At 72.0% G+C, this 57,671-nt stretch carries 46 protein-coding genes (1 of these 46 running past the window's edge); 31 read left to right on the top strand and 15 right to left on the bottom strand.

Annotation, left to right across the window (positions count from 1 at the left end):
* The 9 genes from ACFYOY_RS30305 to ACFYOY_RS30265 all read left to right on the top strand — a co-directional run.
* On the top strand, positions 1-190 hold the final stretch of the coding sequence (locus ACFYOY_RS30305) for a hypothetical protein (protein ID WP_388590691.1). It extends 1,502 nt beyond the left edge of the window; only the last 190 of its 1,692 coding nucleotides appear in the window; its start codon lies beyond the left edge, outside the window; it ends in the stop codon at positions 188-190.
* 25 nt (positions 191-215) lie between these two features.
* Positions 216-647, top strand: coding sequence for a phage tail protein (locus ACFYOY_RS30300; RefSeq protein ID WP_059142913.1), 432 nt, complete (start codon positions 216-218; stop codon positions 645-647).
* A gap of 3 nt (positions 648-650) precedes the next feature.
* Positions 651-1,451, top strand: coding sequence for a peptidase M23 (locus ACFYOY_RS30295; RefSeq protein ID WP_388590689.1), 801 nt, complete (start codon positions 651-653; stop codon positions 1,449-1,451).
* A gap of 3 nt (positions 1,452-1,454) precedes the next feature.
* Entirely contained in the window at positions 1,455-3,368 is a 1,914-nt protein-coding gene (locus tag ACFYOY_RS30290) for a VgrG-related protein (RefSeq protein WP_388590687.1), read from the top strand.
* A 71-nt stretch (positions 3,369-3,439) separates the two neighbouring features.
* Entirely contained in the window at positions 3,440-3,715 is a 276-nt protein-coding gene (locus ACFYOY_RS30285; protein ID WP_351893442.1) for a PAAR domain-containing protein, read from the top strand.
* 3 nt (positions 3,716-3,718) lie between these two features.
* Complete coding sequence (locus ACFYOY_RS30280) at positions 3,719-4,126, top strand: GPW/gp25 family protein (RefSeq protein WP_059142917.1); 408 nt, start codon at positions 3,719-3,721, stop codon at positions 4,124-4,126.
* Entirely contained in the window at positions 4,123-6,096 is a 1,974-nt protein-coding gene (locus ACFYOY_RS30275; RefSeq protein WP_351893445.1) for a putative baseplate assembly protein, read from the top strand. The genes ACFYOY_RS30280 and ACFYOY_RS30275 overlap by 4 nt, the downstream gene beginning before the upstream one ends.
* Positions 6,097-6,657 (top strand): phage tail protein, encoded by a 561-nt coding sequence (locus tag ACFYOY_RS30270; protein ID WP_351893449.1) that lies wholly within the window; start codon positions 6,097-6,099, stop codon positions 6,655-6,657.
* Entirely contained in the window at positions 6,654-7,805 is a 1,152-nt protein-coding gene (locus ACFYOY_RS30265) for an NADase-type glycan-binding domain-containing protein (protein WP_351893452.1), read from the top strand. The genes ACFYOY_RS30270 and ACFYOY_RS30265 overlap by 4 nt, the downstream gene beginning before the upstream one ends.
* Positions 7,806-7,874: 69 nt before the next feature.
* Here the strand turns inward: ACFYOY_RS30265 and ACFYOY_RS30260 are convergent, their stop codons facing one another.
* Positions 7,875-8,633, bottom strand: a complete 759-nt coding sequence (locus tag ACFYOY_RS30260; protein WP_351893456.1) for a GntR family transcriptional regulator — start codon at positions 8,631-8,633, stop codon at positions 7,875-7,877.
* 146 nt (positions 8,634-8,779) lie between these two features.
* On the opposite strand from ACFYOY_RS30260, the gene manD reads away from it, so the two are divergent.
* The 6 genes from manD to ACFYOY_RS30230 all read left to right on the top strand — a co-directional run bounded on the left by manD (position 8,780) and on the right by ACFYOY_RS30230 (position 18,077).
* Positions 8,780-9,997 carry a D-mannonate dehydratase ManD gene (gene manD, locus ACFYOY_RS30255; RefSeq protein ID WP_351893459.1) on the top strand — a complete coding sequence of 406 codons (1,218 nt, stop codon included), beginning with the start codon at positions 8,780-8,782 and terminating at the stop codon, positions 9,995-9,997.
* On the top strand, positions 9,994-11,427 hold the full coding sequence (locus tag ACFYOY_RS30250; protein ID WP_388590683.1) for a mannitol dehydrogenase family protein: 1,434 nt from the start codon (positions 9,994-9,996) through the stop codon (positions 11,425-11,427). Before manD ends, ACFYOY_RS30250 begins: the two co-directional genes overlap by 4 nt.
* Positions 11,428-11,460: 33 nt before the next feature.
* Positions 11,461-12,831: an MFS transporter gene (locus tag ACFYOY_RS30245; protein WP_351893465.1), complete on the top strand. Its 1,371-nt coding sequence runs from the start codon at positions 11,461-11,463 to the stop codon at positions 12,829-12,831.
* A 33-nt stretch (positions 12,832-12,864) separates the two neighbouring features.
* Positions 12,865-13,872: an NAD(P)-dependent alcohol dehydrogenase gene (locus ACFYOY_RS30240; protein WP_388590680.1), complete on the top strand. Its 1,008-nt coding sequence runs from the start codon at positions 12,865-12,867 to the stop codon at positions 13,870-13,872.
* 116 nt (positions 13,873-13,988) lie between these two features.
* On the top strand, positions 13,989-14,411 hold the full coding sequence (locus ACFYOY_RS30235; protein ID WP_351893471.1) for a YchJ family metal-binding protein: 423 nt from the start codon (positions 13,989-13,991) through the stop codon (positions 14,409-14,411).
* A gap of 159 nt (positions 14,412-14,570) precedes the next feature.
* Positions 14,571-18,077: a phosphodiester glycosidase family protein gene (locus tag ACFYOY_RS30230; RefSeq protein ID WP_388590678.1), complete on the top strand. Its 3,507-nt coding sequence runs from the start codon at positions 14,571-14,573 to the stop codon at positions 18,075-18,077.
* A gap of 98 nt (positions 18,078-18,175) precedes the next feature.
* Here ACFYOY_RS30230 and ACFYOY_RS30225 read toward each other — a convergent pair whose 3' ends face one another.
* A complete protein-coding gene (locus ACFYOY_RS30225) occupies positions 18,176-20,512 on the bottom strand; it encodes a collagenase (RefSeq protein ID WP_388590676.1) in 2,337 nt (778 codons plus the stop codon).
* A gap of 148 nt (positions 20,513-20,660) precedes the next feature.
* On the opposite strand from ACFYOY_RS30225, the gene ACFYOY_RS30220 reads away from it, so the two are divergent.
* The gene (locus tag ACFYOY_RS30220) at positions 20,661-22,046 is read left to right on the top strand and encodes an aminopeptidase P family protein (protein WP_351893482.1); all 1,386 of its coding nucleotides are present in this window, start codon (positions 20,661-20,663) and stop codon (positions 22,044-22,046) included.
* A 53-nt stretch (positions 22,047-22,099) separates the two neighbouring features.
* Here the strand turns inward: ACFYOY_RS30220 and ACFYOY_RS30215 are convergent, their stop codons facing one another.
* Complete coding sequence (locus ACFYOY_RS30215; protein WP_351893486.1) at positions 22,100-22,786, bottom strand: GntR family transcriptional regulator; 687 nt, start codon at positions 22,784-22,786, stop codon at positions 22,100-22,102.
* A gap of 109 nt (positions 22,787-22,895) precedes the next feature.
* Positions 22,896-23,450: a tyrosine-type recombinase/integrase gene (locus ACFYOY_RS30210; protein ID WP_388590674.1), complete on the bottom strand. Its 555-nt coding sequence runs from the start codon at positions 23,448-23,450 to the stop codon at positions 22,896-22,898.
* A 98-nt stretch (positions 23,451-23,548) separates the two neighbouring features.
* Here ACFYOY_RS30210 and ACFYOY_RS30205 point away from each other — a divergent pair, with 98 nt between their 5' ends.
* From ACFYOY_RS30205 to ACFYOY_RS30190, 4 genes are all read left to right on the top strand, one after another.
* Positions 23,549-24,052, top strand: coding sequence for a metallophosphoesterase (locus tag ACFYOY_RS30205; protein ID WP_351893493.1), 504 nt, complete (start codon positions 23,549-23,551; stop codon positions 24,050-24,052).
* A 111-nt stretch (positions 24,053-24,163) separates the two neighbouring features.
* Entirely contained in the window at positions 24,164-25,555 is a 1,392-nt protein-coding gene (locus tag ACFYOY_RS30200) for an MFS transporter (RefSeq protein ID WP_351893497.1), read from the top strand.
* A 91-nt stretch (positions 25,556-25,646) separates the two neighbouring features.
* Positions 25,647-26,198, top strand: a complete 552-nt coding sequence (locus ACFYOY_RS30195; RefSeq protein ID WP_351893500.1) for a DoxX family protein — start codon at positions 25,647-25,649, stop codon at positions 26,196-26,198.
* A gap of 186 nt (positions 26,199-26,384) precedes the next feature.
* Positions 26,385-26,882: a hypothetical protein gene (locus ACFYOY_RS30190; RefSeq protein WP_351893503.1), complete on the top strand. Its 498-nt coding sequence runs from the start codon at positions 26,385-26,387 to the stop codon at positions 26,880-26,882.
* Positions 26,883-27,008: 126 nt separating this feature from the next.
* Here ACFYOY_RS30190 and ACFYOY_RS30185 read toward each other — a convergent pair whose 3' ends face one another.
* The gene (locus tag ACFYOY_RS30185) at positions 27,009-29,363 is read right to left on the bottom strand and encodes a pyruvate dehydrogenase (protein WP_388590800.1); all 2,355 of its coding nucleotides are present in this window, start codon (positions 29,361-29,363) and stop codon (positions 27,009-27,011) included.
* 153 nt (positions 29,364-29,516) lie between these two features.
* Here ACFYOY_RS30185 and ACFYOY_RS30180 point away from each other — a divergent pair, with 153 nt between their 5' ends.
* Positions 29,517-29,999, top strand: coding sequence for an Lrp/AsnC family transcriptional regulator (locus ACFYOY_RS30180; protein WP_388590671.1), 483 nt, complete (start codon positions 29,517-29,519; stop codon positions 29,997-29,999).
* Between the two features lie 74 nt (positions 30,000-30,073).
* On the opposite strand, the gene ACFYOY_RS30175 is transcribed toward ACFYOY_RS30180, so the two are convergent.
* Together ACFYOY_RS30175 and ACFYOY_RS30170 are read right to left on the bottom strand one after the other, a co-directional pair.
* Positions 30,074-31,411: a cation:dicarboxylate symporter family transporter gene (locus ACFYOY_RS30175; protein ID WP_388590669.1), complete on the bottom strand. Its 1,338-nt coding sequence runs from the start codon at positions 31,409-31,411 to the stop codon at positions 30,074-30,076.
* A 16-nt stretch (positions 31,412-31,427) separates the two neighbouring features.
* Entirely contained in the window at positions 31,428-32,594 is a 1,167-nt protein-coding gene (locus ACFYOY_RS30170) for a mandelate racemase/muconate lactonizing enzyme family protein (RefSeq protein ID WP_388590667.1), read from the bottom strand.
* A 114-nt stretch (positions 32,595-32,708) separates the two neighbouring features.
* On the opposite strand from ACFYOY_RS30170, the gene ACFYOY_RS30165 reads away from it, so the two are divergent.
* On the top strand, positions 32,709-33,392 hold the full coding sequence (locus ACFYOY_RS30165) for a GntR family transcriptional regulator (RefSeq protein ID WP_351905081.1): 684 nt from the start codon (positions 32,709-32,711) through the stop codon (positions 33,390-33,392).
* 141 nt (positions 33,393-33,533) lie between these two features.
* Here ACFYOY_RS30165 and ACFYOY_RS30160 read toward each other — a convergent pair whose 3' ends face one another.
* Entirely contained in the window at positions 33,534-34,601 is a 1,068-nt protein-coding gene (locus ACFYOY_RS30160) for an LLM class flavin-dependent oxidoreductase (protein ID WP_388590665.1), read from the bottom strand.
* A gap of 1,034 nt (positions 34,602-35,635) precedes the next feature.
* Here ACFYOY_RS30160 and gndA point away from each other — a divergent pair.
* Positions 35,636-37,090 (top strand): NADP-dependent phosphogluconate dehydrogenase, encoded by a 1,455-nt coding sequence (gndA, locus tag ACFYOY_RS30155; RefSeq protein WP_351905075.1) that lies wholly within the window; start codon positions 35,636-35,638, stop codon positions 37,088-37,090.
* Positions 37,091-37,290: 200 nt separating this feature from the next.
* Here the strand turns inward: gndA and ACFYOY_RS30150 are convergent, their stop codons facing one another.
* Together ACFYOY_RS30150 and ACFYOY_RS30145 are read right to left on the bottom strand one after the other, a co-directional pair.
* Positions 37,291-38,634, bottom strand: coding sequence for an MFS transporter (locus tag ACFYOY_RS30150; protein ID WP_351905073.1), 1,344 nt, complete (start codon positions 38,632-38,634; stop codon positions 37,291-37,293).
* A 77-nt stretch (positions 38,635-38,711) separates the two neighbouring features.
* Positions 38,712-39,863, bottom strand: coding sequence for an XdhC/CoxI family protein (locus ACFYOY_RS30145; RefSeq protein WP_351905071.1), 1,152 nt, complete (start codon positions 39,861-39,863; stop codon positions 38,712-38,714).
* A 51-nt stretch (positions 39,864-39,914) separates the two neighbouring features.
* Between ACFYOY_RS30145 and ACFYOY_RS30140 the strand changes: the two genes are divergently transcribed.
* From ACFYOY_RS30140 to ACFYOY_RS30120, 5 genes are all read left to right on the top strand, one after another.
* Positions 39,915-40,502 carry a 2Fe-2S iron-sulfur cluster-binding protein gene (locus ACFYOY_RS30140; protein ID WP_351905068.1) on the top strand — a complete coding sequence of 196 codons (588 nt, stop codon included), beginning with the start codon at positions 39,915-39,917 and terminating at the stop codon, positions 40,500-40,502.
* Positions 40,499-41,500 carry a xanthine dehydrogenase family protein subunit M gene (locus ACFYOY_RS30135; RefSeq protein WP_351905065.1) on the top strand — a complete coding sequence of 334 codons (1,002 nt, stop codon included), beginning with the start codon at positions 40,499-40,501 and terminating at the stop codon, positions 41,498-41,500. The genes ACFYOY_RS30140 and ACFYOY_RS30135 overlap by 4 nt, the downstream gene beginning before the upstream one ends.
* Positions 41,497-43,659: a xanthine dehydrogenase family protein molybdopterin-binding subunit gene (locus tag ACFYOY_RS30130; RefSeq protein WP_388590662.1), complete on the top strand. Its 2,163-nt coding sequence runs from the start codon at positions 41,497-41,499 to the stop codon at positions 43,657-43,659. Before ACFYOY_RS30135 ends, ACFYOY_RS30130 begins: the two co-directional genes overlap by 4 nt.
* 10 nt (positions 43,660-43,669) lie before the next feature.
* Positions 43,670-44,320 (top strand): TetR family transcriptional regulator, encoded by a 651-nt coding sequence (locus ACFYOY_RS30125; protein ID WP_351905059.1) that lies wholly within the window; start codon positions 43,670-43,672, stop codon positions 44,318-44,320.
* Between the two features lie 82 nt (positions 44,321-44,402).
* Entirely contained in the window at positions 44,403-45,296 is an 894-nt protein-coding gene (locus ACFYOY_RS30120; RefSeq protein WP_388590660.1) for a lysozyme, read from the top strand.
* An 11-nt stretch (positions 45,297-45,307) separates the two neighbouring features.
* On the opposite strand, the gene ACFYOY_RS30115 is transcribed toward ACFYOY_RS30120, so the two are convergent.
* From ACFYOY_RS30115 to ACFYOY_RS30105, 3 genes are all read right to left on the bottom strand, one after another.
* Positions 45,308-45,832 (bottom strand): extensin, encoded by a 525-nt coding sequence (locus ACFYOY_RS30115; protein WP_351905053.1) that lies wholly within the window; start codon positions 45,830-45,832, stop codon positions 45,308-45,310.
* A gap of 246 nt (positions 45,833-46,078) precedes the next feature.
* Positions 46,079-47,335: an acyltransferase gene (locus ACFYOY_RS30110; RefSeq protein WP_351905050.1), complete on the bottom strand. Its 1,257-nt coding sequence runs from the start codon at positions 47,333-47,335 to the stop codon at positions 46,079-46,081.
* Positions 47,332-49,626 carry a glycosyltransferase gene (locus ACFYOY_RS30105; RefSeq protein ID WP_351905047.1) on the bottom strand — a complete coding sequence of 765 codons (2,295 nt, stop codon included), beginning with the start codon at positions 49,624-49,626 and terminating at the stop codon, positions 47,332-47,334. Before ACFYOY_RS30105 ends, ACFYOY_RS30110 begins: the two co-directional genes overlap by 4 nt.
* A gap of 701 nt (positions 49,627-50,327) precedes the next feature.
* On the opposite strand from ACFYOY_RS30105, the gene ACFYOY_RS30100 reads away from it, so the two are divergent.
* Positions 50,328-51,509 carry an FAD-dependent monooxygenase gene (locus ACFYOY_RS30100; RefSeq protein ID WP_351905044.1) on the top strand — a complete coding sequence of 394 codons (1,182 nt, stop codon included), beginning with the start codon at positions 50,328-50,330 and terminating at the stop codon, positions 51,507-51,509.
* 41 nt (positions 51,510-51,550) lie between these two features.
* On the opposite strand, the gene ACFYOY_RS30095 is transcribed toward ACFYOY_RS30100, so the two are convergent.
* Both ACFYOY_RS30095 and ACFYOY_RS30090 read right to left on the bottom strand, forming a co-directional pair.
* Positions 51,551-52,405: an ABC transporter permease subunit gene (locus ACFYOY_RS30095; RefSeq protein ID WP_351905041.1), complete on the bottom strand. Its 855-nt coding sequence runs from the start codon at positions 52,403-52,405 to the stop codon at positions 51,551-51,553.
* The gene (locus ACFYOY_RS30090; RefSeq protein WP_351905038.1) at positions 52,402-55,203 is read right to left on the bottom strand and encodes an alpha/beta fold hydrolase; all 2,802 of its coding nucleotides are present in this window, start codon (positions 55,201-55,203) and stop codon (positions 52,402-52,404) included. Before ACFYOY_RS30090 ends, ACFYOY_RS30095 begins: the two co-directional genes overlap by 4 nt.
* A gap of 168 nt (positions 55,204-55,371) precedes the next feature.
* Here ACFYOY_RS30090 and ACFYOY_RS30085 point away from each other — a divergent pair, with 168 nt between their 5' ends.
* Both ACFYOY_RS30085 and ACFYOY_RS30080 read left to right on the top strand, forming a co-directional pair.
* Positions 55,372-56,640 carry a VWA domain-containing protein gene (locus tag ACFYOY_RS30085; protein ID WP_351905035.1) on the top strand — a complete coding sequence of 423 codons (1,269 nt, stop codon included), beginning with the start codon at positions 55,372-55,374 and terminating at the stop codon, positions 56,638-56,640.
* Positions 56,640-57,476, top strand: coding sequence for a hypothetical protein (locus ACFYOY_RS30080; protein ID WP_351905033.1), 837 nt, complete (start codon positions 56,640-56,642; stop codon positions 57,474-57,476). The genes ACFYOY_RS30085 and ACFYOY_RS30080 overlap by 1 nt, the downstream gene beginning before the upstream one ends.
* Positions 57,477-57,671: the final 195 nt, after the last annotated feature.

The raw sequence follows: 57,671 nt of genomic DNA, 5'->3' as shown, positions 1-57,671 counted from the left end.
TCCCGAGCCGTCTCCCGCAGGCGCGCCCCATGACGGCACACCGGGAGAACCAGGGGGGCACGGTGGCAAGGGCGGGGCGCCCAACGACGAGCTGGTCCGTGCGCTGTACGGCCCTTTGAGCCGGCTGCTGAAGGCGGAGTTGCGGCTGGAGCGCGAACGGGCCGGACATCTGATCAACACCAGGCACTGACAAGTGCGGAGAGAAGGGACACGGCATGCCCGTTACCGATGACCCGGCGGTCAGCGTCTGTTTCGTCGTCACGGTCGACGGCATCGAGCTCGGCTCGTTCAACACCTGTGAGGGACTCGGCTGCGAGGTGGTGCTGGAACAGCGCGAGGAGGGCGGCAACAACAGCCATCTGTGGCAGCTGCCCACCCGGCTGAAGTACCCCAACATCAAGCTGTCCCGGCCGCTGACCCGTGACACCGAGAAGGTGGCCAAGTGGTTCGCGAGCATGACCACCGGGATCGCCCGCCGCACCGCGCATATCGAGGCGCGGACGGGCGACGGGCACAAGGTGGCCCAGTGGGGTCTGCTCGAGGTGGTGCCGGTGCGCTGGACCGGGCCGTCGTTCAACCCGGAGTCGCCCAAGGTGGCCATGGAGACCATCGAGATCGCCCACCACGGCTATGTGATGGAGGGCTGACCCATGAGCTCACCCGTGGCGTTCAGTGCGGCGGGCGGCGGCGCCGCCGCGGGCAGAACAGGTGGCGGGGCCCGGCCCAAGCTGGAGCACGCCTATCTGGAGCTGCGCACCCCGCCACCGGGGGGCGGTCTGACGCCTGGCGGGCCGTGCGGGCGGATCGACTTCCAGTTCAACCCCAAGGAGCTGAGCCTGACCAAGGCGGCGGCCTGGAAGCGCACCCCGGCCAAGGGGGCGAAGAGCGCGGGGCCGCCCGAGTACCAGGGGCCGCAGCCCAGCAAGCTGACCGTCGAGATGTTCTTCGACGCGAGCGACACCCAGGACACCAGCGTGGTGACCTCGGTGGAGCGGCTGTTCACCTGCTGTGTGCCGACCAACGAGACCCGGCAGCAGCAGCGGGCCTCGCCGCCATGGGTGGTGTTCCACTGGGGCGGGCTCACCGGGTTCCCCGGCTATGTCAGCCAAGTGCAGGCGAAGTACACCCTGTTCACCACCTCCGGTGTGCCGATCCGGGCGGTGTGCCAGGTGACGATGGAGGAGATCACCGGGGAGACCCCGGGGCAGAATCCGACGTCGGGCGCGCTGCACGCACGCCGGGTGCACCGCGTGCGCACCGGCGACACGCTGCCGCTGCTGGCCTGGCGTGAGTACGGCGATCCGGCGGCATGGCGGGTCATCGCGGAGACCAACGGGATCGACGATCCGATGCGGCTGCCGGGCGGTCTCGAGCTGCTGCTTCCGGCGCTGGACGAGCTGGACCGCGACGAGGCCGGAGCCCACGGCGACGGTCATGGCGGGGGGCGGTGAGCGATGGCCCAGCAGAGCGTCGCCAAGGCGCTGGTGGTGGAGTTCGGCGGCCGTCCGCTCTCCCCCGCGCTGGCGAACACGCTGGTCGAGGGGTATGTGGACGACAGTCGTACGCTGCCTGATCTGTTCGTGCTGCGCTTTCGCGACCCCAGCCGGGTGCTGCTGGAGCAGGCGGGGGTGGAGATCGGTACCGAGGTGCGGCTGCTGGCCGGCGCCGGGGGCGGTCCTTCGCCGCGTCCGCTGCTGACCGGGAGCGTCACCGCGCTGGAGGTGGAGATCGACGACACCGGCACCTTCACGGTGGTACGTGGCCTCGACGAGTCGCACCGGCTCTTCCGGGGCCGTCAGGTGGCCAGCTACCAGAACATGACCCTCGCCGACATCTGCGTCCGGGTGGCGCGGCGGGCGGGGCTGAAGCCGGGGAAGGTCGATGTGGCAGGCCCGGTGCTGGAGCATGTGGCGCAGCCGAACATCAGCGACTGGGAGTTCCTCCGCGGGCTCGCCGAGGAGGCGGGCGCCCAGGTGTATGTGACGGACGGACGGCTGCATGTCGCCAAGCCCACCGAGGCGGGTGGCGCGCCGGACACCTCGGCGCGCGCCGCCCGCGACCCCCTGGTGCTGGAGATGGGGGACAACCTGCTGCGCTGCCGGGCCGGGGTGTCGGCGGCCGAGCAGGTGTCCACGGTCGAGGTGCGGGGCTGGGACGTCAAGACCAAGCAGCCGCTGGTGGGCCGCGCGGACGCGGGCAAGGCGGCGACCTTGGACCTGGGGGTGACGGCGGCGGAGGTGGCGCGGCCGTTCGGCGAGGCCAGCTTTGTGGTGTCCGACGCGCCGTACGGGCACCAGGCGCAGGTGGACCAGGCCGCCAAGGCCCTCGCGGCGCGCATCGCGGGGTCGTTCGCCGAGCTGGAGGCGGTGATCCGGGGCAATCCGGAGGTGCGGGCAGGTGGCGCGGTCACCCTGGCCGGGGTCGGCAAACCCTTCGAGGGGCGCTACACCGTCACCTCCTCGCGGCATGTGTTCGACCCGGTGCGCGGCTATGAGACCTGGGTGACGGTGTCCGGGCAGCAGGAGCGATCGCTCTTCGGGCTGACCGGCGGCGGGTCCGGTGGTGGCGCGGTGACCGCCTCCCGGTGCTCGGGACTGGCCAACGGCACGGTCACCGACACCAAGGACCCCGACGGGCTCGGCCGGGTCAAGGTCCGGTTCCCCTGGCTGTCCGACGAGTACGCGAGCGACTGGGCGCGCACCGCCCAGGCGGGCGGGACCGGTGGCGGGGAGGCGTTCATCCCCGAGGTCGGCGACGAAGTGCTGATCGGTTTCGAGCAGGGCCATCTGGACCGCCCGTATGTGCTCGCCGGTCTCTACAACGGCAAGGACAAACCGGGGCAGGGCGCTTCGGGGCAGGGGCACGGTCTCGGTCCTCAGCAGGGCCAGGGCGACGGCCAGGAGGCGGAGGCGGTCGACCCCACCAGCGGCGCGGTCAACAAGCGCGCGTTCGGCTCCCGCGGCGGCAACAAGCTGGAGCTGCTCGACGCGGCGAACGGCCCACAGGGCGTACGGCTGGTCACCGGCGACGGGAAGCTCAGGATCAACCTCGACCGCAAGGGCACGGCCATCGTGGTGCACAGCGACGGCACGGTGGAGATCGAGGCCAAGGAGCAGGTGTCCATCAAGGCGGGCAGCGGGGTGTCCCTGGACGCGGGCGACGGCACGCTGGAGCTGGGCGGCGCCACGGTGAAGCTGACCGCCCGCGGCGGCGTGCAGGTGGACGGCGGCAACGGCCAGGTGAAGCTGTCCACCGGCGGGGCGGTGGAGGTGCGGGGCAACCAGGTGGCGGTGAGCGGCACCACCCGCACCGAGCTGAAGGGCGGGGATTCGCTCTCCGTCAACGCGCCGATGGTGCGCATCAACTGACACCGCACACGACAGCGCCGAGTCGGCGAAGAGACAGCGAAGAGACAGCGACCAGGCAGGGGGCACAGCACATGCCAGCAGCCGCACGCGTCGGCGATCCCACCGGCCACCCCGGGGTGATCGGCCCGCCCGGCGAGCCCACCGTGCTGATCGGCGGGCGGCCCGCGGCCACCGTGGGCACCGCCCACCAGTGCGGCTCCCCCGCCGCCCACAGCACCTCGCAGATCGCCCCGCCCGGCAGCTCCACGGTGCTCATCGGCGGCCGGCCGGCGGCGCGGGTGGGTGACGCGGCGGGGTGCGGCTCGCCCATCACGTCCGGGTGCCCGAGCGTACTGATCGGAGGGTGAGGGATGGGGCGGCAGTTCATCGGCGCGGGCTGGGCGTTCCCACCCCGTACGGACGCCACCGGATCGATCGCCCTGGTCCGCGAGGAGCGGGAGATCGAGGAGTCGATCCGGCTGATCCTGGCCACCTCGCCCGGTGAGCGGCCGATGCGGCCCGAGTTCGGCTGCGCCCTCGGCGACTACGTGTTCGCGCCCGCGGACGCCGGTACGGCCGGGCAGCTGGCCTACGAGGTGCGGCTGGCCCTGGAGCGGTGGGAGCCGCGGATCGAGGTGGCGGATGTCGCCGTCCGCTTCGACGAGGCGGACAACGGGGTGCTCTACATCGACATCGGCTACGCGGTGCGCGGCGCGAACGACCCGCGCAACCTCGTGTTCCCGTTCTATGTGATCCCGCACGGCGAGGAGGGCGGATGACACTCCCCAGCCCGAACCTGGACGATCGGAGATTCCAGGGATTGGTGGACGAGGCCAAGCGGCTGGTGCAGCAGCGCTGTCCGGAGTGGACCGACCACAATGTCTCCGATCCGGGGGTCACGCTCATCGAGGCGTTCGCCACCATGGTCGACCAGCTCGTGTACCGGCTCAACCGGGTGCCGGACAAGAACTATCTGGCCTTCCTCGACCTGATCGGGGTGCGGCTGTATCCGCCGACTGCGGCGCGCACCGAGGCAACGTTCTGGCTGTCGGCGCCGCAGCCGGAGCCGGTGCGGATCCAGGCGGGCACGGAGGTGGCCACGGTGCGCACCGAGACCGAGGAGGCGGTGGTCTTCACCACCGGCCGCGATCTGTCGGTGGTGCCGTGCGACCTGACCCATCTGGTCACCTGGCCGGCCACCGGCGATGCCACCGACCGCTCGCAGGAGCTGGGGCTGGGCCGTGATGTGCCCTGCTTCGGCCGCACGCCCACCCCCGGCGACTGTCTCTACCTCGGTCTCTCCCAGCCGGTGCCGGGCTGCGCGGTGGTGCTGCGGCTGGACTGCCGGGTGGACGGCGTGGGCGTGGATCCGCGTCGCCCGCCACTGCTGTGGGAGGCGTGGGACGGCAGCGCCTGGGCCTCCTGCGAGGTGGAGAAGGACGACACCGGCGGGTTCAACAAGGCCGGCGAGGTCATCCTGCATGTGCCGGCCACCCACACCGCCTCGGTGGTGGTGCGCGAGTCCGGGGGGTGGCTGCGCTGCCGGCTGCTGGAGGCGGCGGCGGACCAGCCCACCTATGTGGCGTCCCCGACGGTACGTCAGGCCACTGCGTTCACCATCGGCGGCACGGTGGAGGCCGCACACGCCGAGAACGTCGTCGAGGAGGTCCTGGGTCTGTCGGAGGGGGTGCCGGGGCAGGATTTCCGGGTGGCGCGGCCCCCGGTGGTGGCGGGCGAGGGCCCGTTCGTGGTGGAGGTGGCCGAGGGCCACGGCTGGGTGGAGTGGACCCGCGTGGACAACTTCGCGCACTCCACGCCGTACGACCGCCACATCACGCTGGATCCCAACTCCGGGCGGGTGGACTTCGGCCCGGCGGTGCGGGAGCCCGACGGCACTCTGCGGCTGTTCGGGGCGGTGCCGCCGAAGGGCTCTCCGGTGCGGGTGCGCGCCTACCGTACCGGCGGCGGGCACCGGGGCAATGTGGCGCGCGGTGCGCTGCGGGTGCTGCGCAGCTCGCTGCCGTATGTGGCGCGGGTGGAGAACCGGCGCCCGGCGCTGGGCGGGGTGGACGGCGAGACGGTGGAGAACGCGCGGGTGCGGGGGCCGTTGACGCTGCGCACCCTGCACCGGGCGGTCGTACCGCATGACTACGAGCAGCTGGCCCGCGAGGTGGCGCCGGACGCCGCCCGGGTGGCGTGCGTACCGGCGGGCGAGGCCGATGGCCGTGGTGGCGAAGGAGAGGATCCGGCGGGCGGGGTGCGGCTGCTGGTCGTCCCGGCCGGGCGCGATGACGAGCGGGGGCGGATCCGGTTCGAAGAGCTGATCCCGCCGCCGGACACCCTCGCCATGATCGCCGCCTATCTGGACGAGCGGCGCCCGATCGGCACCCGGCTGTCGGTGGGACCGCCGTACTACCAGGGCGTCACCGTGGTCGCCTCGGTGCAGGCGGGGCGCGGGGTGGCCGCCGAGCGGCTGCGGGAGGCGGCGCTGACCGCGCTGTACGGCTATTTCAATCCGCTGGCCGGCGGGCCGGAGGGGCAGGGCTGGCCGTTCGGGCGGCCGGTGCACTCCGGTGAGGTGTTCGCGGTGCTGCAGCGGGTGCCCGGCGTGGATCTCGTCGAGGACGTACGGCTGTTTCCGGCGGACCCGGTGACCGGGCAGCGGGCGGAGGCCACCACGAGGATCGAACTGGACCGGCATGCGCTGGTGTTCAGCTATGAGCATCAGCTGCGGGTACGGGAGGCATGAGTGCGCGGAACACTTCCCGGGCTGCCCACGGCCCATCCCCTGCTCCACCAACTTCCCGCCGTCTATCTCGACCATCCGTTCCTGGAGCGGTTTCTGAGCGCGCTGGACGAGGTGCTGGCACCGGTGCTGCTCACCCTGGACAATCTGCCCGCGCATCTGCATCCGCGCACCGCGCCCGAGGATCTGCTGGCGTGGCTGGCCGAGTGGGTGGCGGTGGAGGTGGACCCGGAGCGCCCGGTGACCCAGCGGCGCGCGGTGGTGGCCAGCGCCGTCACCCGCCACCGCCGGCGGGGCACCCGGCAGGGGCTGGCGGCGGCCGTGCGCGTGGAGACCGGTATCGAACCGGAGATCATCGAGAGCGGCGCCACGGACTGGTCCACCGAACCGGGGGCGCCGCTGCCCGGTTCGGCGCGGCCCTGGGTGACGGTGCGGCTCACGGTGCCGGACGCCGACGCGGTGGCGCCGACCCGGCTGCGCCTGGAGCGGCTGCTCGCCGCGGAGGTGCCGGCGCATGTCGTCTACCGGGTGGAGGTCGCGGCCGAGGGGGCGGGGGCGTCATGATCTGTCCCGACTGCGGACACCGCAATGAGGCGGGGGCGCACTTCTGCGCTTCCTGCGAGGCGTTCCTGGCCTGGGACGAGGAACCGGACCGGCGGCCGGGCGCCTCGGCGCCGCCCGCCACCCCGCCGGGCTCCGGTACGGGCGAGGGGCCGCGCCCCGCGTCGTCCGCTCCGGCTCCCGACCCGCCCGTCGTTCCGCCCGCCGCCCCGCCCGTAGCTCCGCTTGCCACTCCGACTGTGGCTCCGCACGCCGTGGCGCCGCCCGCCGTACGCCCGGAGGAGCCCGCGGCGGCGCCCCGGCGGCCCGGGGACCGGCTGGAGGACACCGATACCGGTCCGGACCACCGGCCGGGTGTGCCGGACGAGCCCCCGGCGGCGCCCCCGAGGCCGGACGCCCCGCCGCGCCGCCCCGGCCGCCCGTGTCCCCGGTGCCGTGCGGACAATCCGTCGGACCGCAGGCTCTGTGTGCGCTGCGGCATCCTGCTCGACTCCGCGCCGGAGCCCGGCCGGCCGCATCCGCTGCCCTGGTGGCGCCGGATCTTCCGGCGCGACACCCAGCGCCCGCTGGCCGCGGGCAGCAGGCCCACCCACCGGACCTGGCCGCGGCCCCGGCTGACCCTTCCGGTCCTGGTGCTGGTGCTGGCCGCGGCGGCGTGGTTCGCCCGGTCCCAGCTGTCCGAGGTCTTCACCTTCACCCAGGACCAGACCGGCGATCCGAAGGCGCTGCATCCCACGGCGGTGCGCGGCTCCAGCCAGGCGCCGGGCCACCGGGCCGGGGCGGCCTTCGACGGCTACAACAACCGGTACTGGGCGCCGGCCACCGCGGGCCCTGGCACGGGCCAGTACCTGGAGGCCGACTTCGACCGGCCGGTGCGGCTGCGGAAGCTGCTGATCACCTCGGGGCGCTCGGCGAAGGCGGATGAGTTCCTGACCCAGGCGCGGCCCTCGGAGCTCACCCTCACGCTGGTCACCTCGGAGGGCGAGCGGACGACGAAGGGCGTCAACCTCCAGGACCAGCCCGGTCAGCAGAGCTTCGATGTGCACGGCTCGGACGTGGTGCGCATCCGGCTGTCGGTCGACGCGGCGTACGGTGCCCGGTCGGACCGGCGGACGGCCATCGCGGAGGTGGAGTTCTTCGGCCGTCAGTGAGGTGGGGTGCGTCCCTGACGGCCGGTCAAAGGGGATGGACGGAGAGTCCCGGCGGGGACGACCGCCCGGTCAGCCCTCTCCCCGGGAGGCGGTGCGCCGGGCGCTGTCGCGGCGCGGCCTGAGGGGGGCGTCCTCGTCGCTGAAGAGCTCCGGGTGCTTGGCGCGGATCTTCTCCACATCGCTGAAGACCAGCCGCAGATGGGAGCGCAGCGCCCCGTCGGCCCGGTCCAGATCGCCCTCCTCCAGCAGGTCGACCACCTCGCGGTGCTGGCCGATGAGCAGGGACATCTGCTGGGTCATCGGCAGTGACAGCCTGCGGGCACGGTCCAGCTGGGCCTTGGCCTGGCTGACGACGGGCCAGGCGGAGGCGTGTCCGCTGACGGCCATCAGCCGGGCGTGGAACTCCTCGTCCAGTTGGAAGAAGCCCTGCATATCGGACTGGCGGTCGGCCTCCTCCTGCGCGGTGAGCAGCACCCGCAGCTCCGCCACGTCCCGCGCGGTGGCCTTCTCCACGGCCTCCCGCAGGGCGGCGCACTCCAGCGCCTCCCGGATGAACTGGGCGGAGGCGACATCGCGCTCCCGGATGCGCGAGATGAACGTCCCCATCTGGGGATAGATGTCGACCAGTCCCTCGTCGGCGAGCAGGATCAGGGACTCGCGGACGGGGGTGCGGCTGACTCCGAGCTCGGCCGCCAGGTCGTTCTCCGAGACGGCGGAGCCGGGCGCCAGCTCCAGGCCGACGATGCGCGAACGCAGTACCTCATGGACCAGTTGCCGGGTGTTGCGCCCCCGGGAGCGTGCCGCGTGCAGTCCTTCCGCCGGTGCCATCTGACCCCTTCCGAACCCTTGACTCGCCTCGCTGACGTACTTGTATGGTAGCCGACCGACAGCCCGGACTCCACCCCCGGACCCCCCGGGAGCCCCCCGGAACCCCCGGAGCCCCCGGGAGCCCGCTCAGTGAGGAGCACATGCGTATGGCCACGATCACGGAGGCCAAGGTCATCGTCACCTCTCCGGGTCGCAACTTCGTGACCCTGAAGGTGACCACCTCCGACGGCGTGACCGGTCTCGGTGACGCGACCCTCAACGGCCGCGAACTCGCGGTCGCCTCCTACCTGGAGGACCACCTCGTACCGCTGCTGATCGGCCGCGACCCCGCCCGTATCGAGGACACCTGGCACTACCTCTACAAGGGGGCCTACTGGCGCCGCGGCCCGGTGACCATGACCGCCATCTCGGCCGTGGACACCGCGCTGTGGGACATCAAGGGCAAGGTCGCGGGTCTTCCCGTGTACGACCTGCTGGGCGGCAAGGCCCGCGAGGGCGCCATGGTCTACGGCCACGCCAGCGGCGGCGACGTCCCCGAGCTGCTGGAGGACGTCGCCCGCTTCCAGGAGATGGGCTACCGCGCGATCCGCGCCCAGGCCGCCGTCCCCGGCTCACCGGGGACCTACGGCATCCGCCACGGCACGGTCGCCACCGTCTACGAGCCCGCCACCGGCGCGCTGCCCGAGGAACAGCCCTGGTCGACCGAGGCGTATCTGGACTTCGCGCCGCGCTATCTGGAGGCGGTCCGCGAGCGGTTCGGCTTCGACTTCCATCTGCTGCACGACGTCCACCACCGGCTCACCCCCACCGAAGCGGGGCGGCTGGGCCGCAGTCTGGAGGAGGTGCGGCTGTTCTGGATGGAGGACCCCACCCCCGCCGAGCTCCAGGAGTCCTTCCGCCAGATCCGCCGTTCCACCACCACACCGATAGCGGTCGGCGAGGTCTTCAACTCCATCTGGGACTGCCAGCAGCTCATCACCGAGCGGCTCATCGACTACATCCGCGCCTCGGTCGTGCACGCCGGCGGCATCACCCATCTGCGGCGGATCTTCCACCTCGCCGAGCTGTACCAGGTGCGCACCGGCTCGCACGGCGCCACCGACCTGTCGCCGGTGAGCATGTCCGCCGCCGTCCACCTCGATGTCACCGTGCCCAACTTCGGCATCCAGGAGTACATGGCGCACGACCCGCTCACCCATGAGGTGTTCCGGCCGACCTACGAGCTGCGGGAGGGCGCGCTGCACCCCTCGGCCGCGCCCGGCCTCGGCATCGAGCTCGACGAGGAGGCGGCCGCCCGCTTCCCGTACGACCCGAAATACCTTCCGGTGAGCCGCCGTACCGACGGGTCGGTGCACGACTGGTGAGCACCAACCCCACGCGGCGCCTGTCCCTGGCCACCCTGCCCGGCGTCCCCGCCGAGAGCCGCCCGCCGGTCGACCCGCGGGCGCTGCGCCCCCGGATCGTGCATCTGGGCATCGGCGCCTTCCACCGCGCCCACCAGGCCCTCTACACACAAGCCGCCGAGGCGGCGCACGGCGGCGGCTGGGGCATAGCCGGTGTCACCCAGCGCAGCCGGGCCGTCGTGGACGCGCTGCGCCCGCAGGACGGGCTGTACTCGTTCACCGAGCGGCGCCCGGACGGCCCGGCCACCCGCGTGGTCGGCACCGTGACCGAGGTGCTGCACGCCGCCGACGACGGCCCCCGGCTCGGCGCGCTCTTCGCCTCCCCCGAGGTCACCGTCGTCACCCTCACCGTCACCGAGAAGGGCTACCGGCGCGACGCCGCTACCGGCGGACTCGCCCTGGAGGACCCGCTCGTCCGGGGCGACCTGGAGGGACGGCCCGCCCCCGCGAGCGTGGCCGGGCAGCTCGCGGCGGGGCTGCGCGCCCGGCGGCGGGCCGGCGGCGCCCCGGTGTCGCTGGTGTCCTGCGACAACATGGCCGACAACGGCGCCGTACTGCGCCGCCTGGTGCGGGAGTTCATCACCGCGACCGCGTGGGAGGACCGTGACCGCCTGCTGGACTGGATCACCGGCTCGGTCGCCTTCCCCGCCACCGTCGTCGACCGCATCGTGCCCGCCACCACCGACGCCGACCGGCGGGCCGCCGCCCGCGCGCTGACCGTGGCCGACGAAGGCGCGGTGACCGGTGAACCGTTCACCCAGTGGGTGCTCCAGGACATCTTCGCCGCCGACCGCCCGCACTGGGAGGAGGCGGGGGTGCGCTTCGTCGCGGACGTCGCCCCCTACCAGCTCGCCAAGCTCCGGCTGCTCAACGGCTCCCACTCGCTCATCGCCTATCTCGGCCTGGCCGCCGGATGCGAGACCGTCGCCGATGTCCTGGCCACCCCCTGGGGCGAGGAGACCGTACGCGCCTACTGCGCCGAGGCCGCGCAGAGCCTGCCGCCCACCGAGGGGCTGGACCTCCCCGCCTACATCGACAGCCTGGTGGACCGCTTCGCCAACCACGCGATGGAACACCGCATCCAGCAGATCGCCATGGACGGATCCCAGAAGATCCCCGAACGGTGGCTCGCCCCGCTGCGCGAGCTGCGCGCCGCCGGACGGGACACCTCCCTCCTGGCCACGGCCCTCGCCGCCTGGGCCCGCCGCACCCGGGACCACCCCCTGGACGATCCGCGCGCCGAGGAGCTGCGCCGCGCCTGGGACGGCCCGCACCCCGAGGCCCCGCGCCGGCTGCTGCGGCTGCTGGGCGCCGAGGACCTCGCGGACGACACCGCCCTCGTCACGTCCGTACGGGCGGAGCTGGACTCCGGCGCCCGGCCGCCGCGCTGACCTCACGCACCGCCCCTTCAAAGGAGAGCCGCCTTGAAGACACCCAGAGTCGCCCCCGCCACCGACACGCCGTCCCAGGACGAGGCCAGCCCCGCACCACCGCGCCCACGCGGTCTGCGGCACAACACCCGCTGGCTGATGGTCTTCCTCTGTTTCCTGGGCATGACCGTCAACTACGTCGACCGCGCCACCATCTCCATCTCCCTGCCCTATATGACCGATGACCTGCACATCGGCCCCGAGTGGCAGGGCGTCATCCTCAGCATGTTCTTCGTGACCTACGCACTGGGCCAACTGCCCGCCGGGGCGCTGATCGACCGCTACGGCGAGAAGCGCATGTTCGCCATCGGCGGGCTGCTCTGGTCACTGGTCACCGTGGGCACCGGCTTCGTCCGGGGCATCGGCAGCCTGCTGTTCGCCCGCCTCGCCCTCGGCGCGGGCGAGGCCCCGGCCTACCCCTCGTGCGCCAAGTCCGTCTCCCGCTGGTTCCCGGTCCGCGAACGAGCGCTGGCCAACAGCGTCTGGGACAACGGCGCCCGCGCCGGCACCGCCGTCGCCGCCCCGGTCGTGACCGCGCTGATCGCCTGGCAGGGCTGGCGGATGGCGTTCTGGGTCACCGGCGCCGTGGCCCTGCTGTGGGTGGCGCTGTGGCTGAAGGCGTACCGCGAGCCCACGGCGCGCGACGGGCTCAGCGCCGAGGAGCGCGCGTACGTCACGGCGGGCGGCGCCCGGCTCGAGGAGAGCCCCGCCGAGGAGACGGCCCCGGAGGAGCCCGCCGTGCGCTGGCGCGACCTGTTCCGCCACCGCACGGTCTGGGGCATGATGATCGGCTTCTTCTGCCTCAACTACGTCATCTTCTTCTTCATCACCTGGTTCCCCAGCTACCTCGTCGACGCCCGCGGCTTCGACCTGCTCAAGCTGGGCTTCTACGGCGCCCTGCCCGGCATCGTCGCCATCGTCGGCAGTCTGCTCGGCGGCTGGACCAGCGACACGCTGCTGCGCCGCGGCTGGTCGGTGACCCGGGCCCGCAAGACCTGCCTGGTGTGCGGGATGCTCTTCTCCTCGGTCATCGCCTTCGCCGTGCTCGTCCCCAGTGCCATGTGGGCCCTGGCACTGCTGTCCGTCAGCTACGCGAGCCTGGCCTTCTCCGCCGCCTCGGTGGCCAGCCTGCCCGCCGACGTCGCGCCCACCCCGCGCCATGTCGCCTCGCTCGGCGGCATCCAGAACTTCGCCTCCAACCTGGCCGGGGTTCTCGGCTCGACCACCACCGGGCTGCTGCTGGGCTTCTTCCACCACTCCTTCGTCGCACCGCTGATGCTGTCCGGCGCGCTGTGCGTGGTCGGCGCCCTCACCTACGGCCTGGTCATCCAGCGCGTCGAACCGCTGCGGCTGCCCGCCGCCTGAGCCCCACTCATGCACGAGGAGAACCACCCCGATATGAACGACGCCACCGCCGCGATCCTGCACGGCCCCAAGGACGTGCGCATCGAGCGGCGCCCGATTCCCCAACCGGTCTCCGGCGAGGTCCTCGTGGAGATCGGCGCGGTGGGGCTGTGCGGCTCCGACCTGCACTACTACGCCCACGGCGAGAACGGCCCCAATGTGCTCCGCTCCCCCACCGCGCTCGGCCACGAGGCGGCCGGAACGGTCGTGGCGGGCGATGGCCCCCTGCCCGCGGGCACCCGGGTCGCGATCGAGCCCGCCATCCCGTGCGGTCGCTGCCGCGCCTGCCGCGCGGGCCGCTACAACCAGTGCCCCCACGGCCACTGCTTCGGCTCCCCGCCCACCGACGGCGCCCTGACCGGGCATCTGACCGTGCCCGCGGAGTTCGCCCATCCGCTCCCCGACGACTTCCCCCTCACCTCCGGGGCGCTCATCGAACCCCTCGCGGTCGCCCTGCACGCGGTGCGCCGCGGCAATGTCGCGGCCGGGGACCGGGTGCTGATCACCGGTGCCGGGCCGATCGGCCTGCTGGTCCTCCAGGCCGCCCGTGCCGTGGGGGCGGGCGAGACCGTGGTGACCGACGTCAACCCCGGCCGGCTGGCCCATGCCCGCCGCCTGGGCGCCGACCGCGCCCTGGACACCTCCCGTGAACCCCTCCCCCGGGATCCGGTGTTCGACATCGCACTCGACTGCTCCGGCATCGAATCCGCCCTGGACGCTGCCGTGCACGCGGTACGCCCCGGCGGCACCGTGGTCGCCGTCGGCAACCCGCCCCAGCCCCGCACCACGCTGCCGCTGGCCCGGATGCAGCGCCAGGAGCTCACCCTGGTCACCGTCTTCCGCTACGCCGGGGAGTTCCCCGCGGCGGTGTCACTGGCCGCCACCGGACGGATCGACCTGGAGACGCTGGTCACCGCCCGCTTCCCCCGCGAACGTACGGCGGACGCCCTTGAGACGGCGCTCTCCGACCCCGCACAGCTGAAGGTCATGATCGAGCCCTGACCCTTGGCCATCCGTGCGGCCCGGCCCTGAGCCATGGCCGTCCGAGCGGTCGAACCCTGAACAGCCGTCCGGGCCGGGGAGGCACCCCGTCCGTCCCACCCGTCACAATGGGGATCATGTCCCGACGTACCCGACGCCCGCAGCCGGCCCGCCCCACCCCGGCCTCCTGCCCCTGCGGGCTGCCCGCGGCCTACGACGACTGCTGCGGCCGGCTGCACCGCGGCCAGGCCCGCGCGACCACCGCCGAGCAGCTGATGCGCTCGCGCTACAGCGCCTTCGCCGTCGGGGACGAGGCGTATCTGCTGCGCAGCTGGCACCCCACCACCCGGCCGCCCGGCGCCGGGCTGGACGCGGGGCTGCGCTGGGTGCGCCTGGAGATCCTGGGCACCACCGAGGGCAGCGCGTTCCACACCACGGGCACCGTCGAGTTCCGCGCGCACTACACCGAGGGCAGCCGCGCGGGCTCGCTCCACGAGAACAGCCGCTTCGTACGCCACGAGGGCGACTGGGTCTATCTCGACGGTGTGACCGGCGACTGACCCCGCCCCACGGCGGCCGGCGCGATCACGGTCCGCGCCGACTTGGTCATTTGTTTCCCGTGTCGTCGCCGACGCCTTCTGGTGCCCGGTCAACTCCGGGGCGATGCTGGGGCGCTGTGCGTGTGAACCACGCGAGTCCCCTGGCCCCATGGAGTTGCCGTGCCTCCTGTCGCGTTCGCCAGACCTCTGGCGGCCCTGGCCGCGGTGTCCGCCCTTGTGCTGGGCGCCGCCGGCCAGGCCACCGCCGACACCACCCCCGCCCCGGCGCCCGAACCCCTGCCGCGGCTCTCCACGGAGATGCTGCGGCCGGTCGCGCCGCCCGCCGCCAGCGGTGCGCCGGGCACCCGGTCCGTGGCCGACGGCGACGGGCTGCAGACCGCCCGCTCCTCGCGGCCGGTCGCCCCGGGAGTGAAGCTGACCTCGTACGACCGGCTGGAGTCGGACAAATGGCTGCGGGTCGACGCGCTGTCGGTGGACCTGGCCGGCGGCACCAAGGTCGACTATCTGCACCCCGACCAGGTCGCCAAGCGCCGGACCGTCTCCCAACTGGCCGCCGAGCACGACGCCGGGCCGGGGCGCCGCACGGTCGCGGCGATCAACGGTGACTTCTTCGACATCAACCAGACCGGCGCCCCCGAGGGCAACGGCATCGGCGACGGCCGCCTCGTCAACTCCGCCTCCGCGGCCGGGCCCGCCCAGGCCGTCGGCATCGGCCCGGCCGACGCGGGCCGCCTCCTCCAGCTCTACTTCGACGGCACCCTGACCCTCCCCGACGGCCCCCATCCGCTCGCGGCACTCAACGCCGCCAACGTCCCGGCCGCCGGGATCGGGGCGTACACCGCCCAGTGGGGCGAGGCGGACCGCGCCCAGACCGTGGACGGCGCACGGCGCACCGCCGAGGTCACGGTCGTGGACGGCAAGGTCACCAAGGCGGCCACCGAGCCCGGCAAGGGCCCGATCCCGGCCGGTGCGACCGTGCTGCTCGGCCGGGACGCCGGGGCCGACGAGCTGTCCGGGCTGGCCCTCGGCGACGCGGTGTCGATGGAGTACCGGCCCCGCACCGACGACGGCGACCTGCCCCGCACGGCCCTCAGCGGCCGGGAACTGCTGGTCGTGGACGGCAAGCCGGTCGGCCACGACGGCGAGGGCAACAACACCACGGCGCCGCGCACCGCAGTCGGCTTCTCCCGCGACGGCCGCACCATGCAGATCCTCACCGTGGACGGGCGGCAGGCCGACAGCGGCGGGGTCACCCTCACCGAGCTGGGCCTGATGATGAAGGACGCGGGCGCCTACAGCGCGCTCAACCTCGACGGCGGCGGCTCCTCCACGCTCGTCGCCCGCGAGCCCGGCAGCGACACCACCCGGGTGGAGAACAGCCCGTCCGACGGCGCCGAGCGCACCGTCCCCAACGGCCTGGCTCTCACCGCGCCCGACGGCAGCGGCCGGCTCAAGGGCTTCTGGGTGGACACCGCGATGGACCGCGCGTCCGCGCCCACCGCCGACCCGGTCCGGGGCGGCCACCCCGAGCGGGTCTTCCCCGGACTCACCCGCCGCCTCACCGCCGCCGGTTACGACGAGACATACGGCCCGGCCGACGGCGCACCGCAGTGGCGGACGGCCGATTCCCACATCGGCCGGGTCGGCTCCGACGGCACCTTCACCGCCCGACACGGCGGTGACACCACCGTCACCGCCCGGCGCGGCGCCGCCCACGGCGACATCGGCCTCACCGTCTTGGACCGGCTGGACCGGATCCAGCCCACGGGCCGGCTGGTCGGCCTGGCCGACGCCGAGGCCACGGGCCGGTTCGGCGTCGTCGGCATGGACGCGCACGGCACCAGCGCCCCCGTCGAACCGTCCGATGTGCGGCTCTCGTACGACCACGCGCTGTTCGACATCGCCCCGGACCCCCGGACGGGCACCTTCACCGTCAAGGCGCGCCACGACCAGGCCGCGGGGCAGGTCAAGGTCCGCGTCGGCGGCGCCACCACGGTGCTCGCCGTCACCGTCGGCCTGACCGAGCGGCAGGAGGCGTCCTTCGACGACGCCGACCGCTGGACCTTCAGCCAGGCCCGCGCCTCCGGTTCGGCGGAGGCCACGCCCGACGGCCACACCGGCACCGGGCTGAAGCTGGACTACGACTTCACCCAGTCCACGGCCACCCGCGCGGCCTATGTCACCCCGCCCCAGCAGATCGAGGTGGACGGGCAGCCGCAGTCCTTCGGCCTGTGGATCAAGGGCGACGGCAAGGGGGCGTGGCCCACACTGCACCTCAAGGACGCGGCGGGCTCCGACCAGTTGCTCCGCGGACCCTATGTGACCTGGACCGGTTGGCGACATGTCGACTTCGCCGTCCCGGCCGGGGTCGCGTATCCGCTGAAGGTCAACCGCTTCTACCTCGCCGAGACCGCCGCCACCCGCCAGTACACCGGCAGTGTGGTCATCGACGACCTCTCGGCGCGGGTGCCGCCCTCCGTCGAACTGCCCACGGAGAGCGTGCGCCCCGATCCGCTGATCTCCACCGCCGCGCAGGTGCGGGGACGCGACTGGCGGTTCGCCGTGATGTCCGACGCACAGTTCGTGGCCCGCGATCCGGACAGCCCGATCGTCGCCCAGGCCCGCCGCACCCTGCGGGAGATCAAGGCGGCCAAGCCCGACTTCCTGGTGATCAACGGGGACCTGGTGGACGAGGGCTCCCCCGCCGATCTGTCCTTCGCCCGCACCGTGCTGAAGGAGGAGCTGGGCGATGAGCTGCCCTGGTACTACGTGCCCGGCAACCATGAGGTGATGGGCGGCTCCATCGACAACTTCACAGGCGAATTCGGGCCCGCCCACCGCGCGTTCGACCACCGGGGCACCCGCTTCCTCACCCTGGACACCTCACGGCTGGGGCTGCGTGCCGGTGGCTTCGACCAGATCAAGGAGTTGCGCGCCCAGCTGGACTCGGCCGCCAAGGACCCCGACGTCGGCTCGGTCATGGTGATCGAGCATGTGCCGCCGCGCGACCCCACCCCGCAGCAGGGCAGCCAGCTGGGCGACCGCAAGGAGGCGGCGCTGCTGGAGGGCTGGCTGACCGACTTCCGCCGCACGACGGGCAAGGGCGCGGGGTTCATCGGCAGCCACGTCGGCACCTTCCACGCCTCACGGGTGGACGGCGTCCCGTACCTGATCAACGGCAACTCGGGCAAGAACCCCGCCGCCCCGCCCAACCAGGGCGGCTTCACCGGCTGGTCGATGGTCGGCGTGGACCACGTCTCGGCCCGGGACCAGGCGGCCGCGCGCCACGCACCGTGGCAGGGCGGCCCGGACTGGGTGTCCGTGCAGACCCGCGCCCATGTGGACGGGCTGACCCTCACCGCCCCGGAGGACCTGCGCACCGGGCAGGCCGCCGACATCACGGCGACCGTCTTCCAGGGCGAGGGGATCGATGCCCGCCGGGTGCCGGTCGCCTTCCCGCTGAGCGCGGACTGGACCGGCTCGCCAGGCGTCCACATCGGCGATCCGGACGACGCCGGGCGCCGTGATGTGGCGGCGTACGACCCGGCCGACGGCAAGCTGACCGCGCTGCGCCCGGGAACGGCCACCCTCGCGGTGCGCGTGAACGGCGCCACCGCACAGGCGCGGTTCACCGTCACCGCGGCGGCCGCGGCGCCCGCGGCCTGAGGGCTGTCCGGCGGAACACGATTCCGGCGGCTGGCGCCGGGACATCGGCCCGCGCATCCGCGCCGAGCAGGTGCGGATGCGCGGTACCGAAAGTCAGGTCACCGCCGCAACGGTCCCTCGCAACTGAAGTCCGCGGTGCCGGAGTTGCCCGCCACGGTGGGCCGGTCGAAACTGCAGTTCATATCGCTGAAGTCGACGGCGGCGGGCCTGGAACGGTCGAGCAGGTTGGCGTCGACCGCCTCGGACATCTCCGTGAAGACCTTGTTGAGGCTGCCGGGGTCGCTGAGGTTCGCGGTGATCTCGCCGGTGCAGACGAACCGTCCGTGCTCGCCGTCGCCACTGTCCTTGCAGGCGGGCTGATCGCCGGTGGCCTGGGAGAAGGCGCTCTGCGCCCCGGCGGCGTCGGTGAGCGTCAGGTCCTTGTTGGGGATGTACGTGGTGTCCGGTACGAACAGGTCGTCGACGATGGCTATCTGTGCGTCGAGGAAGGCGTCGTACTGCTGCTGGAGGTTGGTGTCCGCGCCCTGCTGATTGCGCCAGTTGTCGAAGGCGACGGGGTCGTCGGCGCGGATGAACCGGTACATCTCCTGGAGTTTCGCCGGGTGGTCGCGCCACAGGAACTCGAAGAGGGTTCCCGCGTAGGAGTAGAAGCGGAAGCCGTCGCGGTCGTAGGTCGCGTGCAGCATCTCGTTGATCGTCATCCGCGGCCTGCCGCCCTGGGTGTCGTTGATGATGTCGCGGACCAGGGACTGGCGTACACGGATGCCGTCGTCACGGGTCGAGCCGTCGAAGAACTCGGCGCTGCCCTCGTCCATGGCGGTCGTGCGGTCGCCCTCGTACCAGGGGCCCTCACCGAAGAAACCGGGAATGGCGAACCGGCCGTTGAGGTAGTGGGTGTACTCATGCCGGAAGAGCTCTTCCAGGGTGAGGGAGGAGTCCTGCGGCACGCGGCGCTGGTAGGTGTAGAAGGTCGCACCCTTCTCGATGTAGACACCGCCGTTGTCGGTGCCCATGCCGGTGAGCAGCGGGTGGTAGACCTCGTAGTCGGAGCGTGAGGCGTACAGCACGATGCCGAGAGTGGCGTTGGGGTCGTCGGCGAGCGGCTCCTCGATTCCGAGCACCCGATGGAACTGGGCCCTGACCTGCTTGGACGCATAGTAGAGCTGGTCGACGGTGGCACGGTCGAGGGCGGTGCGGACCTTGATGCCGCCGTTGTCGTAGGAGTACGTGTTCGGGAAGATCCGCTTCTCGATGTCCTCCTTGCAGACGCCGTAGGGCCGGCACGCCTCGAAGGTGATGAGCCAGGAGACGACCTTGCCCCAGGGCGCGCTGCCCTCGCCGAAGTTCTTGACGGTGACGGGCAGCAGGGCTCCGAGGTCGGTGATGGTCTGCTGCTTGAGGAAGTCGATCTCGCCGAAGCGGCCGTACTCGAGGAGGGCGTCGCGGACGACCCAGGCGTTGGGGGTGTCCTTGAGGTGGGTGTAGTCGGCGAACGCCTTGAAGGCGGCACGGTAGCCGGGGTCGGCGGCGACCGCGGCCTGGAACTCCTTGTCCTGGTTGCCGGGGTAGACGCCCAGGTAGTTCAGCGAGAGCGCGGAGAGGGCGGCGTTGCCCCAGGACTGGTCCCCGTTGGTGGCGGTGTGCTCCGGGTCCATGGTGGCCAGGACCTTCTTGACCAGACCGAGTTGGTACTGGCGTCCGCCGGGTCCGCTGCAGGCGATCAGGGCCTCGCGCAGGGTGTCGGCGTTGGCCCGGGTGGCGTCGAAGGTGTGGGCCGCGGCGGCGAAGGCGTCGACCGCGCCGCGTACCGCGGTCACGGTGGCGGCGTCGGTGGTGTCGATCTCGTCGTGCGAGAAGTCGTGGTAGGCCACCGCGTGCAGGTACGTGAACATCTCGTACAGGTGGCTGGTGTTCTCGCCGTCGTGGCCGGGGGCGAGGGAGGCGATGCGCCGGGCCACGGTCTGGACGTGCGCGTCGGACATGACGGGGATCAGCCGCGGGTCCCAGTTCCAGATGAGGCCACGCAGACAGCCGTCGGCGGTGACCGCGGGGTCGGCGAGGAAGTCGGCCAGCTGATCGGGACTCAGCCCGGTGACGCCGTCGAGGGTGCAGGGGGCGACGGCCGGCTTCTTGTCGTGGTGGGCGGCGGCCGGCCCGGACAGCGGGCCGGGGATCCGTCCGTCGGTGATGGCGGAGCGGGGCGCGGGGGCCGGAGCCGCGCTGGACTCCGGTTTCGCGTCGAGACGTTGGGCGTGGTCGAAGCGGTTGTCGGCGGGCCGGGACGTGGGCTTCGGTGCCGCCTTCGGCTGCCACGGATGGGCGGATGGCGCGGGGTCCCTGGGTGCGGCCGCGGCGGCCTGCCCGAGCGGCATCACGAGCGCGGCGATGAGGGTCGCGGCCGGCAGGAGTCTGCGCGAGGGGCGCGGATGTAACACCTGAACCTCCAAGAGGCGGTGGGGGTGAGTGGGGCCCCGAGGCGATGGCCTTCACTGCACGAGGTGTGACCTGTAACATAGTAATGTGAAATTGCACTGACAAGGCGTCAGGAAAAGGTCATCCAGATTTCCTTCACCGGAGGTGTCCGTGACCGCACGTGCCGCCCAACTCCACATCGGCAGCCATGACTTGCCCGTATCGGACGCCCTCGCCCGCTCGATGGCCGATGGCTGGGCCCCCGCCCCACCCTCCGGTGACTCCCGTGTCCCCGGCTTCGAGCAGCTCACTGACCGCCGGGCCCGGCTCGCCACCCGCTTCCCCGGCGAGCGACTGCTCATCCCGGCCGGCGAGCTGAAGGTCCGCTCCCACGACTGTGACCACCGCTTCCGCCCGCACAGTGCGTACGCCTGGCTGACCGGGCTGACCGGCGAGGACCAGCCCGGTCACGTGCTGGTCCTGGAGCCGGACGGCGAGCCGGTGCTGTACCTGCGCCCGCGGTCACCACGCGACGAGGGCGGGGAGTTCTACCGGGACCGCAAGTACGGCGAGTTCTGGGTCGGCCACCGCCCCGACCTGGCCGAGGCCGAGCGGCTGACCGGCGTCCGCTGCGCCCACCTGGCCGGCCTCGCCCGCCTCGGCCCCGGCAGGGACGCCTCCCGCGATCCCGAACTCGCCTCCGTGCTCAGCGAGTTGCGACTGGTGAAGGACCCGTGGGAGGTGGCCCAGCTCCAGCGGGCCGTGGATCACACCGCCACCGGATTCGAGGATGTCGTCCGCGCCCTGCCGTCGGCACTGCGACACCCCCGCGGCGAACGCTGGATCGAGGGCGTCTTCCAGCTGCGCGCCCGGGCCGAGGGCAACGGCACGGGCTACGAGACCATCGCCGCCGCCGGCGCCCACGCCTGTGTGCTGCACTGGACCCGCAACGACGGCCCGCTCGACCCGCGGCAACTGCTGCTGCTCGACGCGGGCGTGGAGACCGACGCGCTGTACACCGCCGACCTCACCCGCACTCTCCCGCTGTCCGGGCGCTTCTCCCCCGTCCAGCGCCGGGTCTATGAGCTGGTGCTCGCCGCGCAGGACGCGGGGATCGCCGCCCTCAAACCGGGCGCGAGCTTCCGCGACTTCCACATGGCCTGTTCCACCGTGCTCGCCGAGGGCCTCGCCGACTGGGGCGTGCTGCGCATCCCCGCCGCACAGGCGCTCACCGCCGAGAGCGGCCTCCACCGGCGCTACACCCTGTGCAGCTCCGGCCATATGCTCGGGCTCGACGTCCACGACTGCGCCCGCGCCCGCGCGGAGCAGTACCTGGACGGCGTCCTGGAGGAGGGCCAGGTCCTCACCGTCGAACCGGGCCTCTACCTCCAGCCCGACGACACGACCCTGCCACCCGAACTGCGCGGGATCGGCGTCCGCATCGAGGACGATCTGGTGATCACGGCCGACGGCGCCCGCCTGATGTCAACGGCCCTGCCCCGCACGGCCGATGCGGTGGAGGAGTGGATGGACCGACTGCTGTCCCCGTCCGGCTGATCCGCGGTCGCGATGCGCTCCCGTCCAAGGCACCGGGCGGGGCGGCAGCCCCGTCAGGGCACTCGTGCCGCCTCCTCGCGGCCCTGGGCCCACAGGGAACGGACATGGCCGAGGTGGCGGGTCATGCACTCCTCTGCCGCCTCGACGTCCCCGGCCAGCATCACATCGAGCAGTTCCACGTGCTCCTCGGCGGACGGCAGCAGCTGGTCGTGTTCGTCGAGCCAGGTCAGACCGTAGAGACGGGAGCGCTTGCGCAGGTCACCAACAGTCTCGACGAGGCGGTCATTGCCATTGAGCCCCAGCAGTTCGAGGTGGAAGCGGCGGTCGGCCTCCAGATAGCCGACGAGGTCATGGGCGGCGGCCGCGTCGACGATCTCCAGGGCGATCGGGCGGAGCGCTTCGAGCTGTGCGCGGGTCGCGGTGCGGGTGACCCGGCCGACGACCGGGACCTCGATCAGCGCCCGGATCTCGGTGTACTGGTCGAGGTCGCGCTCGCTCACCTCGGTGATCCGGAAGCCCTTGTTGCGCACCGGCTCGACCAGACCCTCGCGGGCCAAGTCGAGCATGGCCTCCCGCACCGGTGTGGCCGAGACCCCGAAGTCCGCGGCCAGACCGGGCGCCGAGTAGACCGCGCCCGGCCGGAGTTCACCGGCTATCAGGGCCGCACGCAGCTGATGGGCGACCTGGTCGCGCAGCCGGTGCTGAACGGTGGCCAGGCTGCGATGCTTGAGTTCACCCATCTCGGCCCTCCGAATGGCACGTCGAGTCGGCGCGGAGTGCCAGCGTACAATGTCACGTTGCGCCAGAGGCCTGACAACGGCCCGGCCGGAACCCGGCCGGGGTCCGAGCTCAGGTGTCCCAGACCCGGCGGACCTGTTCGAAGCGGGTGGGCAGCGGAGGACGGCGACCGGCGTACCAGGCGTTCGTACGGTGGACGAACCGGCGCCAGGAGAGCACCAGCCCCTGCCGGGTGATGGGCAGCCCGGCGACCACGGTCACGCCGTTGTCATGGGTGTGGTGCACCGTCAGCAGCAGCGCGTCCGGCGCCGCCCCCTCCAGCTCGGCGCAGAGCTCCTGCCGCACTCGCAGCCAGCGGCGCAGCACCAGCACAGTGCCGCGGTCCAGGCCGTGCCGGCGCGGGACGCGATGCTTGCCGTGCTCGATGGTCACCCACCCGGAGTCCAGGTCCAGCGCCGACATGGTGCAGCGCAGCAGTCCGCCGTACCGGGCGCCGCTGGCCCGCGCCAGGCCCACCACCACGGCCAGCCGCACGGTCTCCGGCTTCGCGCCGTCCTCCATGGCCTGCACCGACAGCTGCCGCCAGATCCACTCCGCCTCCGCCGTCGAGACCAGCGGCCGCGGATAGCGGTCCTGGGCCGTCCGCGCCTGGGACCGCGCTGCCATGTCCACCCCCTGGGAGCCTCGTGACACCGAATCGCTTGGCACACTATTTCTTCCGCCGATGTGCTCGTCAAGGTCATCACGGCGGTACGGTCGTCCGTGTGCGTCTTCTGCTGATGTCCGACACCCATCTCCCCCGGCGCGCCAAGGCGCTCCCCGGGGAGCTGCTGGAGCGGCTGCCGCACGCCGATGTGGTGGTCCACGCGGGCGACTGGGTCGACCTCGCCACCCTCGATCTGCTCCAGGAGCGATCGCGCCGGCTGATCGGGGTGTACGGCAACAACGACGGGCCCGAGCTGCGGGCGCGGCTGCCGGAGGTGGCCCGGGCCGAGCTGGCGGGGGTGCGGCTGGGCGTGGTGCACGAGACCGGAGCGGCGCGGGGGCGGGAGCGGCGCTGCGCCGAGCGGTTCCCCGGCCTCGATGTGCTGGTGTTCGGCCACAGCCATATCCCGTGGGACTCCACGGCCGAGGGGCCGCTGCGGCTGCTCAACCCCGGCTCCCCCACCGACCGGCGGCGGCAGCCGTACTGTACGTTCATGACGGCCACGATCGAGGCCGGGCGGCTGACCGCCGTGGAGCTGCACCGGCTGCCGCCCCGTCGCTGACCGATCGCCGTTCCCCGGGTGTGATGGCCGCGCCCGTTTCCTTCCGTTCGCTCGTCTCTCCTTTCAGCCCCGGTATCCGACAGGTCCTTTTCGGGTGCCGAGGAGTGTGTGATGACGACGGCAAGTGGCGGGTCCGCAGGGCGATGGGCGCTGGCGGCGGTGTCCGCGACCGTGTTCTGCGTCCAGCTGGACGCGTTCGCGCTCAACCTGGCCCTGCCCGGGATCGGGCGGGATCTGGGGGCGGCGGGCGGCGGCCTCCAGTGGGTGGTGAGCGGATATCTGCTCGCGGCCGGCGCGCTGATGGCGGGCGCGGGGCGGCTGGGCGATCTGTACGGCCGTCGCCGGTTGCTGATGGCCGGGCTTGCGGTGTTCGGCGGCGCGTCAGTGGTCTGTGCGCTGGCCCCGTCGCTTCCGGTGCTGGTGGGCGCGCGGGTGGTGCAGGGCGCGGGCGGGGCGATGGCCATGCCGGCCGGTCTCGCCCTGCTGACGAACGCCTGTCCGCCCGGTTCGCGGGCCCGGGTCATGGGCCGGGCGCTGGGCATCGGGGGCGTGGCCACAGTGTGCGGGCCCTACGTCGGCGGGGTGCTCACCGAGGCGGTGTCCTGGCGGGCGGTGTGCTGGCTGAACGTACCCCTCGCACTGGTCGCCGTGGTGTGCGCGGCACGGGCCGGGGAATCGCGGGACACCACCGCGCCGGTGTCCGTGGACGCGGCGGGGCTGATCACGGCGACCGGCGCGCTCGCGGCGCTCGCGGTCCTGGTCGACCGGGGATACCTGTGGGGCTGGACCTCGGGCCGCTCGGCGGTGGCCCTGGCGCTGGCGGTCGGGCTCGGGGCCGTCTTCGTACGGCGTGAGCGGGCGGCGGCGCATCCGCTGATGGATCTCGCCCTGTTCGGCAACCGGCCCTTTGTGGCGCTCACGGCGGCGGGGGCGGCGGCCAATGCCGCGACCGTGGTCGTCCTGTTCGCCGTGCCCCTGGCGCTGCAGGGGCCGTGGCGGCTGTCGGCGACGGGCGCGGGGGCGGCCTTCCTGGCCCCGGCGGCGGCGATGGCACTGGCCGGGCCGGTGGCGGGGCGGATCCGCACGGCGCACGCGGTGCGGGCGATGGCCGGGGTCCTGGTGCTGGGGGCGGCGGCGCTGGGCGCCGCCGCCGCGGCGCCGACCCTGCCGGTCTTCCTCGTCGCGGTCACGGGGTGCGGGGCCGCGCTCGGGGTCGCGGGCGCCCTGACGCTCATCGCCACCCAGGCGGTGGTGCGGCCCGAGCGCGCCGGGGAGGCATCGGGGGTGACCAAGACGGTCATCACCACCGCGGCGGGGCTGGGGGTGACCCTGTCCGCGCCCGCCGCCGACGCGCACGGCGCCCCCACGGCCGCGGCCGTCGGCGCGGTCCTGATGGCGGCCGGGGGCTGCTGTCTGGCCGGGGCCGTGCTCCTGGTGCTGACGCGGGTACGGCCCGGCGGCTCATGCGGAGGCCGCTCCGCGGTCGACGGGTGCCCGGATTGAACCCCGCAGCTCAGTGGAATAAAAAGTATTTAAGGTGCATATCGGATCTCGGCTCGGCGATCCGCGCCGAGCCCGGCCAGACGAGGGCGCCATGACTTCTTCCCACCCCGAGAACGCCACCGCACCCGCCCCGGCCTCGCCCAGGTCAGCGGCGCATGTGCTCCGAGCCCATGATGTCGGTCTGCTGGTCCTCCGGCTCGGCGTCGGGCTGATCGTCGCCGCGCGCGGCGCACAGCACCTCTTCGGCTGGTGGGGCGGCCTGGGCATCGACAAGACGGCCGTGGCGTTCGCGCAGTTCGGCTATCCGGCACCCAAGGCCATGGCCGTGATCGCCGGGCTCGCCGAGACCTTCGGCGGCCTGGCCCTCGCCGTGGGGCTGCTCACGCCGCTCGCCGGTGCGGCCGTCGCGGGCACGATGGCCAACGCCGTCGCCGCCGCCTCGCCGCTCGGCTATTTCGGCGGTTTCGAGTTCCCGTTGCTGGTCGGGGTCGGCGCCGCCGGGCTCGCGCTCTCCGGGGCCGGCCGGATCTCCTTCGACGCGTTCCTCCCCATTCTGCGGTCGCAGCGGCTGATCTACGGCATCACCATGCTGGTGCTGGCGGCGATCCTGGCGACGGTGACGATCCTGCTCAGCAAGACCTGACGGTCACCGGGGCGGCGAGGAGCCCGGGGCACAGGGCGGCGAGGAGCCCGGGCACGGGGTGGGGAGAAGGATCGCCGTCGCACGGGTGAACACCAGGAACCGGTTCTCCGTATCGCTCTGTGTGCGTCCTGCCCATGGGACGCGCGCCGCCCGCACAGGCCGATACCGAGACCGGAGGCCCCGTCCATGAATGACCGGTTCATCCCTCCCATCCAGGCGCTGCCGGATGGCGACGCCGAAGTCCGCCTGGTGCTCCATCTGCCCTGGGAAGTGGTCGCCTCGCTGGGCCAGGAGGCCGGCCGGCTGGCGGCCCAGACGCAGCGGCCGGTGAGCCTCGACGAGGCGGTCAGCCATCGACTGCGCCAGGGGACCCACACCATCGGCGTCCACGCCAAGCCCGAGCGGGAGCGGACCCAGCCCGCGGCCACGGCGCCCCATCCCTCACCGCCGCTGGCGGCCCGCTCCCCCGGTGAGCAGGCCCGGCAGGCGATCGAGAAGATCAACGGGTCGGCGCATCCGCACAACGGCACCGCGAACGGGAGCGCCCCAGCCGCCGAGTCCACGGGCCCGCAGCACACCACCGGCGCCCCGGAACCGGCCCCGCCCGACACCCGGGGCATCCTGGAGCGCCCCACGAGGGCCACCGGAACGGTGAACGGCACATCGACGGAGATGCCGAGATAGCACCGGAAGCAGGCGCAGGGAACGGCTGGAATGGCCGCGGATACGAGGGTGCCGTCCCCCGCCGGACGGCACCCTCGTATGTGTGGCACCTCGAAGGTGCGAGGCATGCGAGCCTCCGGCCCCGCCTTACTCCACGTGGTCCAGGGCCGCGGCGACGATGCCATCGCTGTCGATGCCGTGGTAGCGGTAGATGTCCTCGATCGCCCCGGACTGGCCGAACCGGGTCACGCCGAGAGTGGTGACGGGCGTGTTCTGGATCGTGCCCAGGAAGGACAGGGTGTGCGGGTGGCCGTCCAGCACGGTGACGAGCGGCGTGGTCCGCTCGGCGGGGAAGACCTGGTCGAGGATCCAGGTCGGGTCCTCCGACAGGCCGCGGCGGGCCTGTAGCGCGCGGAAGAGCAGGTCCGGGCTGGTCACGCACACGACATCGGCGCCGTAGCCGAGGGCGGCGAGCCGGTCGGCGGCGGCCAGGGCCTCCGGGACCAGTGCGCCCATCGCGGCGAGGGTCACCACCGGGTTCTCGTGCTGCCTCAGCCGGTAGGCCCCGGCGACCGCGTGCCGCCGGCGGCGCTCACGCGCGGCCGGGTCCGTCGGCACCGCGGCCGCGGACTGGTCGACGGGCCGGGTGGACAGCCGCAGGTAGGCCGAACTGCCGTCGGGACGGCCGAGGTTGCCGAGCGCGGCCAGCAAACACCATTCGGTGTCGATCGCGAACGCGGGTTCGTAGGTGACACAGCCGGGCTGCTCGATACCCAGCGACGGAGTGGTGATCGACTGGTGGGCACCGCCCTCGGGGGCGAGCGTGACGCCGGACGGCGTGCCGACCAGGATCGACTGGCCACCGGCGTAGATACCGAAGGACCACGGCTCCAGCGCCCTGTTGACGAAGGGGTCGTAGACCACACCGATCGGCAGCAGCGGCTGGCCCCACCGGCTCCAGGTGGCGCCCAATTCGCCGAGCAGACCGACCAGGTTGGTCTCCGCTATGCCCAGCTCCACATGCTGGCCCGTGGGCCGTTCCCGCCAGTGCAGGATCGTCTCGGCGTCGTCGGCGAACCAGTTGGGACGCTCGGTCGGCGACCACACACCGACCTTGTTGAGCCAGCCACCGAGATTGGTGCTGGAACTGACGTCGGGGCTGACGGTGACGATCCGGGCGGCCGCCTCCGGCGCCCGCCGGGTGAGATCCAGCAGGACACGCCCGAGAGCCTGCTGAGTGTTCCCGATGCCGGTCGGCGCCGGGCGGGCCAGGTCGGCGGGCACCTCGGGGGGCCGCCGCGATGCGTGTCCGGGGCGGCGCAGCCGATCGGCGGCCGCCGCGCACAGGGCCGCTTCCGGCGAGCCGTCGCCGAAGGCCGCCCAGGGGCGGTCGAGGTCCGTCCCCAGACGGTCGGCCAGCTCCTTCATCTGGTCGCCGGTCAACAGCGAGGAATGGTTCTGCGGATGGCCCTCGGTGGGCAGCCCGCAGCCCTTGACCGTGTACGCGAAGATCACGGTCGGGCGGGTGTCGTCGACGGCGTCGTAGGCGTCCATGAGGGCGCGGATGTCATGGCCGCCCAGGTTGCGCACCGCTGCCAGCAGCGAGCCATCGTCCAGTGGCGCGATGAGGTCGGCGATCGGCCCGGCCGTGGAGCCGGTGCCGGGCAGGCGCTCACGCAGTTCGTCGGCGGAACACCGCAGCAGGCGCTGGTATTCGGGGTTGCCCATGGCGTCGATACGGGCGCGCAGCGCCTCGCCGCCCGGCCGCGCGAACAGCCCCCGCAGGGCGTGCCCGTACTTGAGGTTGATCACCTGCCAGCCGGCCGCGGTGAACATGCCCCGCAGCCGCTCCGCGGCGATACCGGGCACCACGCGGTCCAGGGACTGCCGGTTCAGGTCGACAACCCACACCACCTCGCCCAGGCCCGGCACCATCGGGTCCTGGATCGCCTCCCAGATCGCGCCCTCGTCCAGCTCCGCGTCGCCCAGCAGGGAGTACTGCCGTCCCGTACCGGCCCCGCCGAAATGCCCCTCCGCGTAGCGCCGCGCGATGGCCCCCCACAGGGGCGCGGTGGCGCCGATGCCGACCGAACCGGTGGAGTAGTCGACCGGGTCGGGGTCCTTGGACCGGCTGGGGTAGCTCTGCAGGCCCCCGAAGGCGCGCAGGGTGGTCAGATAGGACTCGTCCAGCTCACCCAGCAGGTAATTGATCGCATGCAGCACGGGCGAGGCGTGGGGCTTGACCGACACCCGGTCCTCGGAGGTCAGCGCGTGGAACCACAGGGCCGTCATGATCGAGGTCATCGAGGCGCTGGACGCCTGGTGACCGCCGACCTTCAGGCCCGAGGGGTTCGGCCGCACCCGATTGGCGTGGTCGATGATCGCCGTGGACAGCCACAGCACGCGCCGTTCGACCGCCTCGAGCGCGGCGAGCTCCGCCTCCCGGGCGATGCCCGAGCCCTTGCCGCCGGCTGACCTCGGCGCCGAGTTCACGACCGTCACAGAGCGCACCCCACTGTCCGCACCTTGCTTCCGCAAAAATTGACGTTGTGCTCCGCCAGTAGACAGATAATCCCTTGGATGCACAACATGTGCCCGTAGCACTGTGCATTCTGCTCAGACTCCGAGGCGGATGAGGGACATCGATTGGGCACCATGAGCGATGAACGAGGCGTGGACGCCACCGACGCGCGGATCCTGCTCGCGCTTGCCGCCGATCCACGAGCCACCATCGTCGCCCTGGCCGAGCAGCTGGGGTTGTCCCGCAACACCGTCCAGGCCCGGGTGGCCAGATTGGAGCAGGGCGGCGCGCTGGACTCCTTCGAACGCCGGATCGCCCCGAAGGCGCTGGGCCATCCCCTCACCGCGTTCGTCACCGCGCGGGTCCATCAGCACCGGTTGGCCGAGGTGTCCGAAGCGCTGGCGGGCATCGACGAGGTCGTGGAGGTCTTCGGCCTCAGCGGCGAGACGGATCTGCTCATACGGGTGGCCGCCACGGATGTGGAGGCCCTGTACGGAATCGCGGGACAGATCCTCGCCATCCCGGGCATCGAGCGCACCACGACGGCCCTGGCCATGCGCGAACTGGTGCCGCACCGCCTCACCCCACTGCTGCGCCGTGCAGCGGCGGGTGGATAACAGGCTGTAGGGGACACGGCGGGCCGGTGGAACTCCTGGACGCCGCCGGGTCACGGCGGCGCCCGGAAGCGAGGTCAGCCGGCGGCGCCGACCTTGGTGTCATCCGCTGCCGGTTCGGGGGACACGGCGGACGGATGGAGTACGGCGCGGGCCCGGTCGGCGTCGAAGTCGTTCTCCCACTTGCCGATGACGATGGTGGCGACGGCGTTGCCCAGCACGTTGATGAAGACGCGGCCCTCGTTGAGGATGCGGTCGACGCCGACGATGAGCGACAGGGCGGCCAGGGGGATGTGGCCGACGGCGGTGACCGTGCTGGCCAGCACGACGAAGGCGCCGCCGGCGATGCCCGCGGTGCCCTTGCTGGTGAGCATCATGACGCCGACCATGACCAGTTGCTGCTGCCAGGACATGTCGATGCCCACGGCCTGGGCCATGAACATCGAGGCCATCGTGAGATAGACGGCGGAGCCGTCCAGGTTGAAGGAGAACCCGGACGGAATGACGATGCCGACCACGGGCCGGCCGATGCCGAGGGTTTCCAGCTTGCGCACCAACTGCGGCAGGACGGCCTCACTGGAGCAGGTGCTCAGCGCCACCAGCAGCTCGGCCTTGAGGAAGCGCATGAGAGCGAACAGGCCGAATCCGCAGGCCCGCATGATCGCCCCGAGCACGACGAGCACGTAGAGCACACAGGTGGCGGTGAACAGGACGATGAGGTAGCCCAGTTGCTTGAGGCTCTCCGCGCCGTAGGTGGCCACCACCATGGCCAGGGCACCGAAGGTGCCGATGGGGGCCAGCCGCATGACCCAGCCCACGATCCGGAACACCACGTCCGACAGGGCGCGGATCCCGTTGGTCAGCGGGGCGGCATCTTCGCCGGACATGTTCAGCGCCACGCCGAAGACGATCGACATCATCAGGGCGGCGAGGATCGCGTCCCCCGTCACGGCGCCGAACAGCGAGGTGGGGATCAGGGAGGAGACGAAACCGGTGAACGTGACGTGCGCCTGTGAGGTGTCGGGGACGTCGTCGGCGTTCAGTGTGGAGGGGTCGATGTGCAGTCCCGCGCCCGGCTGGAAGACGTTGGCCACGACCAGTCCGATCAGCATCGACGCCAGGGACAGCACCAGGAAGTAGCCGATCGCCTTGACGCCGATGCGACCCGCCTTGCGCAGGTTGTCCATGGACGCGATGCCGGTCGTGACCACACAGAAGACGACCGGGATCACGATCATCTTCACCAGGGCGATGAACCAGTCGTTCAGTGGTGCGAGGTGTTCTCCGAACCCGGGGAGGAGCAGGCCGACGGCGATCCCGAGGACCGCGGCCAGCACCACCTGGAACCACAACTCACGTATCAGGCGGTTCAGCCGTGACCGCTGCGGGCGGCCGGCCGTGGTGGTGGATGTCATCGTTGGTGCTCCCTTCCTAGACGTGCAGGTCGCGCAGCACCTTGTAGAAGGCGGCCTTGCCCTCGAAGCCGATACCGGGGATCTCGGTGAGGCCCACCCGGCTCTTCTCGACCACGGCGTTGTCGGCGAAGCCACCGGTGGGCTGGAACTCTTCCGGGTAGGACTCGTTGCCGCCGAGCCCCAGTGCGGCGGCGATGTGCAGGGAGAACTGGTGCCCGCCGTGCGGGATACAGCGGCGCGAGGACCACCCGTGGTCGCGCAGCATGTCCTGGATGCGCAGATACTCCGTGAGCCCGTAGCTCAGCGCCGGATCGACCTGGATGACGTCACGGTCCGGGCGCAGACCGCCGTAGCGGATCAGGTTGCGGGCGTCCTGGAGGGAGAAGAGGTTCTCGCCGGTGGCGATCCGGCCGGAGTAGTGCTCGGCCACCACCGCGTTGAGCTGGTAGTCCAGCGGGTCGCCGATCTCCTCGTACCAGAACAGGCCGTACGGCTCGATGGCCCGCCCGTACTCCAGGGCGGTGGCCAGGTCGAAACGGCCGTTGACGTCGACGGCCAGCCGGGAGCCGTCGCCGTCCAGGACGTCCAGGACCGCCTCGATGCGCCGCAGGTCCTCGGGCAGGTCGGCGCCGCCGATCTTCATCTTCACCACGTCGTAGCCCAGGTCGAGGAAGCCGCTCATCTCGTCCCGCAGATCGGCCAGGGTCTTGCCGGGCGCGTAGTAACCGCCGGCGGCGTAGACGAAGACGGAGTCGTCGGGCCGCCCGTCGCCGTAGCGCTCGGACAGCCAGCGGTACAGCGGCCGGCCCGCGATCTTCGAGGCGAGGTCGAACAGGGCCATGTCCACGACACCGACGGCGACCGAGCGCTCGCCGTGGCCGCCGGGCTTCTCGTTGCGCATCATCACCTCCCACGCCTTGGTGGGATCCAGCTCACCCCGCTCATCGAGCAGGCTGTCGGGCTCGGCGTCCATCAGCCGCGGCAGGATGCGACGGCGCAGGATCTCGCCCGCGCTGTAGCGGCCGTTGGAGTTGAAGCCGTAGCCCACGACCGGCTTCCCGTCGCGGATGACGTCGCTGACGATCGCCACGATCGAGCAGTCCATCGCGCTGAAGTCGATCCAGGCATTGCGGATCGAGGAGCGGATCGGGACGACGCCCTCGTAGGCAGCGGTGATCTTCACGCAAGCACCTTTCTCATATCTTATAAGTTGTGAGCGGTGATAGAGTCAGATGCCCGAGCAGCCGCTGTCAAGAGCGGGACCACGACGCCACGGGGAAAGGAAACGCCGGACGCGATGGCAAGCCCCAACCTCTTCCTGAGCAAAAGCGACCTTGCCTACGCCGAGCTCCGCCGGCAGATTCTCTCCGGCAACCTCCCGGCAGGCTCACGGCTGGCGCAGTACGACCTGGCCGAGTCCCTCGGCATGAGCATCACCCCCCTGCGGGAGGCGATCCGCCGCCTCAGCAGCGAGGGCCTGCTCGACGTCGACACCCACCGCAACGTCCGCGTGTCCTCCATGAACTCCGACGAGGCCCGCCAGCTCTTCGAAGTACGGCTCTCGCTGGACCCCACCGCCGCCGAACTGGCCGCCACGCGCCGCACCGACCAGGACATCGCCGCCCTGCGGACCGCGGTCGGCAACCTGCTCCCCGTCACCCGCCAATGGGGCGAGGAAGCACTCACCGCACACCGCACCTTCCACCAGGCCCTGTACCGCGCTTCCCACAACGACGTCCTCATCCGGCTCCTGGACGACCTGTGGGACAAGTCCGACCGCTACCGCCGACTCGGCCTCGAACTCCCGCCCGGCGACGAGCCGCGCACCCGCGACCTGGAGGAACACCACCGCCTCGTCGCCCTCGTGGTCGACGGCCGAGCCGTCGAGGCGGGCAAGCTCATGCGCGACCACATCGCGCACAGCCTCACCGCGACCGCCATCAGCGCCCTGGAGAACCGCGAAAGCCACCGCGAGAACTGACTCGGCACCGCGGCCGGCGTCCCGAGTGTGGCCGAAGCCGGCTTTCGGTACAAGACGGGAGCAGGGGGCGCCGCAGGGCGATTGCAAAGCCTTGGTGATCTTGTAGGTGTGCACGTCCTGACGTGCGGCGGGCGGGTCCGCTCAGGTGAGGAGTTTCGCGAGCTGGGCCATCTCGGTGGGCGGGTCGATCACTGGCTGGATGAGGAGTTCGTCGATGCCGGCCTGCTCCAGGGCGGTGATGCGGGTGAGGAGGTCGTCGCGGGTGCCGACCAGGGCCAGGGTGTTCATCAACGAGGGCAGGACCAGGTCGCGGTCGTGCGGCGCAATGCGTCCCAGGTAGTTGGGGTAGAGCTTGGTGTGCCGGTCCGGTGCGGTGGAGGTGGTGCCGCGCCGGTCGAGGAGCCGCCGCACCGCCTCGCCCTCCTCAGGGCCGAGTTGCCCGGCGAAGGCGGGTGTGTCGGCGGCGAAGGCCAGTAGCGACATGACGAGGTGGCCTGTGGCGTCCCGGGCCGGGTCGCCGTGGGGGTCCTCGTCCTCGTCGAGGAGGTGGAGCGAGGTGACCACGTAGGAGCCCGCCCGGGAGTCGGTGTGGGAGTCGGGGTCATGGGGTGTGGCCTGGGCGGCGTGGCGGCGGGCGTCGTGAAGCGCGTGCCAGGCGGTGGGGTCCAGCAGGCCGACGGAGATGAGGCCGGTACCGCGGCGGCCGGCGACGGCGGCGGCCTTCGGTCCGAGCAGCGCGGCCACGACGAACTCGATCGGGTCGGCGGTGTTCACGTGCGGTCCGGTGTGCAGGAACCGGATGTCGCGGACCCGGTCACCCTCGCGATACTCCGTCGAACGTCCGGCACACAGGTCCTGCAGTGCGGCGGTGAAGTTCTCCAGCCTGGCCGCCGTGGTCGGCCGCATGCCCAGGGTGCGCCGGGCGGTGTTTCCGGTGCCGACCCCGCAGATGATCCGGCCCGGTGCCAGGGCGTTGAGGCTGGCCAGCCCGCTCGCGGCGGCCGGGGCCGAGCGCAGCGCCGGTGAGGTCACGCCGATGCCGAGCCTGATGCGGCTGGTGGCCTTCGCACACAGGCTCAAGGCGACGAAGGGGTCACCGTGGACCATCGGGGTGTCGTAGACCCAGAAGCTGTGCAAGCCCAACTCCTCGGCCCGCACGGCGAGGTCCTCCACACCGGGGTGCGCGGCGACAATGACGCCCGTACGCATCAAGACCTCCAAGGTGTGCGGATGGAATCGAACCTGCTCAGCATGGCAGTGCCCGGCGCAGGGCCGTTGCGAAGTCGCGTGATCTCCTACCGTCGCAGGCCGGACGGCCGTGCCTGACGCAACGAAGCACCGTTGATGCGGATGACCTTCCCAAGTCGTCTGCCTGCAACGGAGCTTCGATGTGCCGTCAGTCTGCCACGCCGTGTCTCGTCAAGACCCTGCCGCCGCACCGGGTGGCGGGCCTGTCGCTGACGGAACGGCTGGTCAGGTTGCCGGACCCGCGTCGCGCCACAGTGCGCCTCGGGCGGGACGTGGGCCACGTTCTCATCGGCGCCCGCCGGATCGAAAACCCCAATCACTGCGAGCTCATCGCTGTTGGGACGTCCTCCTACGTCAGCCGCGGAGCCCGTCCCGTCATCGTGGCCTCGGGACACGACGGCGCCGAGCTCTCCCGCGATGGCCCCCATGACAGTTTGGACACTCATACCTGGGCGCGCTTGAGAGACGAGTTATGACCAGTCTGCTTCCTGGTTCTCTGTCGTGCCGACTGTCCTGGCCGTTTCACCGAGACGTTCCATTCCTCCTACTCCGCTTTCCAGGCCGAGAGGTCGCACTGACCTGGTTCGCGTCGGTGCGGGATGACGAGGCCGGTGTCACGGTAGCCGCGGTCGGCAGCTGCTTTGGCGCCGGACACTTTCCATGCCCGCGATGAGTCAGCATCAGGCCCGCCACCAATCGCGCAGGACCGCCGGCGAGCGCCAAGAGCACCCGCTGCCGGGCCCCTCGCGTACACATCGCACGCTCGCCACCCGTCCACCAGCCGCCTTGTGGACACCCCACAACCCGGCGCACCGGCCGGGTGGGAGAAAAATGACACACCTCGGCCGCATTCTTCGGACACGCGTCCGCCGTCGGGAACATCGTGCAACTATGACCGGGCGATGCCCGGCTGACCGAGAGGGAAGATCCCCGCTCCCCTCGTCGTTGCCACCTCGCATAAGCATTCGATGCACGTGACAGGAGTGGAACACCGTATGCCCAGCCCTTCCACCAACCAGCCCACCGCCCAGATCGGCGTCACCGGGCTCGCCGTCATGGGCAGCAACCTCGCCCGCAACTTCGCCCGGCACGGGCACACCGTCGCCCTCCACAACCGCACGTTCGCCAAGACCAAGGCGCTGATGGAGGAGCACGGCCACGAGGGGAGCTTCGTGCCGGCCGAGACCGCCGCCGAGTTCGTCGCGGCCCTGCAGCGGCCGCGGCGGCTCGTCATCATGGTCAAGGCGGGTGCGCCCACCGACGCCGTCATCGAGGAGTTCGCACCCCTCCTCGAAGAGGGCGACGTGATCATCGACGGGGGCAACGCCCACTTCGAGGACACCCGGCGCCGGGAGAAGTCCCTGCGCGAGCGCGGGCTGCACTTCGTGGGCACCGGCATCTCCGGCGGCGAGGAGGGCGCCCTCAACGGGCCCAGCATCATGCCCGGCGGATCGGTGGAATCCTACAAGTCCCTCGGGCCGCTGCTGGAGAGCATCTCCGCCAAGGTGGACGGCACGCCGTGCTGCACCCATATCGGCCCGGACGGGGCCGGCCACTTCGTGAAGATGGTGCACAACGGCATCGAGTACGCGGACATGCAGCTCATCGCGGAGTCGTACGACCTGCTGCGGCGGGCGCTGGGCATGACGCCGGGTGAGATCGCGGAGGTCTTCCGCACCTGGAACGGCGGCCGGCTGGAGTCGTATCTGATCGAGATCACCGCCGAGGTACTCGGGCACACCGACGCCGCCACCGGCAAGCCGTTCGTGGACGTGGTGCAGGACCAGGCCGAGCAGAAGGGCACCGGCCGCTGGACCGTCCAGACCGCGCTGGACCTGGGCGTGCCGGTGAGCGGGATCGCCGAGGCGGTGTTCGCCCGTTCGCTGTCCGGCCACGCGGATCTGCGGGACGCCTCGCAGGGGCTGCCGGGGCCGTCCGGCAAGAAGCTCACGGGCGCGGCGGCGGAGCGGTTCGCCGACGATGTCGAGCAGGCGCTGTACGCGTCGAAGATCGTGGCGTACGCGCAGGGCATCCACCAGATCGAGGCGGGCAGCCAGGAGTACGGCTGGGACATCGACCCGGGGGCGGTCGCGAAGATCTGGCGCGGCGGCTGCATCATCCGGGCGCGGTTCCTGAACCGGATCACCGAGGCGTACGCCAAGGACCGCAAGCCCGTCACGCTGCTCACCGACGACCACTTCGCCGAGGCGCTGGGCGCGGCGCAGGACGCGTGGCGGCGAGTGGTGTCCACCTCGGTCGAGCTGGGTGTGCCGGCGCCGGGCTTCTCGGCGGCGCTGGCGTACTACGACGCGCTGCGCTCGGAGCGGCTGCCCGCCGCGCTGGTGCAGGGGCAGCGGGACTTCTTCGGCGCGCACACCTACCGGCGGGTGGACCGCGAGGGGTCGTTCCACACGATGTGGGGCGCCGACCGCGACGAGCGTACGGCCTGACGTCGCGAGGGCCGTGTCCCCGCGCCGGGTTCCGGCGGGGCACGGCCCTCGTGCCGTTGTGCGCCGCGCCCGTCGTGCGGTTGTGCCACCGACCTCGTGCGGTTGTGCCACCGACCTCGTGCGGTTATGCCACGGCCGTCGTGCGGTTATGCCACAGCCCGGCCCTCGTGCCCTCGTGCCCTCGTGCCGCGGCCGCGCCGTCAGGGCGTGTAGCGGCGGAAAGCGGGCACCGCGGCGGCCAGCCCGAGCGTGCTGACGGCCACCAGCAGCCCGCCCGCGGCGACCGCCGCGCGGGCCCCGATGAGGGAGCCCGCGGTGCCGTGCAGCAGGTCGGCGATGCGCGGGCCGCCCGCCACCACCACGGTGAACACGCCCTGCATCCGGCCGCGCATGTCGTCGGTGGCGGCCGACTGGAGGATCGCCCCGCGGAAAACCATCGAGACCATGTCGGCGACGCCCGCGAGGGCGAGGAAGGCCACCGCCCACCACAGGTTCGGGCTGAGCCCGAATCCGGCGATGGCCACGCCCCAGGCCACCACGGCGGCGATGACCATCAGGCCGTGGCGGCGGGCGCGGGAGAAGGTGCCGGACAGCAGACCGCCGGCCACCGCGCCGATCGGGATCGCCGCGAAGAGCAGGCCGAGCGCGAAACCCTCGCCCCAGGGCGCGTAGGTGTGCGAGGCGAGCTGGGGGAAGAGCGCACGGGGCATGCCGAAGACCATGGCGATGATGTCCGCGAGGAAGGACATCAGCAGGATGCGGTGGGCGGCGATGTACCGGAAGCCGTCGACCACATCGCGCCACCCGGCCCGGCGGCCGCCGCCCGCGGCGCCCTCGGTGAGGGGCGGCAGGGCGGGCAGCCGCCAGACCGCCCACAGGGTGATGCACAGCGCCACGGCGTCGATGAGATAGAGCGTGGGCAGGCCGAGGACGGGGATCAGGGCGCCCGCGAGCAGCGGGCCGATGATCATGCCCGTCTGGGCGACGGTGGACTGCAGGGCGCCCGCGGCGGGCAGTTCGCCGGCCGGGACGAGGCGGGCGACGGAGGCGCTGCGGGCCGGGGAGTTCATGCCGAAGAAGCCCTGCTGGGCGGCGAGCAGCACCATGAGCACCGCCACCGAGTCGAGACCGGCGAAGGACTGTGCCCAGAACAGCAGCGAGGTGACGGCGATGCCCACGTTGGTGACGAGCATCAGGGTGCGCCGGTCCATCCGGTCGGCAACCACCCCGCCCCACAGCGCGAAGACCACCAGCGGGAGGAGCCCCGCGAAGCTGGCGTAGCCGACCCACGCCGATGAGCCGGTGAGGTCGTAGATCTGCTTGGGGACGGCCACGGCGGTCAGCTGGCTGCCGATGGCGGTGACGGTGGTGGAGGTCCACAGCCGTCGGAAGGGGCGGTGGCGCAGCGGCCGGGTGTCCATCACCCAGCGGCGCCAGCCGGCTTTCGGCGGCGGGGCGGGGGCGCCGTCCCCGGCTCCGGGGGGTGTGTCGTCGTCCCGGGCGGTGGGTTCTATCTCGTCATCGCTGCTTCTGGCGGTCTCCACGGCTGGTTCGATTCCTCCTACATCCATTCGGGCCGGGAACCATTGTGACGACCCCCGGCCCGCGCCGTGGCCCCGGCTCAGTCTCCGGCCGCCGGCCGCATCGACCGCGGGCGGTGGATGCTGCCGCTCAGGGAGGTCAGCCGGGTGCCGCTGCCGCCCCCTCGGTCGGCGATGATCTCGGCCGCGATGCTGATCGCGGTCTCCTCCGGAGTACGGGCGCCGAGGTCCAGGCCGATCGGCGAGGCGAGCCGGTCCAGCGCCTCCTCGCCGAGACCGGTGGCGCGCAGCCTGCGGAGCCGGTCGTCGTGGGTGCGGCGGGAGCCCATGGCGCCGACGTAGGCCAGCGGCAGGCGCAGGGCGACGTCCAGCAGCGGCACATCGAACTTCGGGTCGTGGGTGAGCACACAGACCACCGTGCGTTCGTCGATCCGGCCCGCCTCCGACTCGGTGCGCAGATAGCGGTGCGGCCAGTCGGTCACCACCTCGTGCGCCTCGGGGAAGCGGCGCGCGGTGGCGAAGACCGGCCGGGCGTCGCACACGGTGACGTGATAGCCGAGGTACGCGCCGATCCGGGCCATGGCCGCGGCGAAGTCGACGGCGCCGAAGACCAGCATCCTCGGCGGGGTGGCGTGGACCGAGACGAACAGCGTGAGCTCCTCGTCCATGCGCGTGCCGTCGTAGCCGTAGCGCAGGGTCTCGGTGCGCCCGCCGGCCAGCAGTCCCCGCGCGTCCTCGGCGATGGCCGCGTCCAGCCGCCCGGAGCCGAGGGAGCCCGAGGTGCCCTCGGGCCGTACGACCAGCCGGCGGCCCAGCCGCCCCTCCGGGTCGGGCCCGTCGACGGCCACGCAGATCACCTCGGCCACCGGCTCCCCCGCGGCCACCGCCGTGGCCACCTCGCCCAGTTCGGGGAAGCCTTCGGGGTCGACCCGCTCCACATACACATCGATGATCCCGCCGCAGGTCAGCCCGACCGCGAAGGCGTCGTCGTCGCTGACGCCGTAGCGCTCCAGCACGGGCCTGCCGCTGTCGGTCACCTCCTGCGCCAGTTCGTAGACGGCGCCCTCGACACAGCCGCCGGAGACGCTGCCGATCGCGGCGCCATCGGGCCCGACCAGCATGCTCGTCCCGGGCGGCAGCGGGGAGGAGTGCCAGGTCGCCACCACCGTGGCACGGGCGAACGGCTCGCCCTCGCCCCACCATCGGTGCATCTGCGCTACGACGTCTCGCATGGAATCCAAATCTCCTCGCCGACCCATGTAAGAGGTTGATACATTCAATGTATGAGCCTCTCACATCACTCCCCGAGTAGCGACATCATCTTGCGGATCAACGGCACGTCCCACCCCATGACCATCGACAACCGGACGACCCTGCTCGATGTGCTGCGCGAGCGGCTGGCGCTCACGGGGACCAAGAAGGGCTGCGACCACGGTCAGTGCGGGGCCTGCACGGTGCTGGTCGACGGTGAGCGGGTGAACAGCTGCCTGGTGTTCGCGGTGACCGCCGAGGAGCGCGAGATCGTTTCCATCGAGGGCGTGGCGGCCCTGTCGGACGGCGGGGAACTGCACCCGGTGCAGCGCGCCTTCCTCGACCACGACGGGCTGCAGTGCGGCTACTGCACCCCGGGCCAGATCTGTTCCGCCATCGGGGCACTGGGCGAGGCCGGGCGCGGCTGGCCCAGCCATGTCACCGAGGACACCGCCGCCGGGGTGGCCGATGTCTCGGAGCTGGACGCGCGGGAGGTGCGCGAGCGCATGAGCGGCAATCTGTGCCGCTGCGGTGCGTACAACGGCATCGTGGAGGCAGTGCTGGAGGCCGCGGGCGCCGAGAGCGCCCAGGACACTGCCACGGTCGGGGGCGCCCGATGAAGGAGTTCGCCTACGCCCGCGCGGGCGACGCCGACGAGGCCGCCGCGCTGATCGCCGAGCGCCCGGACGCCACCTATCTCGGCGGGGGCACCAATCTGGTGGATCTGATGAAGCTCGGCGTCACCGGCCCCGGGCTGCTCATCGACGTCTCCCGGCTGCCGTACGACCGGATCGAGCACCGCGACGACGGCTCCGTGCTCATCGGCGCCACCGTGCGCAACGGCGCTCTGGCGGGCGATCCGGGCATCCGTGACCGCTTCCCGCTGCTGTCCCAGGCGCTGCTGGCCGGGGCGTCCGGGCAGCTGCGCACGGTCGCCACGGTGGGCGGCAATCTGCTGCAACGCACCCGCTGCGGGTACTTCCAGGATGTGACCAAGCCGTGCAACAAGCGCGAACCGGACTCCGGGTGTCCGGCGATCCAGGGTGCGCACCGCGATCTGGCCGTGCTGGGCACCTCCGACCACTGCGTGGCCTCCCACCCCTCCGACATGGCGGTGGCCCTGGTGGCGCTCGACGCGGTGGCGCATCTGCGGTCCGTGGACGGCGGCTCGCGCACCGTTCCGGTGGCGGAGCTGTATCTGCTGCCCGGCGACACACCGCACCGGGAGACCGTCCTGGACCACGGCGACCTCATCACCGCCGTGGAGCTGCCCCCGCCGCCGCCAGGTGCCCGGATGCGCTATCGCAAGGTGCGTGACCGCTGGTCGTACGCCTTCGCGCTGGTGAGCGCCGCCACCGCGGTGTCCGTGGCCGAGGACGGCTCGCTCCGGGACGTACGGATCGCCCTCGGCGGGGTGGCACCCCGGCCGTGGCGGGCCCGGATCGCCGAGGAGCGGCTGCGCGGCGGCCGGCCGGACGAGGAGACGCTGCGGGAGGCGGCCCGGGCCGAGCTGGCCGAGGCGCGGCCGCTGCCGGACAACGCCTTCAAGGTCGACCTGGCCATTGATCTGATCGTCGCGGGCGTCCGCGACCTCGTCACGAGGAAGGATCGCGCATGACCACCGTCTCGCGATGCGTCGGCGCCCCGATGACCCGGGTCGACGGCCTGGACAAGGTGACCGGCGCGGCGCGCTACGCCTATGAGTTCCCCACTCAGGGCGTCAGCTATGTGTGGCCGGTGCAGGCGACCATCGCCCGCGGCCGGGTGACGGAGGTGGATCCCGCCCCGGCGCTGGCCCTGCCCGGTGTGCTGACGGTGCTCGACCACACCAACGCCCCGCGGCTGAACACCGAGGCACAGGCGAGCGCGGACCTCTTCGTGCTGCAGTCCCCTCAGGTGGCCTACCACGGCCAGATGGTGGCCGCCGTGGTGGCGACCTCGCTGGAGGCGGCGCGCGAGGGTGCGGCGGCGGTCCGGGTGAGCTATGAGCGGGAGCCGCACGATGTGGTGCTGCGCGCCGACGACGAGCGGCTGGAGATCGCCGAGACGGTGACCGACGGCAGTGCCGGCCTGGTCGAGCGCGGTGACGCCGACGCGGCGTGGGCCGCCGCTCCGGTGCGGGTGGACCAGACGTACACCACCCCGGTCGAGCATGTGAGCCCGATGGAGCCGCATGCCACCATCGCGGTGTGGGACGAGGACCGGCTGACGCTGTTCAACTCCGACCAGGGCCCGTACATGAGCGCGCAGCTGCTGTCCGCGCTGTTCCGGATCGAGCTGAGTGCGGTGGAGGTCGTCGCCGAGTACATCGGCGGGGGCTTCGGATCCAAGGGCATTCCGCGCTCCCCGACGGTGCTGGCGGCGCTGGCCGCACGGGCCGTCGGACGGCCGGTGAAGATCGCCCTGACCCGGCAGCAGATGTTCCAGCTGATCCCCTACCGCTCCCCCACGATCCAGCGGGTACGGCTGGGTGCCGGGCGCGACGGCCGGCTGACGGTGATCCAGCACGAGTCGGTGCAGCAGCGCTCGGCCCTGGTGCCGTTCGCCGACCAGACGGTGTCCTCGACGCGGATGATGTACGCGGCGCCCAACGCCCGTACGACCGTGAAGGTGGCGCCGCTGGATGTGATGACGCCCGCCTGGTTCCGCGCGCCCGGCCACACGCCGGGGATGTTCGCGCTGGAGTCGGCCGTCGACGAACTGGCCGAGACGCTGGGCATGGACCCGATCGAGCTGCGGATCCGCAACGAGCCGGAGAACGACCCGGAGAGCGGTAAGCCGTTCAGCAGCCGCAACCTGGTCGCCTGCCTGCGCGAGGGCGCGGCGCGCTTCGGCTGGGAGCACCGCGATCCGACACCGGGGATCCGGCGCGAGGGGCGCTGGCTGGTCGGCACCGGTGTGGCCGCCTCGCACCACCCGGACTACACCTTCCCCTCCTCCGCGGTGGCGCGCGCCGAGGAGGACGGGACGTACCGGGTGCGCATCGGCGCGGCCGACCTCGGCACGGGTGCCCGCACCGCCCTCACCCAGGTGGCGGCGGACGCGCTGGGCATTCCGGTGTCGCGGCTGCGGCTGGAGATCGGCCGCGCGTCGCTGGGTATGGCGCCGTTCGCGGGCGGTTCGCTGGGCACCGCATCCTGGGGCTGGGCGGTGGACAAGGCGTGCCGTGCGCTGCTGAAGGAGCTGGACGTCTACGGAGGTGTGGTCCCGGACGGCGGTCTTGAGGTGGTGGCCGACACCACCGAGGACCTGGGGCAGCGGGCGGATCTGTCGCGGCACACCTTCGGGGCGCAGTTCGCCCAGGTGCGGGTGGACGGCGACACCGGTGAGGTCCGGGTGGACCGGATGCTGGGCGTGTTCGCGGCCGGGCGGATCGTCAATCCGCACACCGCGCGCTCGCAGTTCCTGGGAGCCATGACGATGGGTCTGTCGATGGCGCTGCTGGAGATCGGCGAGGTCGACCCGGTCTTCGGCGACTTCGCCAACCATGACTTCGCGGGCTATCACATCGCCGCCCACGCCGATGTCCCGCGGTTGGACGTGGTGTGCCTGGAGGAGACCGACAACACCTCCAACCCGGTGGGTGCCAAGGGCATCGGCGAACTGGGCATCGTGGGTGCGGCGGCCGCCATCGGCAACGCCTTCCACCATGCGACAGGAGAGCGGGTGCGGGATCTGCCGATCCGCATCGAGCGCTCGCGGGAGGCGCTTCGGGCGGCCCGGTCCACCGAGAAGCGCAGGCCAGGGGCTGGCGAGCCGGAGCCTCGGGTCGGATAGGGTCACCCGAATGGCACCCACCCCGAAGGGACGCGCCACCTACCACCACGGCGACTTGGCCGCGGCGCTGGTGGAGGCGACCCTGGAGATCATCGACGAGGTCGGGGTGCGCGGTTTCTCCGTCGCGGAGGCCGCGCGCCGCACCTGTGTCAGCCCCGGTGCCCCGTACCGCCATTTCGCCGACCGTGACGCGCTGCTCGCGGCCGCCGCGCTGGAGGTCTCGCGGCGGCTGCGGGCCATCTACCTGGAGACCGCGGCCGAGACGGGGTCCGCTCAGGAGCGGCTGGCGACGGTGGCGGGCAGCTTCGTGCGCGCGGCCGCCCGCTACCGCGGCGGGCTGGACATCCTGTTCGCCCCGGGCTTGCGGGCCACCCATCCGGAGCTACGGGACAGCACCAGGGAGTTCGTCGATCTGCTGCTGCCGAGCGCCTTCGAGGTGATCGCTCCGGGCGAGGGCGCGGCGACGGCCGTGGCACTGCTCGACGCGCTGCATGCACTCGCCCGGGGGTATGTCGCCCAATTGCTGGAAGGGAAGTTCGGCGATCCGGATGACGTGGTCGAGGGGGTCGCCACCCGCGCGACCCAGGCCGCGCGGGCGCTGGTGGCGGGCTACGGCGTGCCTTCGGGGCCCGTCGGCGAGGTGGTGGCACGGGACCGCTGACGGAGGGACAGGATTTCCTGTTCCGCTTCACGTTCTTCGTTCGGCGCGCATACCGTCGTTGCGGAACGGATCGGAGGAACAGATGTCCCTGAAATCCGGTAAGGGCGCCCACCGGGCCCCTTCGCGTCTGCGCTCGCCGCACGCCATCGGCGCACTGGGGGTGGCGGTCACCGCCGCCGTCCTCGCCACCCTCGTCCCGGCCACGGCCTCGACGACCGACCCCGACCACGACGCCGGTACCGGCCCGGCCCCCGCATCCGTCCCGCACCCCGAGCGGGACTGGATGGGCTCGACGATCGCCCGCCACGAGAAGTCCGACCCCGGCGCCGCACCCAGGGCCACCAGAGCGGCCTCCGTGGAGGGTGTGGATGTCAGCGACCATCAGGGTTCGGTCGACTGGGCGGCCCTGTGGGACGACAACGTCCGATTCGCCTATGTGAAGGCCACCGAGAGCACGACCTACAAGAACCCCTCGTTCTCCGCGCAGTACAACGGCTCGTACCAGCAGGGCATGATCCGCGGCGCCTACCACTTCGCCCTGCCGGATCGTTCCAGCGGCACCCGTCAGGCCGACTTCTTCGTGAGCAACGGAGGCGACTGGTCCGACGACGGCAAGACGCTGCCGCCCGTCCTGGACCTCGAGTACAACCCGTACGGAGCAACCTGCTACGGCCTGACCGCATCCCAGATCGTGGACTGGATCGGCGACTTCACGGCGCGGGTCAAGGAGCGCACCGGACGCCAGCCGGTGATCTACACGGCCACCGGCTGGTGGAAGACGTGCACCGGGAACAGCGCAGCCTTCGCCGAGCGGAATCCGCTGTGGCTGGCGCGGTACGCCGCCACCCCCGGGGCCCTGCCGGCCGGCTGGGAGACCCACACCCTGTGGCAGTACACCGCCACCGGGCCGCTGGTGGGCGACCACAACAGGTTCAACGGAAGCCTGGCGGGCCTCAAGGCGCTGGCCACGGGGTGAGGCGGCGGCGCTCAGCCGCCGAGCACACCACCGAGCACGCCGTCGAGCGTGTCCCCGACACCGTCCACCAGACCGCCCACCAGGCCCTTGCCGTGGTGACCGCCCCCGCCGGGGGTGGACTGCGGCGGCTGGCTGGGCTGCTGCGAGGGGGTGGTCGGATCGGCGCTCGGGGTCGTCTCGCTCGGCGAGGAGGGCTCCGAGGGGACCTGGTCGTCCCGCTGCGCCGGGGTGGGGGCCGCGTGGGTGGTCGCGGCCTTGGAGGGTGCCGCGTCGGGGGTGGCCGGGGTGGTGGGCCGCTGCGCGCCGGCGCTCCGGTCCGTCGCCCCGCCACCGGGAGTGGCGGCGTCCGTGTCCTCGGAGATCAGCTTCGGCTTCGTGGACTCGCTGGGCGAGACATGGCTCTGCGAGGGCGAGTGGTCGACGGCGGGATCGATGTGCGGCGCCTGCTCCTGCTGTGTGTTCACATCGGAGCGGGCCTGCACGGACTTGTCGCCGCCGGCCGTCGAGTGGAGGCCGAAGGCTATGGTTCCGGCCACTCCGAGGGCGGTAGCCGCCTTGAGCGTCGTGGTACGCGCCTGCTGAGCGGCGGTCGGTCGGCTGTGTCGACCCATTTCGCTGGTCTCCCCGTTATGACATGGGTTGGGTGCGGTGCGCCGGATGGCCCGGTTCCGAGAGGAACCGATGTCCGACGCACACGTGTTACAGAGTAAAGAATGAGCCAGATGATAACCATGGCCCCCCGGTGTACGGCCACCCGTACACCGGGGAACGTCTGTCCATGGCTAGCGCGCGGCCTCCGGATAGAAGTCGCGTGAACGGCCCTTGCCGTCCTTGAGCTTCCCGAGCAGGCTCGCCGGGTACTCGATGAGCCAGTAGCTCACCGCGGCGGCGGCCACGGCCACCACCAGCACGATGACCACGGCCAGTGGGAAGCCCGCCTGGCCGTCGGGGGGCAGCAGCCCGGCGTTGTACAGGGCCAGCATGATCGGCTCATGCCAGACGAAGAGGCTGTAGCTGGCCAGCCCGGCGCCGGTGAGCCAGCGGGCCGTGAGCCACGTGTGCCACCGCCCCTGCCGCCGCACATGGATGGTGCTGTACAGCAGCAGCATCCACAGCAGGGCGGACAGCGGATGGTAGAAGGTGGTGGGGAAGTCCTCCGCCTCCGTACCGGACCAGGACAGCAGATACAGCCCCAGGAGGGCGGCCCCCCGCAGCGGGATCGCCACCTTCGCGTGGAGCCGGCCCCGGTCGCCGAGGGCGACCATCGTCACGGCCAGGCCCATGCCTGCCGCGAACCCGCCGAAGCGGGCCTGCGGTCCGAAGTACACCGGCCATTCGGTGTGCGGGATCTCCAGCACATAGCGGGCGACCGCGATCCAGATGAACGGCCCGATGTACAGCAGGGCACATCCGGCGGCGCACACCGCCACCCGGGAGGCCCGCCGGCGCAGCGGACGGCAGGCGCGGGCGGCCAGGGGGCCGAGTCCCACCAACGCCAGATAGAACATGATTTCCAGCGACAACGACCAGGTGGGGCCGATGGTGTAGAAGATCTGCTCCTGGTCGAAGACCTGGGTGAAGGTGAGGTGGTGCACCAGATCGGACCACTCGCCGGGCAGGGTGGGGTTGCGGGTGGCCCAGACGCACAGGACCGCCAGGAAGTACAGCGGGATGATCCGGATGGCCCGCCGGAAGAGGAACACCCGGCCGGGGCGGGTCGAGCCCCCGTCGATCGCCGCCCGTGCGTAGGACAGCGTCAGCAGATACGCGGACAGCACGAAGAAGAAATCGATGACCTCCAGCGACACCAGCGCGTTCGCGTACCGGTTGGGCACCGGTGAGTGGGCGCCGTCCCGGTCGTAGGTGAAGTACTGCTGCCAGACGTGGAAGACGACCGTGAGGAGCGCCGCCATGCCCCGGAAGCCCTGGATCTCCGCGTTCCTCCGGTTCCGGGAGGGCGCGCCCTTGGCGGGCGTGCCGTTGACCGGCCGGCGAACGGTGGCGGGCGCGGTGGTGAGGGTCGTGGACACCGTGCTCATGTCCGCTTCACCGCCTTCTCGCCGGGCCGCGGGGTGACCCGCCACTGGCGGTCCCGCAGCACCTCCTTGAGGAGCGACTGACGGGCCACGATGTTCTTGAAGTGGCTGTAGAAGAAGGTGGACACCAGCAGATACCGCCAGAACCACGCCCTGCGGCGGCGCAGTTCGGGCACCGCGAGCCGCCATGCGAACAGCGCCTGGACCAGCCCGGCGGACAGGGTGAACAAGGTGGCCAGCAGGCAGACCGGCACCGCCCAGTCGAGCTGGTCCACTCCGCCCGCCCGCCACGCCGAGTACAGCAGCACGGGCAGGATCTGCAGGGTGAGCCACGGCTGGATCTCACGCCAGCCCAGCAGCACCAGCAGCCCCGCCTTCTGACGGGCGGTGAAGGCCGGGGAGCGCAGTCCGCGCCACAGATACTTCAGTGACACCTGGAGCCAGCCCTGGGCCCAGCGCGACCGCTGGTTCCACAGCGCCTTGAGGGTGGTGGGCGCCAGTTCGCGCGAGATGAGCGTGCGGTCGGTGGCGATCCGGGCACCCTCGTGCAGGGCGCGCATCGAGGAGTCGATGTCCTCGGTGAGCATCGTGCCGTGCATCCGGGTGCGGGCGAGCAGATCGGTGCGCCAGAAGCCGTTGGAGCCGCCGAAGACGCCGAAGGTGTAGAGGCGGGTCCGGCCGGGGTGGCTGACGGCGTAGATGGCCTCGAACTCCACGCCCACCAGCTTGGAGACCCAGGAGCTCTCGCCGTTGCGGATCACGCAGTGGCCCTGGACCACGTCATAGCCGTTCGAGAGCCAGTGCCAGGCGTGCTGGAAGGCGTCGGGCACCGGGTGGTGGTCCGCGTCGAAGATGCCGACGAACTCACCGCGCACCCGGGTGACCGCGGCGTTGACGTTCTGCGCCTTGGAGGTGCTGCCCGCCACCGGCATCAGTACCAGCCGCGGGTCGCGGCGGGCCATCTCCCGCAGGGTCTCCTCGACGGGCATGGGGTGCGGCGTGTTGTACGCCAGCACGATCTCCAGCTCGTTGGGGTAGTCCAGGCGCAGAAAGGACTCGATGGTGTCGACGATGGTCGCGGCCTCATTGGGCAGATACGCGGCGATGACGGCGCTGGCCGGCGGATACGGCTGTGATGGCCGTTCGGGCCGGGGCTTGGCGTCGAGCGAGAAGAGGCACTCCAGCACGATCATCGCGGCGGAGAGCACCAGGCCGGACACCACGACCCAGTAGGCGGCCGAGCCGACGTCCCAGCCCAGCTCGTACATCTGCTGATAGAAGACGAAGGGGATGCCCACGCCGAAGAGAAGCACCAGGATGGGCGAGAGCGCCGACAGCAGGGCGCGGAGCGCGGTGGTCAGGGGACGGCGACGGCGGCGGTGGCTGCCGCGCATCCACGCCGCGTACTTGACCGGCCGCAGATCCCGGTGGCGGATCGATTCCTGGACCGCGTTGCGGGAGTTGGCGACGGCCTGGGCGCGGTCCGGGCAGTCGGCCAGCGGGGTCCATCCGATCGCCGGGGTCAGCCGTACGTTCTCATCGGCGACCACGAAGCGGGTCCCGGCCACGGCGTTGGCGAACTTCTGCAGTTCGCCGCGCGCGGTGTCCTCGTCCACACCGGGCATCAGCATCAGCAGATGGCCGTCGTCGTCCCAGCCGAGCCGGTCGCAGACGCCGCCCAGCTTCTCCGCCACTCCGGCGAGACGTTCGGCGACCTCACGGCGCACCCTCGGTCCGAGCCGGGCTTCGAGGGCGGCTATCTCGGCGACGCCGACCATGGCGACGACACCACCGACGCGGCTGTCGTCGACCCGCTTGAGTTCCCGGTCGAGTTCACCCAGGAAGTGGGGCTGGGAGTACAGACCGGTGCGCGGGTCGAGCAGCAGATTCTCGACGGGGACCGGGACCCGGCGCAGCTTGGCCTCGATCCGGGCGGAGAGCTCGACGGGGTCGGAGCTGTCCGGTACGCAGTCGTCGGCGCCGCCGCGCAGCATGTCGGCGACGCCGACGGGGCCGGGGTCGGAGGTGACCACGAGCAGGGGCAGCGCCCGTCCCGCGGGTACGGCGCGGACCTCGCGTATCAGGTCCAGCCCGTCGTGGGCGTCGTCCAGGGCCACGATCGCGTCCGGAGGGGAGTGCCGCATCTGACGGCTGACGTCGCCGGGCTCCGCATGGCTCACCTCATGCCCGGTCGAGACGAGTGTCCGGGTCAGCTGATCGAGTCTGGGGCCCGGTGTGCCGACCGCCAGCACCCGCCCGCTCGGTCCCGCCACATCGCCGCGAGCGGCGGGCACGGGTTGCTGGTATTCGCGTGATCGTGGGTGGTGCGAAGTAAGCACCTGAGTGGTTCCTTTCTGGAAGACGTGCGTCACCGAACGGGCCGTGGGCGCGCGGACATTCCGGCCGGGGTCAGGGCAGACCACGTGGCCCGCGGGCATGCCTGCATGGGCATGCGGCTACGGGCAGGCCGGAGGACGGCGTCGCCGGGAAGGCCGGGGCGATCCGCCGTTCGGTGAGTAGTGAGAGGCGGCTACGCCGCGACCGTGGCCGATCCGCGCGGGGAGAGGTGAGGTCTCCGGCGGGGTCTCGGGCAGACGGACGCGACGGCGGCGGGGGACACGCGAACGTGCTCCAGCGAATTGCGCATAAGGTCCCATCCTGTTCGGATCGTGGGGGGCGGACCGAACGTCACCAGTGCGGGTCGACCGATCTTTTGGGCTGACCGGTCGGAATCCTTAGTCTCATCGATCACTACGGAACCACACAACACATCGAAGTAACACTCTCATTAACCGATGAGCGAGTTCCGCGTGCCGACGGGCCGATCGCCGCCAGCCTCAACTTCCCTACGGCGCAGGGGTTGTCGGAGCCCTGTCGGTACGGCGTCGGTGCGCCATCGACCCGGCGTCGGCGCCACGTCGGTGCGGTGTCGGTACCTCCGGCCAGTCTTTTCCAGGCACCACATTCGGTGGTTGAATTCGGAAGGGACAACGCCATGCGCAATACCCGGGTCCTGATTTCCGGCGCCAGTATCGCCGGGCCCGCCCTCGCCTACTGGCTGGACCGCTATGGCTGCCAGGTCACCGTGGTGGAGCGGGCCTCGGGGCCGCGCCCGGGCGGACAGGCGATCGACGTACGAGGCCCGGCGCTGGAGGTGTGCGCGCGCATGGGTGTGCTGGAGGAGATCCGGGCGCACCGCACCGGGCTGCGCGGTATGTCGATGGTCGACGGCGACGGCAAGGAGCTGTTCAGCACCACCGAGCGCACCGCGAGTGGCGGACATCTCGACAGCCCCGACGTCGAGATTCTCCGGGACGATCTGTCCTCGGTTCTGATGGCCGCGGGCGGCGACGGGATCGAGTACCTCTTCAACGATTCGATCGCCTCACTCGCCCAGGGCCCCGATGAGGTGGCGGTCACCTTCCACCGGGGCGGTTCGCGCGCCTTCGACATCGTGGTGGCGGCCGACGGGGTGCACTCCTCCACCCGGGCACTGGTCTTCGGCCCGGAGGAGAAATTCCTTCACCACATGGGGGGCTATCTGGGCGTGTGGACAGTGCCGAACTATCTGGGCCTCGACCGCTGGGAGGTCATCTACCAGATGCCCGGCGACGTCTGGGGCGGCATGGTGATGAGTGTCCGTGAGAACACCGAGGCCCGGGTCTACATCGGCATCGACTCGGACGAACCGCCCGCCGAGTTCCTCGGCTCCCGGACCGTCTCGGACCAGAAGCGGCTGGTGGCCGAGCGGTACCGGGACGCGCGCTGGGAGATGCCACGGCTGCTGGAGTACATGTGGGGGGCGCCCGACTTCCACTTCGACGCGGCGGCCCAGATCCATATGGACTCCTGGTCCCGTGGCCGGGTGACCCTGGTCGGCGACGCCGGATACTGCGGCTCACCGGCGTCCGGGCAGAGCACCAGCGTGGCCATGGTCGGCACCTATGTCCTGGCGGGCGAGCTCAAGGCCGCCGGCGGCGACCACACCGTGGCCTTCGCCGCCTACGAGCGCGAGCTGCGGGGCTATGCGGCGGCCAACCAGCAGCTCGCGCTGGACAACAAGGCACGGAAGGACGCGGAGAAGGCATCGCCCGGGCAGGAGCCCGACACCAACCCGACCAATATCGGTGACGCCTTCTACGCGGTGGTCAACTCCTACGCCCTCAAGGACTACTGACCGGGCCGCCCGACGGCCGTGGCCCCGTGGCCCGTAGCCGGCTAGGACACCACGTCCTTGCGACCGAAGCCACGGAAGGCGAGCGCGAGGAGCACCAGCGCGTAGGCGACGGACACCGAGACGCCCTTCACCATTCCGCCCCATTCCAAATGGGGCTGGAGTGCGTCCGCCCACGCGAACTGCCAGTGCGCGGGCAGGAAGTCGCGCCAGGAGCCGAGCGCCGTCACCGCGTCCAGCACATTGCCCACGATGGTGAGCCCCACCGCACCGCCCACCGCGCCAAGCGGTGCGTCGGTGACGGTCGAGAGCCAGAACGCGAGGGCGGCCGTGACCAGCTGGGACAGGAAGATGTACAGCACCACGAGGGCGAGCCGGACGAGGGCGTCCCCGATCGGCAGTTCACCGCCCGTGGGCATCTGCAGCGGCCCCCAGCCGTATGCGACGGTGCCCACCGCGAGCGCGACGAGCGGCAGCAGCACCATGGCGGCCGCGCTGAACGCGAGGGCCACCGCCAGCTTGCTCCAAAGCAGCCGGGCCCGGGGCACGGGCGCGGCCAGCAGATAGCGCAGCGAGGACCAGCTGGCCTCGGAGGCCACGGTGTCACCGCAGAACAGCGCCACCGGCACCACCAGCAAAAAGGCGGCCGAGACGAACAGCGCGGTGGCGGCGAGGTTGGCGCCGGAGGCGGTGGCCGTGGCCATCAGGGTGACCCGGTCCTCCCGCCCCTCGGGGGTGCCGCCGATGGCGAACGCGGCGACCAGGACGAACGGCAGCAGCGCCAGCACCAGCGCCATGACCAGGGTCCGGCGGCGGCGCAGCTGCCGTACGGCCTCGACCCGCAGCGGCAGGGTGTGATGGGCCCGGTAGCCGGGCGCGACCTGGGACAGGGAGCTCACGCGGATCCTCCTGCAATCAGCGTCAAGAAGGCGTCTTCCAGGCGCCGGTTGGGCCCGAAGCTGGTCACCGGGATCTCCAGCCGCACCAGCTCGGCGAGCAGCCGCGCCGGGGTGGTCCCGTCGAGCTGGACGAGCAGTCCGTCGGCGGTGCGGGCGGCGGAGGCGATACCGGGCAGCGCGTTCACCTTGTCGACGTGGGCCTCGCTCAGCTCGCCGTCGTGGCCCACCAGCACACTGCCGCCGTTGCCGGTGATGTCGCCGACCGGGCCCGCCTGGATGAGCCGGCCGCGGTCCATGACGACCAGATGGGTGCAGGACTGCTCGACCTCCGCCAGGAGATGGCTGGAAACGATCACCGTGCGCCCCTCGGCGGCGTACCGGATCATCACCTCGCGCATCTCGCGGATCTGCGGCGGGTCGAGGCCGTTGGTCGGTTCGTCGAGGATCAGCAGATCGGGCAGGCCCAGCATGGCCTGGGCGATGGCGAGCCGCTGCCGCATGCCCTGGGAGTAGGTGCGCACCGCACGCTCCAGCGCGCTGCCCAGGCCCGCGATCTCCAGGGCCTCCTCGATATGGGCGTCGGCGGCGGGACGGCCGGTGGCCCGCCAGTACAGCTCCAGGTTGGCGCTGCCGGTCAGATGCGGCAGGAAGCCCGCCCCCTCGACGAAGGCGCCGACGCGGGAGAGCACGGGCGCGCCGGGCCTGATGGCCTGGCCGAAGACACGGATCTCGCCCTCGTCGGGGGCGATGAGCCCCATCAGCATGCGCAAGGTGGTGGTCTTGCCAGCGCCATTGGGCCCGAGGAGTCCGAGCACCTGCCCCTTCTCGACGCGGAAGGACAGCTCGCGTACCGCGTAGCGGTCGGCGGACTTGGCGTAGCGCTTGCTGAGACCGGTGATCTGCAGGGGCACCTCGGCCAGTTCGGGATCCGGCGCGGGAGTGGCCGTACGCCGCCTGCCGGTCAGCACCAGAGCGAGCGCCACCACGGCCGCGGCGAGCGGCAGCCCCCACACCCAGGCGGGCAGCGGGGCGGGCTGGGTGTGCACCGCGGGCGCGGTGGGAACCGTCAGGCCGCCGTCCACGAGCCCGACCGTGTAGGTGGCGGGCTCGGTCGGGGAGGCGTAGCCGAGATCGGTGGAGGCGAGGACGAGCCGCAGCCGATGGCCCGCGATGAGCTCGTGGTCGACGGCGGGCAGCCGGACGGTGATGGTACGGCCCTGCTTCGCGCCGGTGACGCGCAGCGGCGTGACCAGTTGCTCGGGCAGCACCTGCTGTCCGTCCGGCCCCACGTCGTAGACCTTGGCGAACAGGACGGCGTCGTCCGTGTCGGCCTTGACCCGCACCTTCACCTCGGGCGATCCGGTGATGCGCAGGGGCCGGTCCAGCCGCGCCGAGTCGAACCGCGCGAACTGGCCCGGGACGTCGAGGGAGAGGCCGACGCCGAGCGAGGACGCCCGGGACAGCCCGGCCACGCCCGGCACCGTGGAGATGGAGGGCGGCCCCGCCCCGGGCGGGTTGGCGAACGACTGCTCGCGTCCGGGCAGTGCCACCTTCCGGGTGCCCTCGCCCAGGCCCGGGTAGCGGTCGCCGGTGGCGCCGCGCAGCTGGACCGCGCCGTTGGTGGTGTCGATGCCGCCGGTGCGGCTGATCCGGAAGGCGGGTCCGGTGTCGGTGCCCTTGTCGCCCTTGAGGTAGCGGTCGAACCAGGCGTGGGTGCGCGCCGCCACTCGCGAGGTCTCGCGGTCGCCGCCGTCATGTCCTCCGGCCGTCCAGTCGACGGCGACCGGCGCCCCGGTGGCCCGGATCGACTTCGCCATCTCATCGGCCTGGCCGAGGGGGAAGAGGGAGTCGACCTGTCCCTGGAGGATCAGCGTGGGGACCTTGATCCGGCCGGCGACGGCGGACGGGCTGCGGGCCTCGAGCAGCCGGCGGGCGGCGGCGTCGGGCTTTCCGGCGACCGCGACCCGCTCGTACATCTCGCACAGCCGCTTCTCGAAGCGACCACAGCCCCGGCCTCCCGGGGCCTTACCACCGCTCTCGTCTGTGCCGTTCGCGTCTCCCGGGTCTGCCCGGACTCCCTGGCCCGCCCCGCCGTTCGCGCCTCCCGGGCCCGACTGGCCCATTCCGCCGCCCGCTCCTCCCCCGCCGTTCGCGTCCTTCTGACCGCCCTGGGCCTGGGTGAGGTCGGCCGAGCCGGTGGTGAAGAACAGCCCGGCCCAGAGCTTTTTGTAGACACCGTTCGGGAAGAGCGCGTCGGCGAGGTTCCAGTAGGTGATCTCGGGCGCGATGGCGTCCACCCGGCGGTCGTATCCGGCGGCGAGCAGGGAGATGGCCCCGCCGTAGGAGGCGCCGGCGACGCCCACCCGGGGGTCGCCCTGGCCGTCGAGCCGCACTTCGGGGCGTTTCGCCAGCCAGTCGACCAGCCGCCGGGCATCGGCCACCTCATGGTCCGGGTCGTTCAGCCCGATCTTCCCCGTGGATCTGCCGAATCCACGCGCCGACCAGGTGAGCACGGCGTATCCGTCGCGGGCCAGCTCCTCGGCCCGGTCGCGTACGTCGTCCTTGCTGCCGCCGAAGCCGTGGGCGAGCAGAACCGCGGGCCTGCGGCCGGTGCCCGAGGTGAAGTACGAGGTGTCGATGCGCGCCCCCGGCATGTCCAGCACGCGGTCCTGGCGGTGCACGGCCGGCCGGTCGTCGGAGGCGGCTGCCGCCCAGGTGCCCGCGCCCGCGAGGACGGCCGCGGCGGCCACGGCGGCGGCCAGGCGCCGGCCCCGCAGCCGGGTCTTTCGGAGATCCATACCCGCAACCCTAAGAGGAGGATGCAAACGCCGGAGCTGACACCAGACGGATTCTCGTCCCCTCCCGGGGGAGTACCCGGACACCTGCCGTACACCCGGCGCGGTATGCCCCCGGCCGCGGCGACCGGGCTTTTGGATCAGCCAGATGAAGCTCCATAAGATGCGCCGGTGATCATAAAGAAACGTCTGGCGACAGGCGCGTTGGGGCTGCTCGCGGCCCTCGCCTGCGGCCTGATATCCCCTCCCCCCGCCATGGCCGGCGAACCGGCTCCCAATTCCCCGAAGGTCGAACTGGTGCTCGACGTCAGCGGCTCCATGCGGGCCCGCGACGTCGACGGCGACACCCGGATGGCGGCAGCGAAACAGGCGTTCAACGAGGTGCTGGACGCCACTCCGGAGGAGGTGCGGCTGGGCATCCGCACCCTCGGCGCCAATTACCCGGGCAAGGACCGCGTGGCCGGCTGCCGGGACAGCGAGCAGCTCTACCCGGTGGGCCAGGTGGACCGCACCGAGGCCAAGGCGGCCGTCGCCACGCTGCGCCCCACCGGCTGGACGCCCATCGGGCTCGCGCTGCGCGGCGCGTCCAAGGACCTCTCCAGCGGCGACGGCACCCGCCGGATCGTGCTGATCACGGACGGCGAGGACTCCTGCGGTCAGCCCGACCCGTGTGATGTGGCCCGTGAACTGGCCGCCCAGGGAACCCACCTGGTCGTCGACACGCTCGGGCTGACGCTGGACCGCAAGGTCCGCGAGCAGCTCAGCTGCATCGCCGAGGCCACCGGTGGCACCTATACGGCGATCCAGCACCGGGACCAGCTCTCCAGCCGTATCAAGCAGCTGGTCCGGCGCTCCGCCGACACCCCCGTGCAGACGCCCACGCCGGTGCGGGGCGCCGCACAGTGCGCGAAGGCCCCGTACCTGGGCTCCGGCCTCTACAGCGACCGGGAGAGCTTCGGCGAACACCGCTGGTACCGGATGCGAGTGGCGCCCGGTCAGGAGCTGCGGGCCTCGGCGAGCGTGGCCGTGGACCGCGCGGTCGACCCGGACTACGGCGTTCTGCTGCGGGCGATGACCCCGGGCGGCCGGGAGCTGGTGCGCGGCAGCGAGGCGGGCAGCGGCCGTACGGACGTCATCTCCAGCGGGCTGCGCTATCCGGTCGCCGATGTGGACGACGACGAGGACGAGACCGCGCGGACGGTGTGCCTGGAGCTGAGCCAGTCCTTCTCCGCGCCCGCTTCCGTCAAGCGCGCCCCGGGCCTTCCGGTGGAGCTCGCCGTCGATGTGGTCGGCAACGACGATCCGCCCGCCGATGTGGCCGCCTTCGGCCTGGGCCGCGGCTGGATGCTGCTGGGCGTGCTCACCGTGGGCGGGCTGCTCGCGGGGTTGCTGTGGGGCTGGCTGGCCCGCTGGCGTGTCACCGTCTGGAGGACCAACTGATGCGAGCCCTGCGTACCGTGGGCGCCGCGCTCACCCTGTGTGCCGCCGCGTGGCTGACCGCCGCCGCCCCGGCCGCCGCGGACGGCAAGGACGGCGCCCCCACCGAGGCGGGCACGAACTTCCGTACCGCCACCGAGCTCACGCCCGGCCAGAAGGCCACCGCGGCCGCCTCCACCGGTGACTATCTGTACTGGGTGTTCCCGGCCGTCGCCGGGCAGATCCCCAAGGTCGAGGCGGAGCTGAAGCTGCCCGACGGTTCGAGCCGGCACGGCAGCGCCACCTGGCAGCTCGATGTCTACGACGGTCTGCGCCGCCACCAGGCGTGCGCCTCGGGCACCCCGGCGCGCAGGGCGGCCCAGCAGGACGGGTCGGTCACCGTGAGCTGCACCCTGCGCCATGTGCGGTCCTGGTCCGAGCGCTGGGCCAACGACCCTCTGCAGGGCGCCTATTACGTGCGGCTCACCGTCGTCGATCTGCCCGCCGAGGACCTCGGGCTGCCGATCGACGCCGAGGTCGAGGCGTCCGTACCGGACGCGGGCGGGGCGCACGCCGACGGCGGGGACGTGACCCCGCTCAATCCGGTGCTGCGGGCCGGAACGGCCCCGGGCACGGGCTCCGAGCCGTCGGGCGACACGTCCTCGGACTCCGCGGACGGCAAGGACGGGGACATCCCGCACGCGGTCGCCGAACCGGAGGACGACTGGGGCTCCGGCTGGTGGTCGGACCGGTGGGTGTGGACCGTGATCGGCGCGGCGCTGGCGGCGCTCGCCGGGGTGGGCGGCTACACCCTCACCCGGGGGCCGCGCTTCCCGGGCCGCCCGCCGAGCGACGCCTGACCGGAAATCTGACCCGATGTCCGGAATCGGGGCGGGGGGGGCCGCCCCCCCCCCCCGGGGGCGGCCCCCCCCCCCCCCCCCCCCCCCCCCCCCCCCCCCCCAAAACGGGGGCCCCCCCCCCCCCCCACCAAAGGGGCCGCAGCCCCACCCGGGGGGGTTCCAATAGGGCCCCAGCCCCTTTGGTCGGCGCTAACA

Origin of the sequence: Streptomyces sp. NPDC007875 (assembly GCF_042868035.1) — a bacterium.
GTDB classification, from domain to species: Bacteria; Actinomycetota; Actinomycetes; order Streptomycetales; family Streptomycetaceae; genus Streptomyces; species Streptomyces antimycoticus.
This window is presented reverse-complemented; position numbering and strand designations above follow the sequence as displayed.

Bases quoted from the DNA above. Each gene is read 5' to 3' on its own strand.
- ACFYOY_RS30200 (WP_351893497.1), top strand. From the start codon at position 24,164: ATGACGACGGCAAGTGGCGGGTCCGCAGGGCGATGGGCGCTGGCGGCG.
- ACFYOY_RS30175 (WP_388590669.1), bottom strand. From the start codon at position 31,411: ATGACATCCACCACCACGGCCGGCCGCCCGCAGCGGTCACGGCTGAAC.
- ACFYOY_RS30240 (WP_388590680.1), top strand. From the start codon at position 12,865: ATGAACGACGCCACCGCCGCGATCCTGCACGGCCCCAAGGACGTGCGC.
- ACFYOY_RS30130 (WP_388590662.1), top strand. From the start codon at position 41,497: ATGACCACCGTCTCGCGATGCGTCGGCGCCCCGATGACCCGGGTCGAC.
- ACFYOY_RS30295 (WP_388590689.1), top strand. From the start codon at position 651: ATGAGCTCACCCGTGGCGTTCAGTGCGGCGGGCGGCGGCGCCGCCGCG.
- ACFYOY_RS30145 (WP_351905071.1), bottom strand. From the start codon at position 39,863: ATGCGAGACGTCGTAGCGCAGATGCACCGATGGTGGGGCGAGGGCGAG.
- ACFYOY_RS30285 (WP_351893442.1), top strand. From the start codon at position 3,440: ATGCCAGCAGCCGCACGCGTCGGCGATCCCACCGGCCACCCCGGGGTG.
- ACFYOY_RS30190 (WP_351893503.1), top strand. From the start codon at position 26,385: ATGAATGACCGGTTCATCCCTCCCATCCAGGCGCTGCCGGATGGCGAC.
- ACFYOY_RS30280 (WP_059142917.1), top strand. From the start codon at position 3,719: ATGGGGCGGCAGTTCATCGGCGCGGGCTGGGCGTTCCCACCCCGTACG.
- ACFYOY_RS30235 (WP_351893471.1), top strand. From the start codon at position 13,989: ATGTCCCGACGTACCCGACGCCCGCAGCCGGCCCGCCCCACCCCGGCC.
- ACFYOY_RS30180 (WP_388590671.1), top strand. From the start codon at position 29,517: ATGAGCGATGAACGAGGCGTGGACGCCACCGACGCGCGGATCCTGCTC.
- ACFYOY_RS30100 (WP_351905044.1), top strand. From the start codon at position 50,328: ATGCGCAATACCCGGGTCCTGATTTCCGGCGCCAGTATCGCCGGGCCC.
- ACFYOY_RS30195 (WP_351893500.1), top strand. From the start codon at position 25,647: ATGACTTCTTCCCACCCCGAGAACGCCACCGCACCCGCCCCGGCCTCG.
- ACFYOY_RS30275 (WP_351893445.1), top strand. From the start codon at position 4,123: ATGACACTCCCCAGCCCGAACCTGGACGATCGGAGATTCCAGGGATTG.
- ACFYOY_RS30290 (WP_388590687.1), top strand. From the start codon at position 1,455: ATGGCCCAGCAGAGCGTCGCCAAGGCGCTGGTGGTGGAGTTCGGCGGC.
- ACFYOY_RS30160 (WP_388590665.1), bottom strand. From the start codon at position 34,601: ATGCGTACGGGCGTCATTGTCGCCGCGCACCCCGGTGTGGAGGACCTC.
- ACFYOY_RS30120 (WP_388590660.1), top strand. From the start codon at position 44,403: ATGTCCCTGAAATCCGGTAAGGGCGCCCACCGGGCCCCTTCGCGTCTG.
- ACFYOY_RS30260 (WP_351893456.1), bottom strand. From the start codon at position 8,633: ATGGCACCGGCGGAAGGACTGCACGCGGCACGCTCCCGGGGGCGCAAC.
- ACFYOY_RS30265 (WP_351893452.1), top strand. From the start codon at position 6,654: ATGATCTGTCCCGACTGCGGACACCGCAATGAGGCGGGGGCGCACTTC.
- manD (WP_351893459.1), top strand. From the start codon at position 8,780: ATGGCCACGATCACGGAGGCCAAGGTCATCGTCACCTCTCCGGGTCGC.
- ACFYOY_RS30135 (WP_351905065.1), top strand. From the start codon at position 40,499: ATGAAGGAGTTCGCCTACGCCCGCGCGGGCGACGCCGACGAGGCCGCC.
- ACFYOY_RS30215 (WP_351893486.1), bottom strand. From the start codon at position 22,786: ATGGGTGAACTCAAGCATCGCAGCCTGGCCACCGTTCAGCACCGGCTG.
- ACFYOY_RS30300 (WP_059142913.1), top strand. From the start codon at position 216: ATGCCCGTTACCGATGACCCGGCGGTCAGCGTCTGTTTCGTCGTCACG.
- ACFYOY_RS30125 (WP_351905059.1), top strand. From the start codon at position 43,670: ATGGCACCCACCCCGAAGGGACGCGCCACCTACCACCACGGCGACTTG.
- gndA (WP_351905075.1), top strand. From the start codon at position 35,636: ATGCCCAGCCCTTCCACCAACCAGCCCACCGCCCAGATCGGCGTCACC.
- ACFYOY_RS30110 (WP_351905050.1), bottom strand. From the start codon at position 47,335: ATGAGCACGGTGTCCACGACCCTCACCACCGCGCCCGCCACCGTTCGC.
- ACFYOY_RS30165 (WP_351905081.1), top strand. From the start codon at position 32,709: ATGGCAAGCCCCAACCTCTTCCTGAGCAAAAGCGACCTTGCCTACGCC.
- ACFYOY_RS30080 (WP_351905033.1), top strand. From the start codon at position 56,640: ATGCGAGCCCTGCGTACCGTGGGCGCCGCGCTCACCCTGTGTGCCGCC.
- ACFYOY_RS30210 (WP_388590674.1), bottom strand. From the start codon at position 23,450: ATGGCAGCGCGGTCCCAGGCGCGGACGGCCCAGGACCGCTATCCGCGG.
- ACFYOY_RS30140 (WP_351905068.1), top strand. From the start codon at position 39,915: ATGAGCCTCTCACATCACTCCCCGAGTAGCGACATCATCTTGCGGATC.
- ACFYOY_RS30090 (WP_351905038.1), bottom strand. From the start codon at position 55,203: ATGGATCTCCGAAAGACCCGGCTGCGGGGCCGGCGCCTGGCCGCCGCC.